Source organism: Cryobacterium sp. TS_SC_7 (genome assembly GCF_056156285.1).
In genome coordinates this window covers 2,566,659-2,623,599 of the sequence record NZ_CM149589.1, presented here as the reverse complement: position 1 = coordinate 2,623,599, position 56,941 = coordinate 2,566,659, and the positions used below count along the sequence as shown (strand labels likewise).

49 protein-coding genes, 1 tRNA gene and 1 other RNA gene (1 of these 51 running past the window's edge) are annotated in these 56,941 nt (G+C 69.0%); 17 read left to right on the top strand and 34 right to left on the bottom strand.

All coding sequences use genetic code 11. The annotated features are described in order from the left end of the window. Position 1: 1 nt before the first annotated feature. The 10 genes from AC0J5J_RS12090 to AC0J5J_RS12045 form a co-directional block, all read right to left on the bottom strand. Positions 2-2,299 carry a sensor histidine kinase gene (locus AC0J5J_RS12090; protein WP_474898197.1) on the bottom strand — a complete coding sequence of 766 codons (2,298 nt, stop codon included), beginning with the start codon at positions 2,297-2,299 and terminating at the stop codon, positions 2-4. Further along, positions 2,296-2,949 carry a response regulator gene (locus tag AC0J5J_RS12085; RefSeq protein ID WP_134425222.1) on the bottom strand — a complete coding sequence of 218 codons (654 nt, stop codon included), beginning with the start codon at positions 2,947-2,949 and terminating at the stop codon, positions 2,296-2,298. The genes AC0J5J_RS12090 and AC0J5J_RS12085 overlap by 4 nt, the downstream gene beginning before the upstream one ends. Before the next feature lie 249 nt (positions 2,950-3,198). After that, positions 3,199-3,828: a thymidine kinase gene (locus AC0J5J_RS12080; RefSeq protein ID WP_474898196.1), complete on the bottom strand. Its 630-nt coding sequence runs from the start codon at positions 3,826-3,828 to the stop codon at positions 3,199-3,201. Between the two features lie 75 nt (positions 3,829-3,903). Then, positions 3,904-5,295: a hypothetical protein gene (locus AC0J5J_RS12075; RefSeq protein WP_474898194.1), complete on the bottom strand. Its 1,392-nt coding sequence runs from the start codon at positions 5,293-5,295 to the stop codon at positions 3,904-3,906. Further along, positions 5,292-6,644 (bottom strand): sensor histidine kinase, encoded by a 1,353-nt coding sequence (locus AC0J5J_RS12070; protein WP_474898192.1) that lies wholly within the window; start codon positions 6,642-6,644, stop codon positions 5,292-5,294. Before AC0J5J_RS12070 ends, AC0J5J_RS12075 begins: the two co-directional genes overlap by 4 nt. 576 nt (positions 6,645-7,220) lie before the next feature. Then, positions 7,221-8,690 (bottom strand): malate:quinone oxidoreductase, encoded by a 1,470-nt coding sequence (locus AC0J5J_RS12065; RefSeq protein WP_474898190.1) that lies wholly within the window; start codon positions 8,688-8,690, stop codon positions 7,221-7,223. Between the two features lie 88 nt (positions 8,691-8,778). Beyond that, entirely contained in the window at positions 8,779-9,231 is a 453-nt protein-coding gene (locus tag AC0J5J_RS12060) for a DUF1801 domain-containing protein (protein WP_474898188.1), read from the bottom strand. Then, positions 9,228-11,729, bottom strand: coding sequence for a putative bifunctional diguanylate cyclase/phosphodiesterase (locus AC0J5J_RS12055; RefSeq protein WP_474898186.1), 2,502 nt, complete (start codon positions 11,727-11,729; stop codon positions 9,228-9,230). The genes AC0J5J_RS12060 and AC0J5J_RS12055 overlap by 4 nt, the downstream gene beginning before the upstream one ends. An 88-nt stretch (positions 11,730-11,817) precedes the next feature. Beyond that, positions 11,818-12,879: an aspartate-semialdehyde dehydrogenase gene (locus AC0J5J_RS12050; protein WP_474898184.1), complete on the bottom strand. Its 1,062-nt coding sequence runs from the start codon at positions 12,877-12,879 to the stop codon at positions 11,818-11,820. 218 nt (positions 12,880-13,097) lie between these two features. Next, positions 13,098-14,435, bottom strand: a complete 1,338-nt coding sequence (locus tag AC0J5J_RS12045) for an aspartate kinase (RefSeq protein ID WP_134425230.1) — start codon at positions 14,433-14,435, stop codon at positions 13,098-13,100. A gap of 202 nt (positions 14,436-14,637) precedes the next feature. Between AC0J5J_RS12045 and AC0J5J_RS12040 the strand changes: the two genes are divergently transcribed. Both AC0J5J_RS12040 and AC0J5J_RS12035 read left to right on the top strand, forming a co-directional pair. Continuing rightward, positions 14,638-15,300: a TetR/AcrR family transcriptional regulator gene (locus AC0J5J_RS12040; RefSeq protein WP_134425231.1), complete on the top strand. Its 663-nt coding sequence runs from the start codon at positions 14,638-14,640 to the stop codon at positions 15,298-15,300. 70 nt (positions 15,301-15,370) lie between these two features. Beyond that, on the top strand, positions 15,371-16,354 hold the full coding sequence (locus AC0J5J_RS12035) for a DUF5692 family protein (RefSeq protein WP_474898183.1): 984 nt from the start codon (positions 15,371-15,373) through the stop codon (positions 16,352-16,354). Positions 16,355-16,661: 307 nt separating this feature from the next. Here AC0J5J_RS12035 and recR read toward each other — a convergent pair whose 3' ends face one another. From recR to AC0J5J_RS12020, 3 genes are all read right to left on the bottom strand, one after another. Beyond that, positions 16,662-17,261: a recombination mediator RecR gene (gene recR, locus AC0J5J_RS12030; RefSeq protein WP_134425915.1), complete on the bottom strand. Its 600-nt coding sequence runs from the start codon at positions 17,259-17,261 to the stop codon at positions 16,662-16,664. A 3-nt stretch (positions 17,262-17,264) separates the two neighbouring features. After that, positions 17,265-20,138 carry a DNA polymerase III subunit gamma and tau gene (locus AC0J5J_RS12025; protein WP_474898181.1) on the bottom strand — a complete coding sequence of 958 codons (2,874 nt, stop codon included), beginning with the start codon at positions 20,136-20,138 and terminating at the stop codon, positions 17,265-17,267. 118 nt (positions 20,139-20,256) lie between these two features. Further along, positions 20,257-20,667 (bottom strand): YccF domain-containing protein, encoded by a 411-nt coding sequence (locus tag AC0J5J_RS12020; RefSeq protein ID WP_474898179.1) that lies wholly within the window; start codon positions 20,665-20,667, stop codon positions 20,257-20,259. A 368-nt stretch (positions 20,668-21,035) separates the two neighbouring features. On the opposite strand from AC0J5J_RS12020, the gene AC0J5J_RS12015 reads away from it, so the two are divergent. Beyond that, complete coding sequence (locus AC0J5J_RS12015; protein ID WP_474898177.1) at positions 21,036-21,938, top strand: type IV toxin-antitoxin system AbiEi family antitoxin domain-containing protein; 903 nt, start codon at positions 21,036-21,038, stop codon at positions 21,936-21,938. A gap of 383 nt (positions 21,939-22,321) precedes the next feature. Here the strand turns inward: AC0J5J_RS12015 and AC0J5J_RS12010 are convergent, their stop codons facing one another. The 4 genes from AC0J5J_RS12010 to ffs all read right to left on the bottom strand — a co-directional run bounded on the left by AC0J5J_RS12010 (position 22,322) and on the right by ffs (position 28,492). Continuing rightward, positions 22,322-23,539 carry an acetate/propionate family kinase gene (locus AC0J5J_RS12010; RefSeq protein WP_134424780.1) on the bottom strand — a complete coding sequence of 406 codons (1,218 nt, stop codon included), beginning with the start codon at positions 23,537-23,539 and terminating at the stop codon, positions 22,322-22,324. Continuing rightward, a complete protein-coding gene (gene pta / locus AC0J5J_RS12005) occupies positions 23,536-25,767 on the bottom strand; it encodes a phosphate acetyltransferase (RefSeq protein ID WP_134424779.1) in 2,232 nt (743 codons plus the stop codon). The genes AC0J5J_RS12010 and pta overlap by 4 nt, the downstream gene beginning before the upstream one ends. Before the next feature lie 3 nt (positions 25,768-25,770). Beyond that, positions 25,771-28,239, bottom strand: a complete 2,469-nt coding sequence (locus AC0J5J_RS12000; RefSeq protein WP_134424778.1) for a phosphoketolase family protein — start codon at positions 28,237-28,239, stop codon at positions 25,771-25,773. 156 nt (positions 28,240-28,395) lie between these two features. Then, positions 28,396-28,492, bottom strand: an RNA gene (gene ffs, locus AC0J5J_RS11995) — signal recognition particle sRNA small type. A 129-nt stretch (positions 28,493-28,621) separates the two neighbouring features. Here ffs and AC0J5J_RS11990 point away from each other — a divergent pair. Then, a tRNA-Ser gene (locus tag AC0J5J_RS11990) sits at positions 28,622-28,709 on the top strand. Positions 28,710-29,124: 415 nt separating this feature from the next. Here the strand turns inward: AC0J5J_RS11990 and AC0J5J_RS11985 are convergent. The 3 genes from AC0J5J_RS11985 to AC0J5J_RS11975 are packed head-to-tail and all read right to left on the bottom strand — an operon-like array spanning position 29,125 to position 31,447. Further along, positions 29,125-29,367 (bottom strand): putative acetyltransferase, encoded by a 243-nt coding sequence (locus AC0J5J_RS11985; RefSeq protein WP_474898175.1) that lies wholly within the window; start codon positions 29,365-29,367, stop codon positions 29,125-29,127. Positions 29,368-29,388: 21 nt separating this feature from the next. Further along, positions 29,389-30,087 (bottom strand): potassium channel family protein, encoded by a 699-nt coding sequence (locus AC0J5J_RS11980; protein ID WP_241972721.1) that lies wholly within the window; start codon positions 30,085-30,087, stop codon positions 29,389-29,391. Further along, positions 30,080-31,447, bottom strand: coding sequence for a TrkH family potassium uptake protein (locus tag AC0J5J_RS11975; RefSeq protein ID WP_241972720.1), 1,368 nt, complete (start codon positions 31,445-31,447; stop codon positions 30,080-30,082). The genes AC0J5J_RS11980 and AC0J5J_RS11975 overlap by 8 nt, the downstream gene beginning before the upstream one ends. Before the next feature lie 158 nt (positions 31,448-31,605). On the opposite strand from AC0J5J_RS11975, the gene AC0J5J_RS11970 reads away from it, so the two are divergent. Further along, positions 31,606-32,106, top strand: coding sequence for a hypothetical protein (locus tag AC0J5J_RS11970; RefSeq protein WP_134424544.1), 501 nt, complete (start codon positions 31,606-31,608; stop codon positions 32,104-32,106). Positions 32,107-32,142: 36 nt separating this feature from the next. On the opposite strand, the gene AC0J5J_RS11965 is transcribed toward AC0J5J_RS11970, so the two are convergent. Beyond that, positions 32,143-33,810 (bottom strand): helicase HerA-like domain-containing protein, encoded by a 1,668-nt coding sequence (locus AC0J5J_RS11965; RefSeq protein WP_474898173.1) that lies wholly within the window; start codon positions 33,808-33,810, stop codon positions 32,143-32,145. A gap of 102 nt (positions 33,811-33,912) precedes the next feature. After that, complete coding sequence (locus AC0J5J_RS11960; RefSeq protein ID WP_474898171.1) at positions 33,913-35,286, bottom strand: NAD(P)/FAD-dependent oxidoreductase; 1,374 nt, start codon at positions 35,284-35,286, stop codon at positions 33,913-33,915. A 206-nt stretch (positions 35,287-35,492) separates the two neighbouring features. Here AC0J5J_RS11960 and AC0J5J_RS11955 point away from each other — a divergent pair, with 206 nt between their 5' ends. Beyond that, the gene (locus tag AC0J5J_RS11955; protein ID WP_134424541.1) at positions 35,493-35,783 is read left to right on the top strand and encodes a hypothetical protein; all 291 of its coding nucleotides are present in this window, start codon (positions 35,493-35,495) and stop codon (positions 35,781-35,783) included. 228 nt (positions 35,784-36,011) lie between these two features. Here the strand turns inward: AC0J5J_RS11955 and AC0J5J_RS11950 are convergent, their stop codons facing one another. The 3 genes from AC0J5J_RS11950 to AC0J5J_RS11940 all read right to left on the bottom strand — a co-directional run bounded on the left by AC0J5J_RS11950 (position 36,012) and on the right by AC0J5J_RS11940 (position 39,730). Then, positions 36,012-37,289 (bottom strand): saccharopine dehydrogenase family protein, encoded by a 1,278-nt coding sequence (locus tag AC0J5J_RS11950; RefSeq protein ID WP_474898169.1) that lies wholly within the window; start codon positions 37,287-37,289, stop codon positions 36,012-36,014. Positions 37,290-37,398: 109 nt separating this feature from the next. Further along, positions 37,399-38,112 (bottom strand): phosphatase PAP2 family protein, encoded by a 714-nt coding sequence (locus tag AC0J5J_RS11945; protein ID WP_474898167.1) that lies wholly within the window; start codon positions 38,110-38,112, stop codon positions 37,399-37,401. 340 nt (positions 38,113-38,452) lie between these two features. Next, positions 38,453-39,730, bottom strand: a complete 1,278-nt coding sequence (locus tag AC0J5J_RS11940; RefSeq protein ID WP_474898166.1) for a multidrug effflux MFS transporter — start codon at positions 39,728-39,730, stop codon at positions 38,453-38,455. Positions 39,731-40,342: 612 nt separating this feature from the next. Here AC0J5J_RS11940 and AC0J5J_RS11935 point away from each other — a divergent pair. Continuing rightward, positions 40,343-41,164 carry a DsbA family protein gene (locus AC0J5J_RS11935; RefSeq protein ID WP_474898164.1) on the top strand — a complete coding sequence of 274 codons (822 nt, stop codon included), beginning with the start codon at positions 40,343-40,345 and terminating at the stop codon, positions 41,162-41,164. Positions 41,165-41,342: 178 nt separating this feature from the next. Then, on the top strand, positions 41,343-41,669 hold the full coding sequence (locus AC0J5J_RS11930; RefSeq protein WP_474898162.1) for a CHY zinc finger protein: 327 nt from the start codon (positions 41,343-41,345) through the stop codon (positions 41,667-41,669). 84 nt (positions 41,670-41,753) lie between these two features. Here the strand turns inward: AC0J5J_RS11930 and AC0J5J_RS11925 are convergent, their stop codons facing one another. Continuing rightward, a complete protein-coding gene (locus AC0J5J_RS11925; protein WP_194087974.1) occupies positions 41,754-42,587 on the bottom strand; it encodes a M23 family metallopeptidase in 834 nt (277 codons plus the stop codon). A gap of 360 nt (positions 42,588-42,947) precedes the next feature. Continuing rightward, positions 42,948-43,346, bottom strand: a complete 399-nt coding sequence (locus tag AC0J5J_RS11920) for an ArsR/SmtB family transcription factor (RefSeq protein ID WP_474898160.1) — start codon at positions 43,344-43,346, stop codon at positions 42,948-42,950. A gap of 118 nt (positions 43,347-43,464) precedes the next feature. Here AC0J5J_RS11920 and arsB point away from each other — a divergent pair, with 118 nt between their 5' ends. Genes arsB through AC0J5J_RS11905 form a run of 3 tightly spaced genes read left to right on the top strand, consistent with a single transcriptional unit; the run spans position 43,465 to position 45,761 of the window. Further along, positions 43,465-44,613 (top strand): ACR3 family arsenite efflux transporter, encoded by a 1,149-nt coding sequence (arsB, locus tag AC0J5J_RS11915; RefSeq protein ID WP_474898159.1) that lies wholly within the window; start codon positions 43,465-43,467, stop codon positions 44,611-44,613. A gap of 56 nt (positions 44,614-44,669) precedes the next feature. Then, positions 44,670-45,080 carry an arsenate reductase ArsC gene (locus AC0J5J_RS11910; protein WP_134424745.1) on the top strand — a complete coding sequence of 137 codons (411 nt, stop codon included), beginning with the start codon at positions 44,670-44,672 and terminating at the stop codon, positions 45,078-45,080. A gap of 12 nt (positions 45,081-45,092) precedes the next feature. After that, positions 45,093-45,761, top strand: coding sequence for an arsenate reductase/protein-tyrosine-phosphatase family protein (locus AC0J5J_RS11905; protein WP_474898157.1), 669 nt, complete (start codon positions 45,093-45,095; stop codon positions 45,759-45,761). Between the two features lie 123 nt (positions 45,762-45,884). Here AC0J5J_RS11905 and AC0J5J_RS11900 read toward each other — a convergent pair whose 3' ends face one another. Together AC0J5J_RS11900 and AC0J5J_RS11895 are read right to left on the bottom strand one after the other, a co-directional pair. Next, complete coding sequence (locus tag AC0J5J_RS11900) at positions 45,885-48,002, bottom strand: hypothetical protein (RefSeq protein WP_474898155.1); 2,118 nt, start codon at positions 48,000-48,002, stop codon at positions 45,885-45,887. Between the two features lie 229 nt (positions 48,003-48,231). Continuing rightward, positions 48,232-48,642 (bottom strand): Hsp20/alpha crystallin family protein, encoded by a 411-nt coding sequence (locus AC0J5J_RS11895; RefSeq protein WP_134424742.1) that lies wholly within the window; start codon positions 48,640-48,642, stop codon positions 48,232-48,234. Between the two features lie 148 nt (positions 48,643-48,790). On the opposite strand from AC0J5J_RS11895, the gene AC0J5J_RS11890 reads away from it, so the two are divergent. Then, entirely contained in the window at positions 48,791-49,150 is a 360-nt protein-coding gene (locus AC0J5J_RS11890) for a TIGR02611 family protein (RefSeq protein WP_474898153.1), read from the top strand. Here the strand turns inward: AC0J5J_RS11890 and AC0J5J_RS11885 are convergent. After that, the gene (locus tag AC0J5J_RS11885; protein ID WP_474898152.1) at positions 49,071-49,598 is read right to left on the bottom strand and encodes a MarR family winged helix-turn-helix transcriptional regulator; all 528 of its coding nucleotides are present in this window, start codon (positions 49,596-49,598) and stop codon (positions 49,071-49,073) included. The two genes, AC0J5J_RS11890 and AC0J5J_RS11885, sit on opposite strands and share 80 nt — an antisense overlap. 86 nt (positions 49,599-49,684) lie before the next feature. Here AC0J5J_RS11885 and AC0J5J_RS11880 point away from each other — a divergent pair, with 86 nt between their 5' ends. Continuing rightward, positions 49,685-50,134 carry an organic hydroperoxide resistance protein gene (locus AC0J5J_RS11880; protein WP_474898150.1) on the top strand — a complete coding sequence of 150 codons (450 nt, stop codon included), beginning with the start codon at positions 49,685-49,687 and terminating at the stop codon, positions 50,132-50,134. Here AC0J5J_RS11880 and AC0J5J_RS11875 read toward each other — a convergent pair. Beyond that, positions 50,131-50,826 carry a ScbR family autoregulator-binding transcription factor gene (locus AC0J5J_RS11875; RefSeq protein WP_474898148.1) on the bottom strand — a complete coding sequence of 232 codons (696 nt, stop codon included), beginning with the start codon at positions 50,824-50,826 and terminating at the stop codon, positions 50,131-50,133. The two genes, AC0J5J_RS11880 and AC0J5J_RS11875, sit on opposite strands and share 4 nt — an antisense overlap. Positions 50,827-51,059: 233 nt before the next feature. Between AC0J5J_RS11875 and AC0J5J_RS11870 the strand changes: the two genes are divergently transcribed. Continuing rightward, positions 51,060-51,281 (top strand): PLDc N-terminal domain-containing protein, encoded by a 222-nt coding sequence (locus AC0J5J_RS11870; RefSeq protein WP_134424737.1) that lies wholly within the window; start codon positions 51,060-51,062, stop codon positions 51,279-51,281. 25 nt (positions 51,282-51,306) lie between these two features. Here the strand turns inward: AC0J5J_RS11870 and AC0J5J_RS11865 are convergent, their stop codons facing one another. Further along, positions 51,307-51,777 (bottom strand): universal stress protein, encoded by a 471-nt coding sequence (locus AC0J5J_RS11865; RefSeq protein ID WP_134424736.1) that lies wholly within the window; start codon positions 51,775-51,777, stop codon positions 51,307-51,309. Between the two features lie 125 nt (positions 51,778-51,902). On the opposite strand from AC0J5J_RS11865, the gene AC0J5J_RS11860 reads away from it, so the two are divergent. The 3 genes from AC0J5J_RS11860 to AC0J5J_RS11850 all read left to right on the top strand — a co-directional run bounded on the left by AC0J5J_RS11860 (position 51,903) and on the right by AC0J5J_RS11850 (position 54,513). Beyond that, positions 51,903-52,793: a hypothetical protein gene (locus tag AC0J5J_RS11860; protein WP_474898146.1), complete on the top strand. Its 891-nt coding sequence runs from the start codon at positions 51,903-51,905 to the stop codon at positions 52,791-52,793. A 336-nt stretch (positions 52,794-53,129) separates the two neighbouring features. Then, positions 53,130-53,996, top strand: a complete 867-nt coding sequence (locus AC0J5J_RS11855; RefSeq protein WP_474898144.1) for a hypothetical protein — start codon at positions 53,130-53,132, stop codon at positions 53,994-53,996. Positions 53,997-54,075: 79 nt separating this feature from the next. Then, entirely contained in the window at positions 54,076-54,513 is a 438-nt protein-coding gene (locus AC0J5J_RS11850) for a DUF1801 domain-containing protein (protein WP_474898142.1), read from the top strand. Between the two features lie 173 nt (positions 54,514-54,686). On the opposite strand, the gene nrdF is transcribed toward AC0J5J_RS11850, so the two are convergent. Next, a complete protein-coding gene (nrdF, locus tag AC0J5J_RS11845; RefSeq protein WP_134394886.1) occupies positions 54,687-55,661 on the bottom strand; it encodes a class 1b ribonucleoside-diphosphate reductase subunit beta in 975 nt (324 codons plus the stop codon). Between the two features lie 79 nt (positions 55,662-55,740). Further along, positions 55,741-56,941, bottom strand: the 3' portion of a protein-coding gene (nrdE, locus tag AC0J5J_RS11840; protein ID WP_474900223.1) for a class 1b ribonucleoside-diphosphate reductase subunit alpha. 932 nt of this gene lie beyond the right edge of the window; only the last 1,201 of its 2,133 coding nucleotides appear in the window; its start codon lies beyond the right edge, outside the window — the gene reads right to left on this strand; the stop codon is at positions 55,741-55,743.

The following is a 56,941-nucleotide window of genomic DNA, read 5'->3' as shown; positions in this document are numbered from 1 at the left end:
GTCAAGGGTGGTGGAGGCGGCCGTCGGGGGTGACCGTGAGCATGCGGGGGTCGCCGGCGTCGACCACGATCGAGGCGATCGTGGGACGGTCGGCGGGGAGGAGCCGGGCGATCAGATGACCGTGCGCGAGCGCGTCGAGCTGAGCGGCGACGATCGCGGCCGCCGCCTGCACCTGCAGCGGCGGGCGGTCGGCACTGTCGTCGATCAGGGTGACGTCGACGCCCCGCAGGCGCGCGGCCCGGGCCGCCGTGATCACCGGCTCCACGAAGAGCGACCGCCCCCGGATCGCGTCGCGCAGGGTGGCCTCGGCCAGCCGGGCACCGGCGCGCAACTCCTCGTCGAGCTGCTCGGCGGCGGCGAGCTGCTCCAGGGTGGGCCGGGCCAGATTGTTCACCCGGGCGAGCTGCGTCTCGCGCTCGGAGATGGCGGCGGCTGCGGTGGCCACCGCGGCCGCGTTCAGGGCGCGCTCCCGGTTCAGCCGGGCCAGCGCCTGCGTTGACCGCCTCAGCCCCACCGCGAAGAGGGTGCCGGCAAGCAGCGTGCCGGCATGACGGATGGCCAGATTCACCCCGTCGAGCACCGTCAGCCCGTTCAGCACCGCCCACACCACCCCGATCACCGTCATCATCAGGTAGCCGTACCAGGCGAAATCGGCGCGACCCCGCACCGCCAGGGCCACAAGCACCATGGTGATCGCGCCGAGATACCAGTGCGCGAACGGAGTCGACCCCGTGGGCGGCACCGGGAACGACGTGGCCGCGGCCGTCAGCGCGCAGAGGGCGAGCACCACGACCGCGCTGCGCCGCGGCACCGGGTCGGGCACCCGGAGGGTGAGCCAGGCAGCCGCAGCCGACGCCGCGAGGAAGCCGACGATCTCGAACGGAAGCCCCGAGAGCGGCTCGCCGTCGGCGAAGGCGAGAACGGCGTGCACCGCGATGAACGCCACGAGGATGCCCGTGGACAGGGGCTTCGGCAGGCGGCTCGCGCCCGGCCGCAGCGGGGCGGCCTCGACGTTCAGGGCGCTGGGACTGGAGCTGGCGCTGGCGCTGGGGGTCGGAGGCACGGCGGCGTGCTCGGGGGTCCAGGAGACCACGACCTCCGTGCCGGCGCCGGGCCGGGACCGCACCGCGGCGGCGCCGCCGGGGAGGCGCTCCATGCGCCCGATGATGCTCTGCGCGATGCCCAGACGTTCGGGTGGCACGCGGGCCGGGTCGAAGCCCACGCCGTCGTCGTGCACGGCCACCCGGATTCCGGCCCGGTAGGTGCTGACGGTGATCGTGCGGGCCACCGGGCCCGCGCCAGCTGAGGCGACCGAGTTGCGCAGGGCCTCGCCGACGGCACCGAGCAGGGCGGTCACTGCCCGCGCGGGCACCGTGAGGGTGTCGGTCAGGGTCGAGGTGAGGTGGGCATCCGGTGCCAGTTCGCCGACCAGCTGATCGAGGCGACGCGCCACCTCGGAGCCGGGCACGTGCTCGTCGGGACGCGGGCTGCGCAGGGCGTCGAGCCGCCCCAGAGTGTCGGTCGCGTGCCGGGACAGCACCTCGATCGGGGTGCCGGCGCGCCCGGCCATCAGCAGGGTCGAGATGACACTGTCATGCACCAGCGCATTGATGGTGAGGCGTTCGCGGGTGCGGGCCAGACGGTCGGCACGGTCGGCGAGGGTCACGCGGGCCACCTCGGCGGCGAGGTCGACCGCCTTCTCACCGCGGCGGGCCATGGTGGTCAGACCCAGGAGCATGCTGAGCAGCAGCAGGGAGTAGAGGGCGTCTTCCACGCCCACCAGCACCGGGTGCGGATCGGCCGAGGTCACCGCGCGCACCAGCCCGCTGAGCGTGCAGACCAGGGCCAGGTAGGCCCAGGCCGTGCGGTCGCGGGTGGCCACCGCCATGGCGATCACGGGCACGCCGGTGAAGGTGATCACCCAGGGGATGTCCGCGCCCGCCGGCAGCGGCTCGGCGCGCGCGACCAGCCAGAACAGCATCAGCACGACGACGATCACCCCCTCGGCCAGGGCCAGCTGGCGCAGTACCCCCAGTGGCGCGCGCTGCGAGAGCAGCCCGAGCATCAGGGGCAGCCCGAACACGACCAGCCAGGCGATCAGTGACGCCGGCCGCGCCGGCTGGTAGGCCTGCTCGAGGTAACTGCCGAGACAGAACAGGCCGAAGACCAGCGCGGTGGGGCCCATGGCGGCGTAGAGCAGCCGGGCAAGGCGTTCGGTCGCGGGCCGCGGCAACGCCGGCGAACGGATGCCCGCGGCCGGGCGCCTCCCGCGGCTCACCCGCGCGGCCGGGGCTGTCACGGCTGGCCGGGGATGGGCAGGATGCCGTCTTCCAGCGCCCGCTTGTACAGGTCGATCTTCGTGTTCGCGGGGCGGCCGACGCGCTCGTACTTGGAGCGCACCCGGCGGATGTAGTCGATCACCGTGAGCTCGCTCAGCCCCATGCGGGAGGCCACCAGCGGCGCCTTCGCCCCGGCGGCGTAGAGCGAGAGCACCTCGCACTCGCGCACGCTCAGGCCGGCGTCGGAGAGGTCCGGGTCACCGTCGAGGGCCGCAGCCCACTCGGTGGAGACCACGGCCTCCCCCGCCGCCGCCCGGGTCACGGCGTCGAGCAGCACCGCGGTGGGCTCGCTCTTGCGCACCACGCCCAGCACTCCCCCGCGCGCGGCGGCCCGCATCAGGCCGGCGTCGTCGCCGCCGGTGAACGCGAGCACCGCCGCGCCCGCGGCCCGCAACCGGTCCACGTTGCCGGTCACGGTGGAGCCGTCGGACAACCGCAGGTCGAGGATGACGAGGTCCACGGGCGTGGTCTGCGCCGCCGACTCGAGCAGCTCGGTCACCGTGGTCACGGTGGCCACCACCTCGATCTCGGGGATCGTGGCGAAGAGGTCCGCGAATCCGCGGGCTACGATCTCGTGGTCATCGATCAGGGCTACGCGAAAGCGGGACATCGTCGTTCCTTGGTTTCATGGTGCAGAGGGCAGGGTCTGGGCCGGATCATGCTCCGGCGCGAGGCCGGTGAGGTGCTGCGGTCGTGCCGTGATCGAGTTGTGGTCGTCGTGCCCCTCGTTGTGGTGCCACAAGAAGTAACGGCTGTTCAGAGCGACGAGCGCAACCTACGTTAATAGACGGGGATACCTGCTGGGGGGCTGGTGGGGCGCTCGCGATCTACGATCGTTGAGCGCCCCTTCTCACCGCTCTCATGCGGGTTCGGGCCGGCTGCGATTGTTCAGCACCCCGCCGCTCTCCTCGAGGTAGCACGAGCCGCAGAGCGATTCGTAGGTCACCTCGGCGCCGTCGATCGCCACCTGGTCGCCGTCGAAGACGAAAACCCCGTCGATCTGGCGCCCGTTGAACACGGCCTTGCGGCCACACCGGCAGATGGTCTTGAGCTCCTCGAGGCTGTGCGCCACCTCGAGTAGGCGCCGGCTGCCCGGAAACGCCACGGTCTGAAAGTCGGTGCGGATGCCGTACGCCATCACCGGGGTGTTCTCCAGGATCGCGATCCGCAGCAGGTCGTCCACCTGCTGCTCCGTGAGGAACTGGGCCTCATCGACGAGCAGACAGCTCACATCGAGGCCGGACTCGCCCAGCACCCGGGCGCGGTGCTCCTGAAAGAGCGCGAAGGCATCCGCGTCGGGGGTGAGCAGAAAGTCGACTCCCCGGGTGACGCCGAGCCGGGACAGCACGCCGCGGTCGCCCTTGGTGTCGACCGAGGGCTTGGCCAGCAGCACGTGGTGGCCGCGTTCCTCGTAGTTATAGGCAGCCTGGAGCATCGAGGTGCTCTTGCCGCTGTTCATGGCTCCGTAGCGGAAATACAGTTTCGCCATAGCTCTTCCGGTTGCCCCCTCGGCTGCTCGCGCCGGTGCTGAGAGCGGCGCTGAATGCTGCGGCGCCGTGTGCGCCTAGCCCAGCGTACTGGGCGCGCGCGGCGGGCGCTTGTCGCCGAATTCCAGCGTCAGACGCGGCCGACGGATGCTCACCCGCACCCACGGGAACACCACCCGCAGCACGGCGAGGTAGGAGCGCAGCAGCCGGCGCACCCGGCGCGGCGGCAGGTCGAGGCCGACCTGGATGATGAAGGTGTCGATGCCGGAGTGCCGCTGCTGCCGGTCACTCGTCGGGTCGATCTGGGTGTCGGGCTCGGATTCGGGTTCGGTGTCGGCCTGCACCACGAGGCTGCGCGGGTCGAAGCCCGGGGCCAGACAGAGCATGCGGATCAGCGCGGAGGTGGCCGCGCGCTGCTGCACGCCGAAGTGGGCCGCGCGGTGCTCCGGGTCGGACACCACCAGCAGCGGATCCACTCCGCGGGAGGCCAGAGCGGCGCGCTCGCGAGCGATCACGGCGTCGAGCCAGGTCTCGTCGATGTGCGCCACGAGCGCCCGGCGCACCCCGGCCGCGAGCTCGTTCGCCCGGGCCACGTCGGCCTTGGTCACCTCGCCGCGTTCGAGAACACCGTCGAAGAGGGGGAACACGCCGGGGGTCAGGGTGGCGAGCTGCTGCTCCATCACCGAGCGCACCACGCTGCCGCGGGACTCTTCGGTGCGGCGGGCGATGGCGCGCTGGGCATCCGTCTGCCAGGCCACCAGCAGACGCACCATGCGGCGGGAGTAGGCAGCGGCAGCCAGGGCGAGGGCGAGCACCTGCGTGACGGCCACGATCACGTAGACGGCCGGCGACACCTCGATGACGCGCGCCGCGGACTGGGGCAGCGTGACCGCGCCGATGACGACGGCCGCGAGCACACCGGAGAGGGCGAGCTCGCGCCACGGACGCAGCGGGGCGAGAGCCACGAGCAGGAGGCCGACGCCGATCGGACCGAAATCGTCTTGCACCAGGGCGTTGCTGCCCCAGCGGGCGGCCTGGTCGACCAGGTGCGCGGCCAGGCCGAGGCCCACGATCAAAAGCAGCGCCTTCTGCCGCACCGGAGAGCGCGACGGCAGGCCCACGACCACGAGCGTCGCGCACGCGGCGGCGATCAGAACGAGCGCCAGCGCGGCCAGCCACGGATGCCGGATCTCATCACCCTGCGCCACCGTCGTGAACACCGCGTAGCCGAGCACCACCGTGGCGATCCCGGGCACCATCGGCCAGGTGGTCAGGGCACCCAGCGGGTCGAGGCGCTGCTGGGACTGGGTGCGCGGCGTGGGCGTGGTGAGCGACGGCGCCGCCGGGATGTGCGACTCGTCGACGGGAATCGTGATCGTGGAGGTGGCGGGCGGGGTGTGGCGGGTGTGCGCGGGCGGGGTGTGCGCGGGCGGGGTGTGCGGGTTGTGCGCGGGCGGGGTGTGGGTCATCGGGGCACCCGCTCGGGGTCGGGGGTGTCGGTGGGGGTTGGGGCGGCTCCGGGGGCACCCTGCGGGTCGGGGCTCGGTTCGTCGGACGGCACGGGAACACTCAGCAGCACGGAGGTTCCCGCCCCCGGCCGGGTGAACACGCTCACCGAACCGCCCAACTGCTCGATGCGGCGGCGCACGGCTTGGCGCAGGCCGAGGCGGTCGGCGTCGGTCTCCGACTCCGTGAAGCCGCGGCCGGCATCCATCACCATCAGGGAAATGCTGGTCGGCTCGGACTCGATCACAACCTCCGCGGCGGCCTTGCCGGAATGGAGGATCACGTTCACGAGGCACTGCTGCACGGCAAGGCCCAGCTCGCGGTCGTTGGCCGGGCTGAGCCGGCAGAGAGCCGCGCGCTCCCCCGAGACCTCCACCACGAGGCCACGATCGCGACTGCGCTCGATGGCGGCGTAGACCTCGCTGGTGAGCCAGGCATCCGTGCCCCGCGACGGCTCGACACTCTGCGCGTCGACGTCGGTGAGCCAGTCGGTGCCGCGCAGGGTCTGCAGTGAGTCACGGATGCTGCCGGCCAGCTGGTCGCTGAGCGGACCGGGATGCGCGCGGGCCACGGCGACAAGCTGGTTGAGGGTGGTGTCCTGATTGAGGGCGAGGGCGCGCAGCTCGAGGTCATGGCGCAGCAGGCGGGTCTGGTCGGTCTGCATGGCGCGGTGCAGCGCGGCCTGAACGGCGCGCTGGCGGCGCACGAAGGCGGTCAGCAGCAGCATGGCGACGAGGAAGAAGTAGGTGGAGATGGTGTAGACGTCCTCGCCGTAGGGCACGCCGGTGCGCACCGCGGCGAAGACCGTGACGGCTTCGGCCAGGACGAACCCGGTGGTGCCCCAGAGCACGCCCACCAGCGCGGCCGTGCCCGCGCCGCCGACCATGACCAGGGCGAGCTTGGGCAGGGTGACGAGGAAGATGTTCGAGCTCGGGAAGACGTCGGGCATGCCGAGCACGGCCATCGTGTAGAGGTAGGTGGCGACGCTGCCGACGACGAGATACGCGACGGAGAGAACGACGGTGCGGCGCAGGGACAACGCCACGAGTACGGCCGCCATCAGGAGGAGGGCGAGGGCTGCCGCGATGGTTGCGGTGTCGGCGTCGGCGAGGGCTGCGGCAGTTGCGTTGTCGCTCGACACTTCGGCAGTGGGACCGACTCCCGCATCTCCGGCCGCAGTTGTGGACAACCGGAGGATGATCAGCGACGCCAGGGCTCCGGCCAGGCAGGTGAGGGCGAACCAGTGCGCGGCCCGGGCGAGGGCATGACTGAGTGTTCTCTTCACCAGGTGATCGGGTAACCCGAGCGTCATGCGTGCCCTCTCTGCTCGGTAGATTCTCTCACTACGTTCGGGTGATTCTGAGCCGCAGAGGCAAACCCGCATCCGTCAGCACGGAGATGCCCTGAATTGTGCACAATCGTGGCGGCCGGCACCCCCTTCGCGCCGACTTGGTGCGGGATCGCCACCCAATCCACTCGCTGAGCCCCCTGTCCCTCCGCCTTTGTGCATAACTCCTGCAATTTGATCGAAACAGGCCGGATTCGGCCCCGAATCGGCCTCTTTCGCAGAATTTGCAGGAGTTATGCACGAGGCCGGGCGGCACTGAGGCAGCCGGAGCAGCCGGGAGACGTGCGGGCGGCGCGGCCGGGAGCAGCCGGGCGGAGCCGGCCAGCGCGCGGCCGGCGCGGCCAGAGAGCTGCATAACTCCTGCAATTTGATCGAAACAGGCCGAATTCAGCCCCGAATTGGCCTGTTTTGCAGAATTTGCAGGAGTTATGCACGTGCTGGCCGGGAACGAGCCCCGGCCGGCCAGCAGCAGCGAGCCCAGCGAGCAGGGCGGCCAGCGAGCAGCGAGCAGCGCGGCCAGGCGCGGCGGGCGGCGCCGCCCTAGGCGGTCAGGTGCAGGGCGGCGGCGGTGGCAGCCAGGGAGGCCGCGGCAGCGGCGGGATCGTCGGAGAGCTTCGTTCCGAGGCTCGGGATCATCTCGCGCAGCTTGGGCTCCCAGGCCGGGTACTGCTCGGGGAAGCAGCGCTTGATCAGGTCGACCATGATCGGGGCCGCGGTCGAGGCTCCCGGGGAGGCACCGAGCAGCCCGGCGATGGTGCCGTCGGCCGAGGTGATGACCTCGGTGCCGAACTGCAGCACGCCGCCCTGCTCCGGATCCTTCTTCATGACCTGCACGCGCTGTCCGGCGGTGATCAATTCCCAGTCGCCGATCTTAGCGGTGGGGATGAACTCCTGCAGCGCCTTGAGCTTCGTCTTCTTCGACGCGAAAACCTCACCGATCAGGTACTTCATCAGGCCGAAGTTGTGTGCGGCCACGGCCAGCATCGGGCCGATGTTGTGGAGCCGGATCGAGAACGGCAGGTCGAGCCAGGAGCTCGACTTGAGGAACTTGGGCGTGAAGCCGGCGTACGGGCCGAACAGAAGCGAGGTCTCCCCCTCGACCACGCGGGTGTCGAGGTGCGGCACCGACATGGGCGGCGCACCCTTGGCAGCCTTGCCGTAGACCTTCGCGTGGTGCTGCGCGACGAGCTTCGGGTTGGTGGTGCGCAGGAACTGTCCGCTGATCGGGAACCCGCCGAAACCCTTGATCTCGGGGATGCCGCTCTGCTGCAGCAACGCCAGGGCGCCGCCACCCGCGCCGACGAAGACGAACCGGGCGTTGACGCTGCTGGGGTAATTGCCGACCAGGCGGCGCAGATTGAGCTTCCACGTGCCATCCGTGAGCTGTTTCAGGCCGGTGACCTGCTGGTTCACGTGCACGCCGACGCCCTGCTCCGCGAGGTTGTCGAACAGGTACCGGGTGAGGGCGCCGAAGTCCACGTCGGTGCCCGACACGATGCGGGTCGCCGCGATCTTCTGCCCCTTCGCGCGCTTCTGGGTGAGCAGCGGGGTCCACGTGCCGATCACGGCCGGGTCCTCGCTGTACTCCATGCCCTGGAACAGAGGCTCGCCCTTGAGCACCGCGAACCGCTTGCGCAGGTACTCGACGCTGCTCTTGCCGTGCACGAAGGTCATGTGCGGCGTGGAGTTGATGAAGTTCGTGGGTGCGGGCAGCACGCCCGTCTGCACCAGGTGCGCCCAGAGCTGACGGCTGATCTGGAACTGCTCGTTGATGGCCACGGCCTTGGCGGCGGTGACGGAGCCGTCCTTCGCCTCGGGCATGTAGTTCAGCTCGCAGAGGGCCGCGTGGCCGGTGCCCGCGTTGTTCCACGGGTTCGAGCTTTCCTGGGCCACTTCGCCCAGACGCTCGTAGACCTCGACGGTCCAGTCCGGCTGCAGTTCCTTGATCAAGGTACCGAGGGTGGCGCTCATGATGCCGCCACCAATAAGAACGACATCAATCTTCGCCATTGGATTCACTCCTCCACCATATCGGTGGTAACGGATGCTTCCCGCCGGAACGCGGGCCGCCCAGGTCACGGTTGGCCCCGAAAGGGCCTCAGTCCTGGTGCTTCACCCGCTCGTAGTGGGCAATGAATTCCTGCACGGAGACGCTCGCGACCTCGCGGGCGATGAGGTCGAGATCGAGGTCGGCCAGCGATTTGAACCGCACACAGCTCTTACCCATGTTCAGGGCGCGGCCGGTGGCGGCCCAGTCGGCGCGGAAGGCGGCATCCTTCTCGGGAAAGCTGTAGAGGCTCATCAGGTAGAGCGAGTTGTAGTTCTTCTGCGCGGCCAGGCTCACATAGGCCAGGGGCTGCTTGTTGTACGTGTTCGGGTAGGTCTCCAGCGGCACCACCCAGCCGAGGATGCCGTTGTACACGCCGAGCCGGTAGCCCTCGGGCATGGCGTCGCGCACGGTGTCGAGCACCGGGTAGAGCAGGGCCCGCCGGTCGACGTCGAGGTCGAGCACGAGCGTCTCCACCTCGAACGGAATCGGTTCTTTGCTCATGAATTCAAGGGTAACGCGCCCATCGGCGCAGCCGGCGCTGCCGACAGAGCAGCCGGCGCTGCCGACAGCGCGTCCGGCGCGGCCGGCTGCACCTCGTCGCGGGGCACGACCGCGCGGGCACCGTACAATTCCAGCCGGGACAGCGTCTTCTCGAAGCCCTCCGGCACGCCGTAGTGGAACCCCTGCGCCGAACGGATGCCGAGCGCCGACAGGTGGTTCGCCATCGCGTCGTTCTCCACGCCCTCGACGATCATCGAGTACTCGAGGTTGTCACCGAAACCCTGCAGGGCGGTGAGCACCTCGCGCTGGCGGATGTCGTCGAGGTCGTCCACGAGGCTGCGGTCGATTTTGAGGATGTCCATCGGCATCCGCACCAGGGAGTCGACGGACGAGTCCTGGGAGCCGTAGTCGTCGAGCGCGATCATGATGCCGAGGTCGCGCAGGCGGTCGGCCTGGGCACGGATGGCCGGGGTCACCTTGGTCATCGACCGCTCGTTCAGCTCGAGGCAGAGGGAGATCCCGGGGTAGCGCCCCGCGAGGTCCTCGATGAAGTCGCCGACGCGCTCGGGCAGGATCTGCCCGGCCTCGACGTTGATGGTCATGCAGATCACGCTCTGTTCGACCAGGCGGAAGTCTGCGGCCGCGGCCATCGCCTTCACCGCCACCTGGCGGGTCATGGCGTCGAGCCGGCCGAGGCCCTTGGCCTTCTCCACGATCGACGGCGGCGACAAGCGGCCCAGGTCGGGGTGGGTGTACCGCACAAGTGCCTCGAAGGCCCAGATCTGGCCGGTGACCAGGCTGACGATGGGCTGGAAGGCGACCTCGAGCTGGTCCTCGTCGATGGCGTGGGCGATGATGTCGTTCATCTGCGAGGAACGGTGACTCGAGATGTTGATGCTGCTCTCTTTGGACGGCCCACCGCGCCGCCGGGACTTCTTGATGGCGAGCATCGACCGGTCGGCGTCCTGAACCAGCTGGTTGACGTCGGTTTCCCGGTGCGCCGAGTAGGCCAGGCCCACGCTGATGATCGGGCTGTACGTGGTCTGACCCACGGGCATCGGCTCCCCCGTGACCACGATGATGCGCTCGGCGATGGTCTTGGCCTCACCCAGCGACGCGAGGTGGGTGAGGATGACGACGAACTCGTCGCCGCCGACCCGGGCGACCACATCGCTCGGGCGCACCACGGCCCGGAGGCGGCGGCCGAGTTCCCGCAGCACCTCGTCGCCGGTCTGGTGGCCGTACCGGTCGTTCAGGCGCTTGAACTCGTCGAGGTCGATGAACAGCACGGCCAGCGCCTCGGAATAGTCGCGGTGGTCGTTGATGTTGGCCAGCGCCTCCTGGAACGCGCCGTAGTTGGGCAGGCTCGTGAGCGGATCGGTGTTGGCGCGCAGGGTCAGCCCGGCGATATTCCGGCGCGACCGCACCACCATCTCCGCGGTCGCGGCGAGAGCCTGCAGGGCCCGGCGGTCGTTTCCGGTGAAAGCGCCGTCCATGATGTCGCGCCGGGCGACGATGAATTTCTCCGGGCCGGCCACCCCCGGCATGGGCAACAGCATGCTGATTTCACCGGCGCGAGCGGGCTCGCCGCGCACGACGACGGACTCGGCGCCGATCGCATCCGCCACCACGCGCCGGAGCAACTCGGAGGTCGCCGCCGGAGAGGCCGGTTCGTGGGCCGGATCACCGTCGGGTGCACCGCCGGGCATGGTGCCGATGACGCTGCCGATCGCCGTGCCGATCGCGGTGCCGGCGTCGATCGGATCGACGCCCAGCGCCGTCGCGGCGGCAACCAGGCCGGCCAACCGGTGGCGCATGCCGACGACGACGGTCGCGACCTTCGCCACCAACGCGACGATCATCAGCGCGCCGAGAACGATGATGGCATCGGCGGTGGTGGTCAGGCGCACCAGGAACGGCAGGCCCTCGACGCTCCACAGGGCGGCCACCACGCAGATGACGGCGGTGCACAACAGGGTCACGGCCACTCGCAGCGGCGACAACATCGGCCGCGCGCCGCTTTCGAGAGGGTCACTGCGCCAGTACCGGCGCAGCACCTCGACCACGATGACGAAGGCGACATAGCCCACGGATGCCACGGCCACGGCCACCAGACTCGGCATGCCGCCGGTGCTGAACCAGGTGAAGAGTCCCGCGGCCGCCAAAGCCCCGGCACCCTGCAGCCCGGCACTGTACAGAGCGACGTTGAGCCGCCCGGACTCGACCAGGATGGCGAGCAGCACGCCCAGCGCAATCACGCCGGCGCCGGCCGTCAAGCCGACGGTCGGGGCCAGCGCGGGCAGGACCAGCACGGGCAGGCTGATCAGCGGGCTGCGGTGGGCGAGTGAACCGACCCGCACCCAGGTGAGCTCCAGAATGGCGGCACAGAACACGCCCACCCCGGCGATCAGCCAGTGCTGGATCGGGTCGGTGACGAGCAGCCCCAGCGACAGGAACATGAGGACCACGGCGATCCCGGCGAATGCCCCGAATGCCATGCGCGTCACGCCACTTGAATTCCGAATCCTGCCCACGGAATCTGACCTTAGCGGAGTGGGCAGCCCGGCGTTCACCACAACGCTCAGGTCAGCGAACGAGCAGGTCCGCCGCGACAAGCTCCGCGATCTGCACAGCGTTGAGAGCCGCACCCTTGCGCAGGTTGTCACTGGTGATGAAGAGGGCCAGGCCGCGCCCGTTCGGCACCCCCGGGTCCTGGCGCACGCGACCGACGAAGCTCGGGTCCTGACCGGCTGCCTCGAGGGGTGTGGGGACATCCGTCACGACCACGCCGGGCGCCGTGGCGAGCAGTTCAAGGGCGCGGGCGACCGTGAGCGGGTTGGCGAATTCGGCGTTGATGGAGAGGGCGTGGCCGGTGAAGACGGGCACGCGCACGCAGGTGCCGGACACGAGCAGGTCGGGCAGGCCCAGGATCTTGCGGCTCTCGTTGCGGAGCTTCTTCTCCTCGTCGGTCTCGAACTCGCCGTCGTCGACGATGGAACCGGCCAGCGGGATCACGTCGAACGCGATCGGGCGGGCGTAGACGATGGGGGCCGGCATGGCCACGGCGGACCCGTCGTGCACCAGCTGCAGCAGGTTGTCGCTCTGGGCGGCGGCCCGCACCTGGCTGGCGAGTTCGCGGGCGCCGGCGAGTCCGCTGCCGGAGACCGCCTGGTAGGTGCTCACGATCAGACGCTCGAGGCCGGCCTCGTCGTGCAGCACCTTGAGCACGGGCATGGCCGCCATGGTGGTGCAGTTCGGGTTGGCGATGATGCCCTTGGTGGCGAGCTTGATGTCCTCGGGGTTGACCTCGCTGACGACCAGGGGCACGTCGGGGTCCATCCGCCAGCCGGACGAGTTGTCGATCACGGTGACGCCCGCCGCCGCGAAGCGGGGAGCCTGCGTCTTGGAGAGCGTGGCACCGGCGGAGAAGATGGCCACGTCGAGCCCGGCAGGGTCGGCGGTGGCGGCGTCTTCGACGACGATCTTCTGGCCCTTGAAGAGCAGCGTCGTGCCGGCGGACCGGGACGAGGCGAAGAAACGAATGCCGTCGACCGGGAAGTCCCGCTCCTCGAGCAGGCGGCGCACGACGGCTCCGACCTGGCCGGTGGCTCCGACGACGCCGATCTGGATTCCTGTGCTGCTGGTCACTGTGTGTTCCTCAATCGGTTGGTGGTCGACCCTACTTGTGTGCATAACTCCTGCAAATTCTCCCGTTCGAAGCCGAAAAGGGCAAAAACAGGGGGTTTCCGAGCAAATTGCAGGAGTTATGCACGATGCGCTACTCGGAGGGGCTACGCGGCCGGGCAGCGCGGCCGGGCTATGCGCCGGGCTGCGGGCCGGGCAACGCGCCGGGCTGCGGCTGCCGGTTAGCGGCCGGTTCCGCCGTGCACGATCGCGTTGTCGGTGGCGTCGAGGCCGAAAGCGGTGTGCACAACCCGCAGCGCCTCGTTGATGGTGTCGGCCCGCGTGACCACGGAGATGCGAATCTCGCTGGTGGAGATCATCTCGATGTTGATCCCGGCCTCGAACAGGGCCTCGAACAGCTTCGCCGAGACACCGGTGTTGGTGCGCATGCCGGCGCCGACGAGCGCGAGCTTGCCGATCTGGTCGTCGTACTGCAGTCCCGCGAAACCGACGTTGACCTGCTCGTTCGTGAGCGCGGTCAGCACCTGCTGGCCCTCGGACTTGGGCAGCGTGAAGGAGATGTCGGTCAGGCCGGTGGACGCGGCCGACACGTTCTGCACGATCATGTCCACGTTGGCGTTGGTCTTGGCGACGATCTTGAAGATCTGCGCGGCCTTGCCCGGGATGTCGGGAACGCCGACGACCGTGACCTTGGCTTCACTCAGGTCGGCGGCGACCCCGGCGATGATTGGCTCTTCCACTGTCTCTCCATTCGCGGGTGCGTTATTGGGATGCGTGCGCTCTGCTGCCGACGAGTTCGGAATCGCGACATGCGGGCTCGTGGTGTCGGGGTTGTAGACGATGGTGCCGACGTTGTTGTTGAACGAGGACCGCACATGCAGAGTCACACCGTGACGCCGCGCATATTCCACGGCCCGAATATAGAGCACCTTCGCGCCCGCGGCGGCGAGCTCGAGCATCTCCTCGCTGGAGATGCGGTCGAGCTTGTGGGCGAGGGGAACGACGCGCGGGTCGGCAGTGAAGACGCCGTCGACATCCGTGTAGATCTCGCAGATGTCGGCATTCAGGGCGGCAGCGAGTGCGACGGCGGTCGTGTCGGATCCGCCGCGGCCGAGGGTGGTGATGTCCTTGGTGTCGCGGTTGAAGCCCTGGAAGCCGGCGACGATGGCGACGGCACCCTGGTCGAGGGCGTCACGGATGCGCCCGGGAGTCACGTCGACGATGCGCGCGGCGCCGTGCTGGGCATCCGTGATCATGCCGGCCTGGCTGCCGGTGAAGGAGCGGGCGTCGTAGCCCATGCTCTTGATCGCCATGGCGAGCAGCGCCATCGAGATGCGTTCACCGGCCGTGAGCAGCATGTCGAGCTCGCGCGGCGCCGGAATCGGGGTGACCTCGTGCGCGAGGTCGAGCAGCTCGTCGGTGGAGTCACCCATCGCGGACACGGCGACGACAACCTCGTTGCCCGCCTTGCGCGTGTCGACGATGCGCTTCGCGACACGCTTAATGCTTTCAGCGTCGGCAACGGATGATCCGCCGAACTTCTGCACGATCAAGCTCACGTGGCACTCCTGGGGTTCGGGTACGCGGGCACAGCCAAGCTCCCATCATAAATGCTGTTGTATTCGGCAGCGGCCATGTGACGCCGCACGGCATCCGTTGACACAGTGTCATTGACACATTGTCAATCGTGGTCCTAGGATCGGGGCAGAGGGCGGATCCCGCCCCACCACACGCTTCAACCCAGTTGCCGAGGAGGCTCCGATGCCCGACGAGTTCACATCGAAAGCGACCGTGCCGGCTTCTTCGCCCGTGCCCGGTTCTTCGCCCGTGCCCGTGCCCGTGCGCCAGAGCAAGCAGCCGGACGAACGCCGGGACGACATTCTGCGGGCCGCCCGGGAACTGGTCGCCGAGCGCGGCGTGGCCCGGGTGAAGATCACCGACATCGCCGCCCGGGTCGGCGTCACCCGCGGCCTGATCTACCACTACTTCCCGGACAAAGACGCGATCATCGACCTCATCTGCGAGGACCACATCGCGGAGTTCGTGACCGACCTCAACCTCTGGGACGCCGCCCGCATCCCCGGCGACATCGACCGCGCACTAGTCGACTGCGTCGCATTGTTCCGTCACCACCTGCATCGCACCGACCTGTTCCGCGAGGAACTCGGCCGCACCGAGTACGCGGGCCTCTACAACGAGTTCGTCGACCGGGCCGTCAAGGCCGTCGTCGACCGGCTGCAGGTCACCACCGTCGAGGCGTACGCACGGCGACACAAGATCCGGATCGACAACGTCTCCGAGGTGTTCTACGTGCTGGTGTTCGGGCTGATCGGGCTCGTACGCTCCACGCCCACCGTCTCGGACGACGTGCTGGTCGCGATTGTGCGCCAGACGCTCCACCTCGACCGCAACGCGCCGGCCTAAGGCTTTTCCTTCAGCATCACCTCTTCACCCAGTACGAACTTATTCACCCAGTACAAAGGAGTATCCGCATATGTTCCTATTCGATACGATCCCCTGGTCGTCGACCCTGATGTGGGTCGCGGTCGTCGCGGGGCTGATGATCGCCAACGAGGTCGCACGGTCGAGCAAATGGGCGTCGCTGGCGCTGTTCATCGCACTGCCGGTGGCACTGACGATCTTCGTCTGGCCCACCACCGCCGGTGCCGGGTCCAGCACGGGCACCTGGTTCCACTGGGTAAAGGTCTACTCGGCACTCGCCGGATGTCTGGGCTTCATGGCCATCCGTTTCATTCCGCGTCTGGCCAAGAACCGGTACGCGCTGATGTTCCCCGCGTTCATTCTGGCGCTGAACATCTTCGAGGCCGTGATTCGCGACTTCCAGGTCTACGGGCTCAACGGGATGGTCGACGGGGTGTTCATGGTGGGCGGACCGTGGAACATCATGAACGGCATCGCCGGGCTGCTGAACCTGCTCACGATCTGCGGCTGGGCCGGGATCATCATCAGCCGCGGCCCCAAGAAGGACATGATCTGGCCGGACATGCTCTGGTTCTGGATCATCGCCTACGACCTCTGGAACTTCGCCTACGTTTACAACGCGGTCGGCGACCACTCGTTCTACGCCGGCGCTGCCCTGCTCGTGTCGTGCACGATCCCCGCCTTCTTCATCAAGCGCGGCGCCTGGCTGCAGCACCGGGCGCAGACCCTGGCGTTCTGGATGATGTTCACCATGGCCTTCCCGACGTTCGTGTCGAGCTCGCAGTTCGCGGTGAAGTCCTCGCACGACCCGGTCGCCCTGTTCTGGGTCAGCGCCGTGGCCCTCGCGGCCAACATCGCCGTCGTGATCTACCAGATCTACACGATCGTGAAGAGACGCCGCAACCCGCTCACCGACGAGCTGTTCACGCACCTGCCCGCCTACCACGCGGTGCTCGACGCGAACAAGCCGCTGGCGCCGGTGGCGGCGGGTGCGGGTGCCGGTGCGCAACCGCGGCCGACTGCCAGCGCGAAATAGAACACCGTAACTGCGGAGAATTTCGCGACACGCGGCATCCGTCGCCCCGCCACACGGCGAGTCTCGAAATTCTCCGCAGTTGGCGTTGCCCGCACATCAGCGGGGCAACGGATGCCGCGGGTTGGGTCTCTCCCGGCCCGTCCCGGCCGCTCCCTGGCCGTCCCTGGCCGCAACTGTTGCCCGAGCGGACAACTGTTGCCCGCACACCGGGCACAAATGTCCGCTTCGGCAACACTTGCGGCCGCGGGCGCGGCGGCGCGGGGGCGCGCGGGCGGGCGCGGGCGCGCGGGCGAGGCGGCGAGAAGCCCTAGTTCGTGACGGTGCGGCGGCCCTCGAAGGCACGGCCGAGGGTGACCTCGTCGGCGTACTCCAGGTCGCCGCCGACCGGCAGACCGGACGCGAGCCGGGTGACCTTGATCTCGAGCGTGGTCAGCAGGCGCGACAGGTAGGTCGCGGTCGCCTCGCCCTCGAGGTTCGGGTCGGTGGCGATGATGACTTCCTGCACCGTGTTGTCGGCGAGGCGCTGCATCAGCTGGCGGATGCGCAGGTCGTCGGGTCCGATGCCGTCGATGGGGCTGATCGCACCGCCGAGCACGTGATACAGCCCGCGGAACTCGCGGGTGCGCTCAATTGCGACGACGTCCTTGGCCTCTTCGACCACGCAGATCATCGCCGGATTGCGGCGCGGGTCTCGGCAGATCATGCACGTCTTCTGCTCGGACACATTGCCGCAGATGTCGCAGAACTTCACCTTGTCGCGCACCTCGAGCAGCACGTTCGCCAGCCGGGTCACGTCGAACTGCTCGGTCTGCAGAATGTGGAACGCGATGCGCTGCGCGGACTTGGGTCCGATTCCGGGCAGCGTGCCGAGCTCGTCGATCAATTCCTGAACGATGCCTTCGTACATGGGTTAGTCGCCTCTGGTTCGGGGGGCCGGGTCGTGCGGCTGCTCTTCAAGGAAGGTGGCGCCGAGAATCTCGCGCACCACCGACTCGCCGTAGCGCTGCTTCTCGGCAAAGGCCGGCCCGCGACGGGCAACGGATGCTGCGCCGCCCGCCGGGTTCGGATTCTGCGCCTGGTTGCGCGGCTGGGTTGCGGTCGGGGCGCCCGTGCCGGTGTGCACCGCGCCCTGGGTTCCGGTGCCGGCGACCGTGCCGGTGCCGGGGTTTGACGAGCTGGCCGGCACTGCCTCACGTGCCGGGGACGGTTGGAATCGCCCGGACTGGCCGCTGTTCGCGTGCAGGTCGGGCGGGAATTCCTCGTCGTAGGGCGGGGGCTCATCGTCGTAGGGCGGCTCCGGTTCGGAGGCTCGGCCGGAAGCTCGGCCGGAGGCCGGTGCGGCTGCGGGAGCCGTCGCGCTGGCGGAAGCCGGTGCGGCCGCGGAGGACGGGGACGGTGCGGCCGGCGTCGACCGCGCGGCGGTCTGCGCGGGCGGCTGCGCGGACGGCTGCGCAAACGTCTGCGCACCGGTCGCGGCGGAGCCGCCGGCTCCCGCGGCTCCCGCGGATCCCGTTGCGGCTGCGGCCCGATCGGCGGATCCGGGTCCGGCGGGTGCTGCTGCCGGTCCGGTGGCTGCCGCGGTGCCGGTGGCCGGGACTGACCCGGGGATGGCAACCGTGGCCCAGCCGGTACCGGCGTCCGCGGAACTCGGAATCGCAGCGGTCGCCCAGCCGGTGACGGGTGCAGCGGCCGGATCGGGGTCGGCGTCGGCAGCCGACGCCTCCTCGGTCGCGGCAGCAGCGGCCCTCGGTTTCGTCTTGGTGCCGGCGGTCCCGGTTGCCGAGCCGGTTGCCGAGCCGGTCGCCGAGCCGGTCGCCGAGCCGGTCGCCGAGCCGGTCGCGGCAGGGCTGTTGACGGCGGCGGTTGGTGCGGGCGAAGTTGGTGCGGGCGAGGTCGGTGCGGGCGAGGTCGGCGCTGCGGATGCCGGCGCACCGGAACCCGATGCCGGGCCGGAACCCGATGCCGTACCGGAACCCGATGCCGGGCCGTATGCCGGGCCGGAACCCGATGTCGGGGCGGACGCCGGTGAGTTCGGGGTGGCGGCGGCATCCGTTCTCGGGGACGAGTCGACGATCGCGGTGAGCTTGGGGGTGAACCCGAGCACCTCGTTGACGGCCCGCTTGAGGTAGTCGCCGACGCCCTGCCCGGGGGCTGCGGACTGCTTGAGTCCGGCGACGTCGTTCTGGCTCGGGAACGAGAGCACGAGCAGGTCGCCGCCGCGCAGTTCCATGGCGCGCGCGGTGTAGAGCACGAGCCAGGCGCTGATCTTGGCGGCCTTCACGGACTCCAGAACCTGCGGCCAGGCATCTTTCACCTGCTGCAGAGTGACGGGGCCGATGGGGCGGGGCGCCGTGGCGGGCGCAGCAGGGGCGGCGGGTGGAGCCCCGGGTGCCGAGGAAGCGGCGGCAGCGGGCGGACGCACGGCCTCCGTCGCCGCGACCGCAGCCGCGCGCGCGGGCGAGCCGGCCGGGCTGGTGCCGGGGGCATCCGTCGCCGGGATGTTGCCAGAGCCGGCGCCGGCGCCAGAGACAGAGCCAGAGCCAGCGCCAGCGCCGGCACCGAAGCCGGCACCGCCACCAGAACCGGCGGAGGAATCAGAACCCGAACCGGAGCCCGTGCCGACGCCGATGCGCCGCTCGAGGCGTTCGACGCGGGCGAGCGCGCCGCGGGTGGAATCGTCGCTCGCGGGGATGAGCACGCGGGCGATCATGAGTTCGAGGTGCAGGCGGGGGCTGGTGGCGCCGGTCATCTCGGTGAGGGCGGCGTTGATCACGTCGGCGGTGCGGGACAGCTCGGCCGGGCCGAACTTGGCGGCCTGCACGGCCATGCGGTCGAGCTCGTCTTGCGGCACGCCGCGCAGCACGGCGGCGGCCCCGGCTGCGCTCGTGGCGCCCACGATGATGAGGTCGCGCAGGCGTTCGAGCAGGTCCTCGACGAAACGGCGCGGGTCTTGCCCGGTCTGCACGACCCGGTCGACCGCGTCGAACGCGGCGGACGGGTCGCGGTCGGCGATCGCGTCGATGGATTCGTCGAGCAGCGACGCGTTCGTGTAACCGAGCAGGGCCACGGCCCGACCGTATTCCACGGAGTGTCCGTCGGATCCGGCCATTAGCTGGTCGAGCAGCGACAGGGTGTCGCGCGGGGACCCGCCGCCGGCGCGCACCACGAGCGGCAGCACGCCGGGCGCGACGGTCATCTGCTCGGTGTCGCACATCTGCTGCACGTATTCGAGCATCGGCCCGGGCGGCACGAGCCGGAACGGGTAGTGATGCGTGCGCGAACGGATGGTGCCGATCACCTTTTCCGGTTCGGTCGTGGCGAAGATGAACTTGACGTGCTCGGGCGGCTCTTCGACGATCTTCAGCAGCGCGTTGAAGCCCTGCGGCGTGACCATATGCGCCTCGTCGAGGATGAAGATCTTGTAGCGGTCGCGGGCGGGCGCGAAAATCGCACGCTCACGGATGTCCCGGGCGTCGTCGACACCGTTGTGGCTGGCCGCGTCGATCTCGACCACGTCGAGGGATCCGCCGCCGTCGCGGGAGAGTTCCACGCAGCTCGGGCAGACGCCGCAGGGCGTGTCGGTGGGACCCTCGGCACAGTTCAGGCAGCGCGCCAGAATGCGCGCGGACGTGGTCTTGCCGCAGCCGCGCGGCCCGCTGAACAGGTACGCGTGATTCACCCGGTTCGTGCGCAGCGCAGTCATCAGGGGTTCGGTCACCTGAGACTGACCGATCATCTCAGCAAAAGTCTCGGGCCGGTAGCGGCGATACAGGGCGGTAACCACGGGGTCAATCGTAGCCCGAGCCACTGACAGTGGCGTGTGGGGTGTGCGGTGCCGGGCCCGTGGCGGGGCGGGGCCGGGTGGTGCCGGGCCTGTGGAGGGGCGGGCCGGCATCCGTTGCCTAGGAGCGGTGGGCGAGGGCCTGGTCGAACTCGCCGGGGCGGTTGCTCACGATCACCTTGCCGAGAGGTGCGAGCGAGACCGGCACCATCTTGAAGTCGGCGATGCCGAGCGGGATTCCGATGATGGTCACGCAGAGCGCGATCCCCGAGATGATGTGCGCCAGGGCCAGCCACCACCCGGCGAGGATCACCCAGATCACGTTGCCGATGAACGAGAACGCCCCGCTCGTGGGCTTGGACACGACGGTGCGGCCGAACGGCCAGAGCGCGTAGGCGCCGATGCGGAACGACGCGATGCCCCACGGGATGGTGATGATCAGCACGCAGAGCAGGATGCCCGCGGCCGCGTAGCCCAGGAAAAGCCAGAATCCGCTCAGGACGAACCAGATCACGTTCAAGAGTGTGCGCACGCCGGAATTCTACCCGCGCGGATGGGGAGGAGGGGCGAGTGCGGCGGCGGCCGGGTGTGGTTCGGAGGCCGGGGTGAGCGGCAGCATCCGTCGCCGGGCGGGTCACTCTGAACACGGAGATTTTCGCAACACGCCGCGTGCAGCGCCCCCGGATGCGGCGTGTCCCCACAATCTCCTCAGTAACGTGACTCCGGGGCCCAGACCAGGGCGGAAAGCGGCCCGAACGAGGCATGCAGCCGCGCACGAGCCCGCCCCCGCGCACGAGCCCGCTCTCGCACGGCGCTCCCCCACAGGTCGCCGGACCGCGATCTTCTGCACCGGTCAGCGCTGCCGCGGGAGCGGGCCGGGCCCGCGGGCATCCTGAACGGATGCGCTCAGCTGCGACCCTCATCTGCACCCTCGGCCACGCCGCCACCACCGACGAGCTGCTCAGGCACGGCGCCTCGCCCGCGCACCTGCGCACGGCCATTCAACGGGGGGCCATCGTGCGCGCCGCGCGGGGCGTCTACCTCTGCGCCCACGCCGACCGCGACCAGCGCGATGCCGCCGCTGCCCACGCTCGGATCAGCTGCCTCAGCGCGCTCCGCCGGGCGAGGGTCTGGGCCGGACTCGACCGGTCGTTGCACCTGCAACTGCCCGCCCACGCCGGCGGCAGCCGGCCGGGGCGCGACCACGGCGGCAGCCCGATCCGGTACCACTGGGCGCACCCGCGGTTCCCGGGTTCGGCCGAGCGGTCCTGGCTGGTCTCTCCGATGGAGGCAGTATGGCAGGCCATCCATTGCCTCGACGAGGAGCACGCGATCGCCTGCCTCGAGTCGGCCGTGCACGAGGGCTTCCTCACGGTCGACCAGGTGCGCGAGCTGTGCGGCCGGGCGCCGGCTCGGCTCGCGGGCGGAATCCAGGAGCTGGAATTCACCTCGGGCTCGGGCCTGGAGACGATCGTTCGGCGCAGGCTGCGACACGCGGGCTACTCGGTCGTGGCGCAGCAACACGTGACGGGCATCGGCGACGAAGACCTCGTCGTCGAGGACTGTGTCGCCCTCGAAACCGACGGCGAGAAATGGCACGGCCCCGACCGTTTCCACGCCGACCGCACCCGCGATCTGAAGACCGAGGCCCTCGGCCGCCGGGCGGTTCGCCTCACCCACGATCAGATCCTCTACGAGTGGGAGACGACGCTCGCCGCCATCGCGCGCGTTGTCGAGGATGCCCAGCGCGCCCGGTCCGGCCGCTTCGGCCGCCTCCTCACCCGCCTCGGCGACCCGCTCTGAACCCCTCCGCCCGCACCGCCCGCACAACTCGCGCCGCCCGCACGGAACCGCGCCGCCCGCACCCGGCGCAACTGCGAGACCGCGCCGCCCGCACCCGAGGCGGCCGCGGGACCGCGTCCGGGGGCACCAGGCCACACCGTTCCCAACGTAACTGAGGAGATATTCGCGACACGCCGCATCCGTCGCCACCGGATGCCGCGTGTCGCCAAAAACTCCGCAGTTACGTCACCCCGCGGGCAGCCCCAGAGCCGAGACCCGCACGCACCCCGGCCACCGCGCCAACACCCCCCACCAACGACAATCGGCCGCCCCCGAACCCGGAGACGGCCGATCAGCACGCGCGAAGCGCGACGAACTAAAGAACTAACGAACGAACACCCCCGCTACAGGGCAGAAGGATGCGTGCGGCTGATCGTCGCCAGCGTCTGACGGGCGATCTCCAACTCCTCGTTCGTCGGGATGACGAGCACCGTCACGCGCGAGTTCTCCGTGGAGATAACGCGCGGCTTGCGGGATTTCGCCTCGTTGAGCACGGGGTCGATCTCGATGCCCATGCCCTCGAGCCCGGCCAGCGCGCCGGCGCGAACGATCGGCGAGTTCTCGCCGACACCCGCGGTGAAGACGATGACGTCCACGTTGCCGAGCTGCGCGTAGTAGTTGCCGACGTAGCCCTTGATCCGGTGGAAGTACACGTCGAGAGCGGCCTGGGCGACCGGATCGCCGGCCACTGCGGCGTCCTCCACGTCGCGCATGTCGCCGTTGCCGGCCAGGGCCAGCATGCCGCCGCGGCGGTTGAGCAGGTCGTCGAGCTCGGCGGTGGTCATGCCGGCGCGGCGGCGCAGGTGGAAGATCACGGCCGGGTCGATGTCGCCCGAGCGGGTGCCCATGACGAGGCCCTGCAGCGGGGTCATGCCCATCGAGGTGTCGATCGATTCGCCGCCGTCGACGGCACACACGGATGCGCCGTTGCCCAGGTGCAACACGATCGTCTTGAGCTCGGCCAGCGGCTTGTCGAGGAAGGAAGCCACGGCTTCCGACACGAACTTGTGCGAGGTGCCGTGGAAACCGTACTTGCGTACGCGGTAGCGGGTGGCCAGGTCCTTGTCGATGGCGTAGGTGTACGCGGCCGGCGGCAGCGTCTGGTGGAACGCGGTGTCGAAGACGGCGACGTGAGGCACGTTGGCGAAGCTCGCACGGGCGGCACGGATGCCCTGAACGGCGCCCGGGTTGTGCAGCGGCGCGATCTCGGACAGGTCCTCGATGTTCAGCTCCACCAGGTGGGTGACCTCGGTCGGCTCGAAGAAGCGGTTTCCGCCCTGCACCACGCGGTGGCCGACGGCGATCAGGTTCGCCTCGGACAGCTTCGGCCCGTGCTCGGCGAACGCCTCGATCATCACGGCGAAGCCGGCGGTGTGGTCCACGATCGGCAGGTCGCGCTCGGTGCGGCCGTCCTTCGCGGTGCCCACGTTGTGGCGCGAGTGGCCGATCGGCTCACCGATGCGCTCGACGAGCCCGCTGGCGAGTTCGGTCTCGGTGTCCATGTCGATCAGCTGGTACTTGAACGACGACGAGCCGGAGTTGACGACCAGGATGGCGGTCATGCGGACACCGCCGCTGCGGCCGAAGCGGACGCGCCCGCGGCGGACGCGGTCAGCGTCGCGGCTTGGATCGCGGTGATGGCGACGGTGTTGACGATGTCTTGCACTAGTGCTCCTCGAGAAAGGTCATTGATGGGTTTGCGCAGCCCCTGGAGCACGGGGCCGATGGCCAGGGCTCCGGCACTGCGCTGTACGGCCTTATACGTGTTGTTACCCGTATTCAGGTCGGGGAATATGAAAACGGTGGCGCGGCCGGCAACAGCCGAACCGGGCATCTTGGTGGCGGCGACGGCGGCATCCGCTGCCGCGTCGTACTGGATCGGCCCTTCGATCAGAAGGTCGGGGCGACGCTCCCGCACGAGGGCGGTGGCGGCTCGCACCTTGTCCACGTCGGCACCCTGACCGGACTCGCCGGTCGAGTAGCTGAGCATGGCGATGCGCGGCTCGATGCCGAACTCGACGGCCGTCTCCGACGCCGAGATGGCGATGTCGGCGAGCTGCTCGGCGGTGGGGTCCGGGTTGACCGCGCAGTCGCCGTAGACGAGAACCTTGTCGGCGAGCGCCATCAGGAACACGCTGGACACGACCGAGACTCCCGGACGCGTCTTGATGATCTCGAAGCTGGGCCGGATGGTGTGCGCGGTCGTGTGGGTTGCCCCGGAGACCATGCCGTCGGCGAGGCCGAGCTGCACCATCATGGTGCCGAAGTACGAGACGTCGGTGACGACATCCATGGCCTGCTCGACCGTGACGCCCTTGTGGGCGCGCAGCAGGGAGTAGGCCTCCGCGAACTTGTGGCGCAGCACGTCGTCGAAGGGGCTCACGACCTGCGCCTTGGCGATGTCGAGGCCGAGGCCGATGGCGCGCGAGCGCACCTCGAACTCCTCGCCGAGGATGACGATGTCGGCCACGTCGCGGGCCAGCAGGGTGGCGGCGGCGCGCAGCACGCGGTCGTCGTCTCCCTCGGGCAGCACGATGCGCTTGCGGTTGGTGCGCGCCCGTTCGAGCAGCGTGTACTCGAACATCAACGGGGTGACCACGTCGGCCCGGCTCACGCGGAGCCGGTCCAGCAGCACGGATGCCTCCACGTGGCCTTCGAAGAGAGCCAGCGCCGTGTCCCGCTTGCGCTGGGAATCGGCGGCCATCCGCCCGGGCGTGTGCGTGATGCGCAGCGCCGCGTCGTAGGAGTTGAGCTCGGTGCGGATGATCGGCACCGAGGAGTCGAGCCCCTCGACGAGGCGTTCGATCTCGTCGGGCAGGGGGAACCCGCCGACCAGCACGATGCCGGCGATCGACGGGAACGTGGCGGACGAATTCGCCATCAGCACGGCCAGCAGCACCTGGGGCCGGTCGCTGGGAACCACGACCACGGCGCCGTCGAACAGCCGCGGAAGCACGTTCACCATCGACATGGCCGCGACGACCACGCCGAGCGCCTCGCGGGTGAGCAGCGCCTGGTCACCCTTGATCATGGTGCCGTTGGTGGCCTTGAGGATGCTCTTCATGCTGGGAGCAACCAGGTACGGGTCTTCGGGCAGAGCCCAGACCGGCACCGCGCCGCGGCCGTCGCCGGGCTTCACGTCGGCGTCGACGACGCTGCGCACGGCGCCGATGAGATCGTCGAGACGGCTCGGGTCGGCCCGGTTCACGATCACGCCGAGCAGTGAGACGTGCTCGTAGCGCAGCTCGGCCAGGGTGACGTCGGTGAGCTGACGGATGTCCTCCGGCGTGCGCGGGTCGCTCTGCCCGAGCTGGCGGTCGCCCTGGGTCAGCGCGTCGCGCTGGCCGGGACCAACCCGCCCGCCGAGCACCAGCAGCACCGGCACCCCCAGGTTCGCGGCGATGCGCAGGTTGAAGGCGAGCTCGGTGGGACTGCCGACATCCGTGTAATCGGAGCCGATGACGACCACGGCATCGCACTGCGCCTCGATGGCCTTGTAACGCTGCACGATGCGGCCGAGGGCCGCGTCGGGGTCGAGGTGCACCGCGTCGTAGGTGACGCCGACGCACTCGTCATAGCTCAGCGGGGGCTGGGTGCTCAGCGCGGACGCGCTCGACAGGTGCGAGAGCAGCAGCTCGAGCACGTAGTCGGGGTGGTGCGCCGAGCGGGCGACGGGCCGGAACACGCCGACGCGCTGCACCGAACGGAGCAGGGTGTCGAGCACGCCCAGGGCGATGGTGGATTTGCCGGTGTTTCCCTCGGCAGAGGTGATGTAGATGCTGTCAGCCACGGTTTATACGTTATCTCCGCCGGTGGAGACACCGGCATTGTCGGGGGTCACGCCGACGCCATCGGCGTCCCAGACCCATTCGGTGACGGCGGGGATGTCTTCCCCATGGTCGCGGGTGTATGTGCGGGCCCGGAGGCGGGCATCCTGCATCTCCTGGCGAAGCAGGGCGGCGCGGGCGCCGAGGCCGGGAACCCGGTCGATGACGTCCATCACCAGGTGGTACCGGTCGAGGTCGTTGAGCATGACCATGTCGAACGGGGTGGTGGTGGTGCCGTTCTCCTTGTAACCGCGGGCGTGCAGGTTGCCGTGCCCGTTGCGCTTGTAGGTGAGGCGATGGATCAGCCACGGATACCCGTGGTAGGCGAACACGATCGGCTTGTCGGCCGTGAAGATGGCGTCGAATTCGTTGTCACTGAGGCCGTGCGGGTGATCCGCCTCGGACTGCAGGCGCATCAGGTCGACGACGTTCACGACGCGCACCGCCAGGTCGGGCAGCCATTCCCGCAGGATGGCGGCCGCGGCCAGCACCTCGAGGGTGGGCACCTCACCGGCGGCGGCGAGCACGACGTCGGGCGACGTGCCGAACTTCTCGGTGCCGGCCCAGTCGAAGATGCCGAGGCCCCGCTTGCAGTGCGCGACGGCCTGATCCATGGTGAGCCAGTTCGGCGCCGGCTGCTTGCCGGCGACGACCACGTTGACGTAGTCCACGCTGCGCAGGCAGTGGTTGTAGGTGGCGAGCAACGTGTTGGCGTCGAACGGCAGGTAGACGCGCACGACATCCGCGCTCTTGTTGACGACGTGGTCGATGAAGCCGGGGTCCTGGTGCGAGAACCCGTTGTGGTCCTGGCGCCAGACGTGCGAGCTGAGCAGGTAGTTCAGGCTCGAGATGGAGCGGCGCCATGGGATCTCGCGGGTGACCTTCAACCACTTCGCGTGCTGGTTGAACATCGAGTCGACGATGTGGATGAACGCCTCGTAGCAGTTGAACAGACCGTGACGGCCGGTGAGCAGGTAGCCCTCGAGCCAGCCCTGGCACTGGTGCTCGCTGAGCATCTCCATCACGCGGCCGGCGCGGGCGAGGTTGGTGTCGCCCTCGTGGAATTCCGCGTTCCACTGCTTGTCGGTGGCCGCGTAGACGGCCGGGGCGAGGCGGTTGGACGCCGTCTCGTCGGGTCCGAAGATGCGGAAATTGTCGGGGTTGTCACGGATGACGTCGGCCAGCCAGGTGCCGAGAACCTTGGTGGCCTCATCGGTGGTGGCGCCCGGGGAGGGAACCTCCACCCCGTACTTCTTGAAGTCGGGCAGCTTCAGCGCCCGGCGCAGCAGCCCGCCGTTGGAAACAGGGTTCGCGCTCATCCGCAGGTCGCCGACCGGTGCCAGTGCGGAGACCTGCGCGGCAGGGGCGCCGTCGGCGTCGAAGAGTTCTTCCGGCCGGTAGGAGGCCAGCCACTCTTCGAGCAGCCGGGTGTGCGCCTCGGTGTCGCGGGCGTTGCTCAGCGGCACCTGGTGCGACCGCCAGGAGTCGACGACCTGCACCCCGTCGATGACGGGCGGGCAGGTCCAGCCCTTGGGCGTGCGCAGGATGATCATCGGCCAGCGCGGCCGCTCGGTGTCGCCGGCGAGGGCGCGCGCCTTGATCGCGGCGATCTCGTTGAGCACCTCGTCGAGGGTTTCGGCCATGCGCTGGTGCACGAGCAGGGGGTCTTCGCCGTCGAAGCCGCCGGCGACGATGTACGGCTTGTGGCCGTAGCCGCGCATCAGGTCGAGGAGTTCCTCTTCCGGGATGCGGGCGAGCACGGTGGGGTTGGCGATCTTGTACCCGTTGAGGTGCAGGATCGGCAGCACGACGCCATCCTGAAGCGGGTCGATGAACTTGTTCGAGTGCCAGCTGGTGGCCAGCGGGCCGGTCTCGGCCTCACCGTCGCCGACGACCGCGGCGACCAGCAGGTCGGGGTTGTCGAACGCGGCTCCGTAGGCGTGGCTGAGCGCGTAGCCGAGCTCGCCGCCCTCGTGGATCGAGCCGGGGGTTTCGGGCGAGGCGTGGCTGGGAATGCCGCCGGGGAATGAGAACTGGCGGAACAGGGCCTTGACGCCCTGCTCGCTCTGGTCGACGCCGGAGTAGATCTCGGAGTACGTGCCGTCGAGATAGGCGTTGGCGACCATGCCGGGGCCGCCGTGGCCGGGGCCCGTGACGTAGAGGGTGCTGATCGAGCGCTCCTGGATGGCGCGGTTCAGGTGGGCATAAAGGAAGTTCAGACCCGGGGTGGTTCCCCAGTGGCCCAGCAGGCGAGGTTTAATGTGGTCCCGCGTGAGCGGCTGACGCAGTAACGGGTTGTCGAGCAGGTAGATCTGCCCCACCGAGAGGTAGTTGGCGGCCCGCCACCAGGCATCGACGCTGGCGAGCGCCTCAGCGCTGAGCGGATGCGGGGACCGGTCCGGCCAGAGAAAGGGAGTAGCGGATATTTCAGCCATGGGTGCCTCCAAGCACGGTCGGGGCGTTAACTGCGCGTTCCCATCTTAGGAGATGAGGCGAAATCGTTATCATTGCTAACGGCCTGGTGTTGGAGGCATGGTGTTTCGGTGCTGCCGGCAGGTGGTTCGGGCATGCGGCCTCGGGGCTGCGGGCATGAAAAAGACTCCTCGCGCACCCACCAGAGCCCGGTTACCCTTGCTACGTTTCCGTCCTGGGGGAGTTGGCCGAGATGGCGCCACACGAGGAGCCGACCCTCAGTTTAGACGCAAAGTCGGCGAGGGCGAAAACTACCGATTCGGGGCATCCGGAACGGGTGTGCGCGGAGGCCTCCGGAAACAGGTAAGATTCTCTAGGTCGTTCCCTTCGGGGAACGTTCGGCCAGGAGAATTCGCCTAGTGGCCTATGGCGCACGCTTGGAAAGCGTGTTGGGTGAGAGCCCTCGGGGGTTCGAATCCCCCATTCTCCGCCAGACTTTTGTGTGCAGCAGTAGAAGTAGACCGAATGTCGGTCCCGGTCTCGGTCTCGACAGGCTCGACCACCGGCGTCTCGGTCTCGACAGGCTCGACCACCGGGTCTCGACAGGCTCGACCACCGCCCCGGGTACGACTCCCCCGCGGGACTGCCGAGTTTCCGCACCCGATTGGGGCCAACTCAGAAGATCCGGGCCGCGCGGAGGCATCCGTCGCCCGATTCCGGGGCAGAATCCGCCGCAGCCGTCCCGGATTTCGTGAGTCACCCCCCACCCCCGTGCATAACTCCTGCAAATCCTGCCGAATGTGCCCGTTTCGGCCCAAAAACAGCCCTCCGGAGCGAAATTGCAGGAGTTATGCACGGGGGCGGGGCGGCGAGCAGCGAGCGGCGGGCGGCGGGCGGCGAGCGGAGCGCTAGTCGGCGAGGGGGCGGCGCGGCGCCCGCGGCGCGGGGGGCGGCGGCACCTGTTTCGCGGCAACGACGTCGGCGAGCGCGAGGGTGACCAGACCGCGTTTGGTCTCGACCGTGCAGCCGGTGTCGGTGACGGAACGCAGGTAGCCCACGGCATCCGTCACCCCACCCTCGATGCGGGTGCGCACCACGATTCTGGTGCCGAGGGCGGTGGTGGAGACGAAGTTGGCGGCGGCGAGGCTCATCCGGCTGAGCCTAGCCCCGACTCACCGGAGGCGGCTGAAGGACTCCACCTTGCGCACGTCGCCGGCGATCAGGATGACGTCGTCGGCCTCGAGTTGCGTGTCGAGGGTCGTGTAGCTCCAACCCTGTCCGGGCCGGTTGTACGCGGTGACCGTGACCCCGTGGATGGTGCGCACGCTCGATTTGCCCAGCGGCACTCCGATGATCTCCAGCGGCGGGTTCGTCTTCACCAGGGCGAAGTTCTCGTCGATCTCGATGTAGTCCTGCATCACTCCGCGCACCAGGTGCGCCACCCGCTTGCCCATGTCCTTCTCGGGGTAGATGACATGCCTGACCCCGATCTGGCGCAGAATCTCGCCGTGCGGGTCACTGACCGCCTTGGCCCAGATGTTCGGGATGCCCAGCTTGAGCAGCAGGCTCGCGGTGAGGATGTTCGCCTGGATATCGCTGCCGATCGAGACGACCGCACTGCTGAAGTCCGGCACCGAGAGCTGGCGGAGGGTGTCCTCCTTGGTGGAGTCGGCGCGCACCACATGGGTGAGCAGGCCGTTGTGCGCCTGCACGATCTCCTCGTTGCCGTCGATGCCGAGCACCTCGCTCCCGCTGGCCATGAGCTCCATCGCGAGGGCGCTGCCGAACCGGCCCAGGCCGATCACGACGATTGCATCCGCTTCGGCCATGCGCGCGGGCTGCTGGTGCCCGAACAGGGAAAACTTAGCCAATGATGGGCCTCTCTTTCGGGAATTCGTACGCGATGGGGCGTTCCCGCAGGGCGAGCGCCGAGGCGAACCCCATCGGGCCCAGACGGCCGATGAACATGAGCAGCATCAGGATGACCTGACCCGCCGGGGGCAGACTGGCGGTGATCCCGGTCGACAGCCCCACGGTGCCGAAGGCGGAGATCACCTCGAAGAGCAGTTCGTCGAGGCCGAGATCGGTGATCAGCATCAGGGCGACCGTGGAGATCGTGATCACGGCGACGGCGAGGAGCACGATCGTGATCGCCTGGCGGTGCACGGCCCGGGAGAGACGCTTGCCGAAGACGTTCACGGCGACCTCGCCGCGGATCTCCGTGAGCAGGATGAAGAACAACACGGCGAAAGTGGTGATCTTGATGCCGCCGGCGGTGCCGGCCGGGCCGCCGCCGATCAGCATGAGCACGTCCATGCCGAGCAGGCTCGCCGAATCCATGGCGCCGATGTCAAGGCTGTTGAACCCGGCCGTGCGGGTCTGCACCGACTGGAAGAAGCCGACCAGCAGCTTGCTCGGCCAGTCGAGCGGGCCGAGTGTGCCCGGGTTGTTCCACTCCACACCGGTGATGTACACGGTGCCCGCGACCAGGAGGGTGGTGGTGCCGACCAGCACGATGCGGGTGTTCATCGACCATTTCAGCGGGTTCCGCAGGTGCTTGCGCAGCTGCATGATCACGGGGAAGCCCAGCCCGCCGAGGATCACGGCGGCGGCGATGGGCAGGCAGATGAACGGGTCGGTGGCGTAGGAGATGAGGTTGTCACTGAACAGGGCGAAACCGGCGTTGTTGAACGAGGACACGGAATGGAACACTCCGAGCCACACGGCGCGGCCGAGCGGTTCGCCGTAACCGGTGGAGAACCGCAGGGTCAGCAGCACCGCGACGATGAACTCCACGATCAGGGAGATGCGCACGACGCCGAGAACCAGACCCCGGACATCCTCGAGCCCGAAGCTCTTCACCTCGGCAGCGGCGGTCATGCGTGAACGGAGGGACATTTTGCGGATCACGGCGAGCCCGAGGACCGACGCGAACGTCATGATCCCGAAACCGCCGATCTGGATCAGCAGCAGGATGATGACCTGGCCGAACGGCGTCCAGTAGGTGGCGGTGTCGACGAGGGTCAGCCCGGTCACGCAGACGGCCGAGGTGGCGGTGAAGGCCGCGATCAAAAGTGAGGTCCCACCAGGCCCCGGCGTGGCGATCGGGATCATCAAAAGCACGGTGCCGACCAGAACGGCGCCGGCGAATCCGGCGACGACGACCTGCGCCGGATGCGGCCGGCTGCGCGGGACGCGCGGACCGCTTCTATGAAGGGACAGGGATGGCACTCGCTCACTATACGGTTCACGGATGCCGCCCGGAACAGTAGCTTCCGCACACAATCGGAAACAGGACTAATCTGTGTACACCGGCGAGGGGGAAACCAAGGGTGAGATTTAACGGGGGTGTGCGCATGCATGCGCACGCTTTGCGACCCCAGGGTCGGGTGCTCCTTCAGTCGGGGTTGTCCGTCCTCGCGCTCGTCGCGCCCGTTTCCGCCGTTCTGTTCTGGCTCACCATCCCCACCGGAACCTGGCAGCCCGTCGCCGCGGCCCAGGGCCTGCTGCTGGCCATCTGCGCCTTCGCCTACCTCTCCTACACGCGCACCATCATCCGGGTCGACGCCGAGGGCATCTCGGAGCGCGGCTTCCTGGGCCGCGTCGTGAGCTTTTCCACCGCCGAGGTCGGCAGCGTGGTGCTGCTGGAGCTGTACCAGAGCGGCGCGCTCGACACCCAGCCGCAGCTGTTCGTGACCGGCACCGACGGTCGGTTGCTCGTGCGCATGCGCGGCCAGTACTACTCGCGCGGCGCCATGGAAACCGTGGTCGATCAGCTTGCCGTTCCCGTGGTGCGGGTGCCCGAGCCGATGACCCTGCAGGACCTCAACCGGGCGCGCCCCGAGCTGCTCTACTGGTTCGAGCGGCGCTTCACCGGCCACACGGAGTAACCCGCAGCATCCGTCTTGCCCGCCGTCAACGGCGAGTCAACGGCGACGCCGGGTGCCGAAGATGCCGCCCACCACGCCGGTCAGGATCGTTTTCGTGACGGATGACCCGAGCACCTGCTCGAGCACGCTCTTCTGGGCGCGCGCGGGCGTTCGGGTGCGCGTTCCGGGCTGCGTCTGCCGCATCAGCCGGTCGTACTCGGCCTGAGCCTTCTTCTCGGCCTTCGCCTCGAGCACCTGTCGGGCGTCCCGCTCCTTCTCGGCGACGGCGGCCGCCTCGGCCTGGTCCAGGGCGTCCTGCTCGGCCTGCGCGGCCTGGTTCGCCTCTTCCAGCCGGGTCGCCAGAATCTCGCGCGCGGAGTCCCGGTCGATGGCGGCGCCATACCGGGCAAGCAGCGGCGAGGCTGCCACCAGGGCGTCGACGTGGTCCGGCGGCGTCGGTGCCATCGCTCCCTGCGGGGCCCGCAGACGGGTCCAGGCGACCGGGCTGGGTGCCCCTTTCTCGTTCATCACGGTGACGATCGCCTCGCCGGTGCCGAGTGTGGTGAGCACCTCCTCGAGGTCGTAGCCGGAGTGCGGATAGGTCGAGACGGATGCTCTCAGCGCCTTGGAATCATCCGGCGTGAACGCCCGAAGCTGGTGCTGCACCCGGGATCCGAGCTGCGCCAGCACGTCGCCCGGCACGTCTTTCGGGGTCTGGGTGATGAAGAAGATGCCGACCCCCTTCGACCGGATCAGGCGCACCGTCTGGGTGATCGAGTCGAGGAAGCCCCGTGACGCGTCCGTGAACAGGAGGTGGGCTTCGTCGAAGAAGAAGACCAGTTTGGGCTTGTCCTGGTCGCCGACCTCGGGCAGGTCGTTGAACAGATCCGCCAGCAGCCACATCAGGAACGTGGAGAACACGGCCGGTTTGTCCGCCACGCCGGGCACCTCGAGCAGGCTGACCACGCCGCGGCCGTCGGCGGTGGTGCGCAGGAAGTCGAGCGTGTCGATCTCCGGTTCGCCGAAGAACACGTCGGCACCCTGGGCGGCGAAGACGGTGAGTTCGCGCAGGATCACCCCCACGGTGGCCTTCGAGAGCCCGCCGAGCTCGGTGAGTTCGCCCGCGGCCGCGTCGCTGATCAGATAGGTGAGCACGGCGCGCAGGTCGGTCAGGTCGAGCAGTGGAAGCCCGGCCTGGTCGGCGTAGTGGAAGACGAGACCGAGGCTGGACTCCTGCGTGTCGTTGAGGCCGAGCACCTTGCTGAGCAGCAGCGGTCCGAAACCGGCCACGGTGGCCCGCAGCGGGATGCCCCGGCCGACGCCGCCGAGGGAGAAGAATTCGGTCGGGGATGCCGTGGGCAGCCAGTCCTGCCCGATCGCCTGCGTTCGCGCCAGCAGTTTGTCGGTCGGGGTGCCCGCGCCGGCGATGCCCGACAGGTCGCCTTTGATGTCGGCGGCGAACACCGGCACGCCGTGGGCGGAGAACTGCTCGGCGAGCAACTGCAGGGTTCTGGTCTTGCCCGTGCCGGTGGCCCCGGCGATCAGCCCGTGCCGGTTGGTCATCGCCAGCGGTATCCGGATGGGCACGTCCGGCCGGGCGTCGCCGTTGACGAGGGCACCCAGCTCGAGCGCCGGAGCGTCGAAGGCGTAGCCGGCGCGGATGGCGTCGACCTGGTCCTCGGTGAGCGGGAGAGGGCCGGCCGGGGGCGGGGTGCTCGCAGTCATGGCAGGAATACTAGTCCCGGCCGGGGCGCGGTAGCCAGCGGTCCGCCCCGCGCGATCCGCACGACCCGCACGACCCGCACGACCCGCGGCCCGCGCGACCCGCTAGTGTCCGCGCCCCGAGACCACGTCAGCGACGGATGCCAGCGGTGACGTCGTCTGCCGCCGGGTGCGCTCGGCGTGGTCGGCCAGCGAGTACGCGCGGTAGAGGGCGTGCACGGCGAGCCAGCGCAGCGGCTCCGGCTCCCAGTTGCGCACCCGGTGGTTCACCCACGGCAGCCGGGTGAGCCCGGTGTCGTGGCCGAGGATCAGGTCGGTCAGCGTGCGCCCGGCCAGATTCGTCGTCGCCACCCCGGTGCCCACGTAGCCGCCGGCCCAGGCCAGCCCGGTCGCCGGGTCGAGCCCCACGGTCGCCGCCCAGTCGCGCGGCACGCCGAGCACCCCCGACCAGGCGTGGTCGATCGCCACGCCCGCCGTCGCCGGGAAGAACCGGGTCAGGATGCCGCGCAGCGCCGCCACCGTGCTCTCCGGGGTCTGCCCGTCGGAATCCGTCTGCGACCCGAACCGGTACGGCACGCCCCGGCCGCCGATCGCGATGCGGTCGTCCGCGGTGCGCTGCGCGTACATGTAGGCGTGCGCCATGTCGCCGAGCGTCTCCCGGCCCTCCCAGCCGATGCTCGCCCAGACGGATTCGCTGAGCGGCGCGGTCGCGATCAGGGTGGAGTTCATCGGCAGCCAGGCCCGGTGCAGGCCCTTCAGTCCCGCCGTGAACCCCTCGGTGGCGCGCACCACGAACTCCGCGTCCACGGCTCCCCGGTCGGTGATCGCCCGGTGCGGGGTGATCTCGCTGACCCGGGTGTTCTCGAAGATCTCTACGCCGAGGCCCTCCACCACCCGGGCGAGCCCGGCCGCGAGCTTGGCGGGGTTGATGCGCGCGCAGTGCGGGTGCCACATCGCCCCGGTGGCGCCGGCCACGTCGATGCGGGCGCGCGCCGCCGCCGGGGAGAGGAGTTCGACATCCGTCATGTCCCAGGCCTGCTCCGCCCGAGCGGATGCCTCCAGGCGCCGTTGCTGCGGCTGGTCGTAGGCCACGGTGAACTCGCCGCCCTTGACAATGTCGGCGTCGATGCCCTCGGCTGCGGCGACCCGGATCACCTCGTCGACGGTGTCGTTCAGACGGGTCTGGAACCGGGCCGCCGCATCCCGGCCGTGGGATTTCACGTACTGCTCTCGGCCGCCGGTGATCGAGTTGGTCAGCCAGCCGCCGTTCCGCCCCGACGCTCCGTAGCCGGCGAAGCGCTGCTCCACGATCACGATCCGCAGTGCCGGGGCGGCCTTCTTCAGGTAGTACGCCGTCCACAGCCCGGTGTACCCGGCGCCCACAATGCACACGTCGGCGGTGGTCGGCCCGGGCAGCGGCTCGCGCGGGGCAGGCCGGCCGAGCTGGTTCCACCAGAAGGAGACATCGCCATTGATCATTCCCGCACCGCTTTCATTCCGACGGATGTTGCGCGTTCAGTGAGAGCATCATCTCGCATCCTCCCCCGGTCCCGCCCCTGCCGCGCCCGCACCTCGCCCGCCCACGTGCCCGTTCCGGTCGAGAGTGCCCGTTCCGCCGGTCACTCTCGACCGGAACGGGCACTCTCGCGGGCAGGCGCTCCGGGCGCTGCCCCTAGGCTGAACGGATGACTGACCCCGGAATCACCAGCAAATCCTTCGCCCCCACCCCGTCCACAGGGCCGTCCGGGTTCGGGACGACGCGTGTGATCGTCGGCAGCGTGCTCTGCTTCCTCAGCCTCTTCTCGCTCCCCCGCGGACTTTCGCTGCTGCTGCTCGGACTCCTGCGCCCCGAAGCCACCACCTCGGCCGCAACAGCGCTCGGCATCGCCATCTTCGGGGCCGCGCTCCTCACCGCGGGCATCCTGCTCATCGTCAGCGGCGCCAAGCGCCGCCGGGCTGCCCGCACCGCGCAGTAGCGCGGCTGCCCGCCCGGACTCCTCCCCCCGCCCCGTGGGCCGCCCCGGACGCCCGCATCCGCGTCACGCGGGTGCTGCGCCGCTGCGCGGGTGGCACGCCGGGCGCGAAACGGCGCAGCCCCCGCGCAGCGCCGGGCAAGCAGCGCCGCGCAGTCTGTGCCCGTTCCGGTCGAGAGTGACCGCTACACCGGTCACTCTCGACCGGAACGGGCACTCTCGCGGGCTGCATCAGGGCGCCAGCCGGTCCTCCATCCCCCAGGGCTGGCCGTAGCCGCCCTCGGATTCGGGGGCGCTCATCAGGTCGAGGAACGCCTTCGCGTCGAAGGCCTCCGGGCCGAGCACGCCGATGCCGCCCCAGGTGCCGGCGGCCAGAAGTTCCAGCGCGATCACCGGGTTCAGCGCGGTCTGCCAGACCACGCACTGGGTGCCGTATTCGCGCATCGTCCACTCGTTGTCGGTCACGTGATAGAGGTAGACCTCGCGCGGCCTGTCATCGAGACCGGTGCCGGTGACCCACACCCCGGCGCAGGTCTTGCCGGTCATCCGCGGGCCGATCGTGGCCGGGTCGGGCAGGCAGGCGGCCACCACGTCACGCGGGGCGACCAGTACCGGGCCGGACGCGCTCCGCACCCGCACCGGGTCGACCCGGTCGAGGCCGAGCAGGTGCAGGGTCTTCAGCACGCCGATGAACTCCTCGCCGAGGCCGTACTTGAAGGTGACCCGTTTCGCGTCGAGCCAGCGCGGCATCAGCACCACCTCCTCGTGCTCCACGTTCACGCACTCGACCCGGCCGATGCCCTCCGGAAAGTCGAACATCTCCGGTTCGCTGAACGGCGCGGTGGTGAACCAGCCGCGGTCCTTCTCGAAGATCAGCGGCGGGTTCAGGCACTCCTCGATCGTGGTCCAGATGCTGAACGAGGGCGCGAAGATCTCGTTCCCGGCGTCGTCGCGCACGACCAGGTTGGCGCCGTCACGCGTGCCGAGCTCCTCGATCTGCCGGAACAGGTGGTCGGAGGCGTAGCGGGCGAAGACATCCGAGAGCCCCGGCTCGACGCCCATGCCCACGAGGGCGAGGCGGCCGGCGGTCTCCCAGTCGGCGGCCTGCGCGAACTGGTCGTCACCCAGCATGACCCCGGTCTGGCGGTACGGGTCGGTGGGGTGCGGCTCGGACAGGCTGACGGCCATGTCAAGGTAGTCGCAGCCGGCGGCGAGCGCCCCGGCGAACACGGTGGGCACGAACTTCGGCTCGACCGCGTTCATCACGTGGGTGGCACCGTGCTTCCGGGCCGTGGATGCCACCCCGTCCGGGTCGCCGGCGTCGATCTGCTCGGCGGAGAACCGGGCTGCCACCGCGTGCCCGTGCTTCAACCCGATCGCGACGATCGTGCGCTCCGCCCGGGCCAGGTCGTAGTCGCACACGATGACGTGCTCGAAGAACGTGCGTCTGGCGATGATCTTCGCGAACGCGTCGCCGACGCCGCCCGCCCCGACAAGGAGGATTCTCATGCTTGGACGCTACCGGAGGCATCCGTCACTGTCTGCCCCGCACGTCGCCCCGAACCGATTCGACGGAGATTTTGCCCGAATCACGTGTTTTTTGCCCTGATTCAGGGCTCTAGGCCGAATTTCTCCGTCGAATTCGCAGGGGCGACGGATGCTGCGCCGCCAGCTCGCGCTCGCCCTGCAGTTTCGCGGCGACCGGGGCCCACAGCAGCACGGCCACCGCGGCGCCGAGCAGCAGCCCGCCGATCGTGTCCGTGAGCCAGTGTGCGCCGAGGTAGGTGCGGCTGACCATCATCAGCACCGTGTAGAGCGCGCCCGCCAGCCAGACCCAGACCCGCGGGAAGAGGATGCCCAGGCAGACGGCCATGGTCGCCGCGTTGGCAACGTGGCCGGAGGGGAAGGAACCGAAATCGGACACGACCAGCATGTCTTCCGGGCGGGCCCGGCCGAACAGGGACTTGAGCACCTGCACCAGACCCGAACTCACGATGGTGGCGGTCAGGAAATAGCCGGCTGCCCACGGCCGCTTCAGCAGCAGCAGGAACGCCAGGATCAGCACCGGGATCACGATCACGCCGGCGATCCCCGCGCCGAGGAAGTTCATCGTGAGCGAGAGGTACTCCCAGACGGGCGCCCGGTGCTCGATGATCTCGTCCATCCACTCGGCGTCGATCTTGAGCGGGCTGCCATTGCCGCGCAGCACGATCAGGGCGCCGAGTCCCACGGCCAGCAACAGCGCCGCGGCCCCGCTGACCAGAGGCCAGCGGCGGGCGATGCGCCGGGTGGCGGGGGTGGCTGCGGTCTCGGGGGCACGCTCGCTCATCATTACTCCATGGTATTTCGGTGTGGGATTGCAGTTGCGCGCGGCGGCCCGGTGCGGTGCGCGGCGCGGAGGCTGTCACCCGGCCGGCGCGGGGCGGCGAGCGGCGCGGGGCTGACCGGTGCGGCGCGGGGCTGACCGGCGCGGCGCGGGGCTGACCGGCGCGGCGCGGGGCTGACCGGCGCGGCGCGGGGGCTGTCGCCCGCCGCGGCACTCACCCCCGCCGCATTTGTCGCCGGTTCGGACAACTGTTGCCCGTGTGCGGGCAACAGTTGTCCGTTTCGGCAACAGTCACCGCGGCTGGCTTTCCGGAGTCGCCACATCGGTGGCAACGGATGCTGAAACCTCAGTGGTCCAGCGCGGGCACCGACCGGGGGCGCACCAGGAACCACAGGGAGAGGATCGACACCACCGCGGTGGTGCCCATCACGGCGCCCATCGGGACGGCGCTGCCGACCCCGAGCAGGCCGACGATGGGCGACACGAGCCCGGCGACGCCGAAGTTCGCCGCACCGAGGAGCGACGCCGCCGTGCCGGCCTCATGGCCGTGCGCGGAGAGCGCCATCACCTGAACGCTGGGCATCGTGAATCCGAAGGCCGCGATGAAGAACCACAGCGGCACCAGGGTGCCCCACAGCCCGGCCCCGGCGAGGTCGAGCAGCACGATCGCGCCGGCGGTGATGAACAGCACCAGTGTCGACACGGCAACGATCCACTGCGGTCCGACGTTGAAGCGGTGCATGAGGCGCGAGCTCAACTGAACGCCCGCGATGACGCCGAGTGAGTTCACGGCGAACAGCACGCCGTATTGTTGCGGGCTGAATCCGTACACGTCCTGGAACAGGAACGACGACGCCGAGAGGTAGGAGAACAGACCGGTGAACGACATCGCGCCGATGATCGCGACGCCCACGAAAACCCGGTCGCTGAGCACCGCACGGTAGCGCTGGCGGAGGGAACTGTGCCCCTTGACGTGGCGTTCGGCATCCGGAAGCGTCTCGACGATCCAGAACGCGACGGCCAGGATCACGACCGTGCCGTACGCGGCGAGCACCCAGAAGATGCCGCGCCAGCTCATCACCAGCAGCAGCTGCGAGCCGATGACCGGGGCCAGCACGGGGGCGAGGCCGCTGATCAGCGCGAGGCGGGAGAGCATTTTCACGAGCGGCTTACCGCCGAACAGGTCGCGCACCATGGCCAGGGCGACGACCGCGCCGGCCGCAGCGCCGAAGCCCTGCAGCAGTCGGAAGACCGCGAGCCAGACGATGTCCTGCGAGAGGGCGGCGCCCACGCTCGCCAGGATGTGGAAGCCGGTCGCAAGCATCAGCGGCAGGCGGCGCCCGACCTTGTCGCTCCAGGGGCCGACAACGAGCTGGCCGAAGCCGAAGCCGATCATGGTGCCGGTGAGGGTCAGCTGGATGGCGGCAGGCGAGACGCCGAACTCGCCCTCAAGAGTGGGGAACGCCGGCAGGTACAGGTCGATCGTGAACGGGCCGAGGGCGGTGAGCGCACCGAGCACGATGATGTAGACGAGGCGCTGGCCGCGGGAGAGGGCATCGCCGGGATGCTTGGCGGCAGACTTGAGGTCGGCTGCGGTAATGACGGTAATGGCGGCGGTGGTCACGTGATGTTGATCCTTGAGATTGGTGGTGCGGGCCCGACAGGGCCTGCCGCGTGCTGGGCTGAGTTCGTTCGAGGCGCCGCATCGCGGGCGTCAGCACCGGCAGCGGAACACGGAACCGCTCTCACAGACAAGACAACCACGCCTGAACCTATTCCCCTGTTCGGGGAACGCCGCGGAAGTTGCAGGAATCCGCCGGATAGTGCACCGGCAGCGGGCCTCCCCCGTGCCCCGGCCTCCCCTGTGCCCCGGCCTCCCCCATCCCCCCTATCTCCCCCATCCCCCCCCCCCCCATCTCCCCCATCCCCCTGTTCCCGCTGTTCCGCTTTCCCCGTGCATAACTCCTGCAAATCGGCGGCCGACCCGAACCGGTCCCCGGAATCCCGGGGCACTCCGCCGTCCCCGCTGCAGATTGCAGGAGTTATGCACGTGAGGCACCACAGACGAGACCGGAGCGCGAACCCCGCTCACAGGTGCCTCACAGCCCTGGGGCATCACCCCCGAAGATGGACCCTCTAACCTTGATATCATCTGCCAGTCGCAACGAAACGGTGCACGAAGTCCATGAGCAATGTCTACGGCAAGCCAGTCCCCCCGAAGAAGGATCGCCGCGAGATGGCGCGTGAAAGCGCCCGGCAGCTCCGCGAGGAGCAGCAGAAGAAGGAGAAGCGCAACCGCTGGCTGTTGCGCGGCGGCATCGGCGCCGGCCTGGTCGCAGCTGCCGTGGTTGTTGCCCTGATCGTGGTCGGCAACACGGGTCCCGCAGCGCCCGGCCCGCTCAACATGGCCAGTGACGGCGTGCTCCTCACGGGCGACGGCACCAACATCGTTCCGGTCGAGACCGTCGCGGTCGCCGCCGACGACGACCCCATCGCCACCGACCCCGGCACCCTCGGCGACACCGCCAACATCGTGGTCTACGCGGATTACCTGTGCCCCTTCTGTGGCCAGTTCGAGGTCACGAACGGCGAGCAGATCGCCGGCTGGGTCGCCGCCGGAACCGCCACGCTCGAACTGCACCCGATCTCAATCCTCGACCCGGTCTCGGCCGGCAGCAAGTACCCGACCCGGGCCGCCGCCGCGCTCTCCTGCGTCGCGAACTACGAGCCCGAGAACGTGCTCGCCATGAACGCGGCACTGTTCGCCAACCAGCCGGCGGAGAACACCGAGGGCCTGACCAACGAAGATCTGGTCACCCTCTCCACCAACGCGGGCGTCACCGACGAGAAGGTCGCCACCTGCATCACGGAGAACACCTTCACCTCGTGGGTCGGCGACGCCACGAAGCGTGCCCTGGACGGCCCCATCCCCAACGCTGACATCGAGCAGATCAAGGGCACGCCCACCGTCCTGGTCAACGGCGTCTCCTATCCCGGCGCCCTCGATGACCCGGCCGCCTTCGAGGCCTTCGTCACCGCGCAGGTCACCGGCAAGTAACCCGGCGTCACCCCGAGTTCGGCACGTCCGGTCGAGATCGTCAGGCACATCTGTCGACCTGGATCGGACGTGTCGAACTCGGCGCCGTTAACGCCGCGAACGGATGCCGCAGCATCCGTTCGCAACCCGGCGAACCCGACACGGGCCGCCGCTTTCCCATCGCAGGCGAAGGACCAGCATGCAGATCCACGGTCAGACCGTCGACGCCCAGACCCGGTGCGTGCATTACCGTTCCGCCCTCGACGTCGTGGCCATCCAGTTCTTCTGCTGCAGGCGCTTCTACCCGTGCCACCAGTGCCACTCCGCCGGCGAAACGCATGCCGCCCGGCTCTGGCCGGCTGACCGCTGGGCCGAGCACGCCATCCTCTGCGGCGTCTGCCGCAGCACGCTCTCCATCGACGGATACCGCACCGCATCGGCGTGCCCGTCCTGCGGCGCCGCTTTCAACGACGGATGCCGCGCTCACGCCCATCTCTACTTCGACCTCCCGGCTACACCGGCCTGAACGGCGGCGGCGGGACCACCCGGCACCCGGAGCGAAGGCGCGACGGAGCCGCGACCCGCGGCACGCGACCCGCGACCCGCCTGCCTACATCGGGCCGGCGCGCTGCGTCAGCCAGGCGTACGGATCCGTCGGGGTGATCCCGCCGATCAGGATCTCGAAGTGCAGGTGCGGGCCGGTGCTCTGGCCGGTGCTGCCGACATTGCCCAGGTGCGTGCCCACGCCCACGGACTGTCCCGCGGAGACCTGCAGTGAACCGGACTGGAAGTGCGCGTAGACGCTGCTGACGAGCTGGCCGTCGATGGTGTGGTCGACGATCGCGTACACGCCGAAGCCGCCGTTGTCGAAGGCCGAGACCTCGCGCACCACGCCGTCGGCAACCGCAGACGCTGGAGCGCCCTCGCCGGGGAGCATGTCGAGTCCCTTATGGAAGGTCGAGCAGCCCCCGCAGGGTGCGTCGCGCGGACCGTAGGGGCTGGAGAGCCGCACCGAGCCCGGGAACGGCCAGCGCACGGCGCCGCCGGCGGGAACCGCGGCGGCTGCCGCGGCCGGGGCCGCCGGAGCGGCAGGAGCCGCCGGCACCGGAACGGGCTTCGGGGCATCCGTCACGGTGAACCCGTCGCGCTCCACGACGGCCGACGCGGCCGCGCTGGGTACCAGACCCTGCAGCGGCTCGGCGTCAGCCATGACCGCGGCCGCAGCCGAGTACGCAGACCCGGGATCGGAGGCGGTCGACGTCACGCCATCCGTTGCGGCCCGCATCGACGCGGCCACCGCGGCGTCCGGCAGTCCGGCGTAGGGGTCCAGCTCCGAACCCTGGGCCGGGATGGCAAGGGTCACGGTGAGAAGCGTGGCGAAGGCCATCGCGATGCCGCCGGCAGCGGCCTGACGCAGGGATCGGTTGAGCTTAGGCGTCTGCATAGGCGCCTTCCACCGAAACACGGCAGGCAGAGGAAAAGGGGAATAGCGGCATGTGAAAGCTCTCGTCGGCGCGGTTACGCGGGTCGGGTGAGGGGTGGACTCTCACTCAGACGGAGGATGCGCTCACAGCGCAGAGCAATCCCACGGGGAACGACGCTCCCTCTTCGGAAGTGTCCAGGTGCGCCGCACGACGTGGGGCTGCGCGCACAAGTGTTGAGGATAGCTCGCTATCCTGAAAAAGCAATGGGCTTGCACGGATTGGTCACGGATGATCCGGGCCGGCCGGCCGGGTCCGACAACCCGCCGCAACGCCCCCGAGCTCAGCCCGACAGCCTAACCCGCCGGCTCGGCTCCGCAAACTCAGAGCCCGAGCACCCGCTCCGCCAGCGAACCGAGCGCCCCGGGGACGAGCCGGTAGTACGCCCAGGTGCCCCGCTTGTCGCGGGTGAGGATTCCGGCATCCACCAGCACTTTGAGATGGTGGGACACGGTCGGCTGACTGAGTCCGAGCGGCTCGGTCAGATCGCAGACACAGGCTTCCAGGTCGGCGTGCGCAGCCACCAGGGACACCAGGCGCAGCCGGGCCGGGTCGGCGACGGCCTTCAACAACCGGGCCAGTTTTTCGGCCTCGTCGGCGTCGATCGCCGTGCGCGACGCGGGGGCGCAGCACGCCGCGCCGGTCGTACCCGCCGCGGTCGCAGCAGCCAGGGCGCTGTCAATCGGAGCCTCGGACACAGGGCGGGTCTCGGTGAACGACATCTGAACAGTATCTCCCATAAATTGACATCCATCGATGCAATGGGGAAGACTCCCTATCGACACCCTAGATATTAGGTGCCAGCCACTGTTTTTTTGCCTCACCCGCTGACGGAGCCAGATGACCTACCCCGATCCCTCGACCGTTCAGCCCGGCCGGCCGGCCGCAGCCGCTCCCGCTCCCGCCCCCGCCCAGCTCGGGGCGATGGACCGCCTGCTGCCGGTCTGGATCCTCGCGGCGATGGCCCTCGGGCTGCTGCTGGCCGTCTTCGCACCCGGCGTCGGCGATGTGCTCGGCGCCTTCACGATCGGCTCGGTCAGCGTGCCCATCGCGATCGGGCTGCTGGTGATGATGTACCCGGTGCTGGCCAAGGTTCGCTACACGGATGCCCGCATCGTCGCCCGCGACCGCCGCCTCCTGGTCTCCTCGCTGGTGTTGAACTGGCTCGTGGGCCCGGCCCTGATGTTCACCCTCGCCTGGATCTTCCTGCCTGACCTGCCCGAGTACCGCACCGGCCTGATCATCGTGGGTCTCGCCCGTTGCATCGCCATGGTGCTGATCTGGAACGACCTCGCCTGCGGCGACCGGGAGGCCGCCGCATTCCTCGTTGCCGTCAACTCGGTCTTCCAGGTCATCGCGTTCGCTGCGCTCGGCTGGTTCTACCTGCAGGTCCTTCCGGCCTGGCTCGGCCTGTCCACCACCAGCGCGGAGTTCTCGATCTGGGCGATCACTGTGAGCGTGCTCGTCTTCCTCGGCATCCCCCTGCTGGCCGGTTACCTGTCCCGCCGGGTCGGCGAGGCCACCCGCGGCCGCGACTGGTACGAGAGCCGGTTCCTGCCGAAGGTCAGCCCGTTCGCCCTCTACGGGCTGCTGTTCACGATCGTGCTGCTCTTCGCCCTGCAGGGCCAGCAGGTGATCGATCGCCCGTTCGACGTGGCCCTGATCGCCCTGCCGCTGCTCGTCTACTTCGCGGTCATGTTCGCTGCCGGGTTCGCCACCGGCAAGCTCACCGGCCTCTCCTACGAGCGCACCACGACCCTCGCTTTCACCGCAGCGGGCAACAACTTCGAGCTGGCCATCGCGGTGGCCATCGGCACCTTCGGTGCCACGAGCGGCCAGGCCCTGGCCGGTATCGTGGGCCCGCTGATCGAGGTTCCGGCGCTGGTCGCCCTCGTCTACGTGGCGCTGTGGCTGCGGCCGCGCCTGTTCCCGGGGGCCGCGCCGCAGGCATCCGTCGCCGCCGACCAGCCGGTCACGAACCGGATTTAGTCTCCTATCACCACATCCATCCGCGTCACCGTGAAGTAAAGAAAGAAACCTCGATCATGACCGAAAAGCCCACCGTTCTCTTCGTCTGCGTGCACAACGCGGGCCGCTCCCAGATGGCCGCCGGCTACATGACGGCCCTGTCCGAAGGCCGCGTCGAGGTGCTCTCCGCCGGCTCGGCGCCCAAGGACCAGATCAACCCCGTCGCCATCGAGGCCATGAACGAGGAGGGCATCGACATCGCGCACAACGTGCCGAAGATCCTCACCACCGAGGCCGTGAAGGAATCGGACGTCGTGATCACCATGGGCTGTGGCGACACCTGCCCGATCTTCCCCGGCAAGCGCTACGAGGACTGGGAACTCGCCGACCCGGCCGGCCAGGGCATCGAGTCCGTGCGCCCGATCCGCGACGAGATCAAGGCCCGCATCCAGGCCCTGCTCGCCGAGATCCTGCCCGCCCAGGCATAGGTTCGACCCGCCATGAGCGATCTGAGCGCACGCAAGGCCCTGCCCGGGCTGGCCTTCCCCGAGGAGTCCCTGCGGCGGCTGGCCGCTGACCTCACCCGACGGTTCTCGGGCATTTTCGGCGGCGAGACGATCGAGCGCTATGTGCTCGAGTCGTACACGTCGCTGCTGCGCACGTCGACGGTCACGGCGTTCCTCGTGACCAACACGGGGCGTTACGCCACGGATCGCCTGACCGCGCTGGCCCAGGCCAAGGGTGCGATCGAGAAGGACGTCCCCGAGGTGCTGTTCGTCTGCGAGCAGAACGCGGGGCGGTCCCAGATGGCGGCCGTGCTGACCCAGGCCCTGTCCGGCGGCCGGGTGCACGTGCGTTCGGCCGGTTCGGCGCCGGCCAAGGGTTTGAACCCCACGGTGATGGCGGTGATGACGGAGCTCGGCCTCGATTTCCAGGACGAGTTCCCGAAACCACTGACGGATGACGTCGTGCAGGCCGCCGACGTCGTCGTCACCATGGGCTGCGGAGACGCCTGCCCGGTCTACCCGGGCAAGCTCTACCAGGACTGGGACCTGACCGACCCGGCCGGGCAGCCGATCGAGGAGGTACGTCGCATCCGGGACCAGATCCGGCGCCAGGTCGAGGCCATGCTCGCGACGCTCGGCGTCGATCCGCAGCCACTGCCCTAAGCCCAGCCGCAGCCCGAGTGACACTCGCCACGCGAGAGTGCCCGTTCCGGTCGAGAGTGACCCGCACAGCGGGCACTCTCGACCGGAACGGGCACGGTCAGTGTTCGGACCGGGGAACCGGCCCTACTTGCGCACCAGCTTCGCCACCGTGAACCCGCCGGCGGCGACCGTCACGGCCCCCGTCTTCGGGGCCTTCTTGTCGACGGATGCGACAGGCTTGCCGGTCGCATCGAACGCCTGCTGCGCCAGCTTGTAGCCGCGCGGCACGACGACCGTGCGCACACTGGTCTCGTTCGCGGCGCTGACGTACACCGTGGACTCCCCCGCCGAACCGGTCACCGTGATCGTCGAGATCAGCGGCTGGATCAGCAGCGCGTCAACGGATGCCGCCCCGCCGAAAACGCCGACGACGGCGGTGTCCGCGCCCGGCAGTGCCTGCTCGAGCGAGAGCGGCATCAGGCGTCCCGGGGCATCCGTGATGCCCTGCGCGCCCGCGCCGCCGTTGCTCGTAGCGCCCAGCGCCGACGAGGCGGAGGACCAGGTCGTGGTCCCGGAGTCGGCCTCACCCTGGTTCACGATCGGGAAGACGTTGCGAGCCTGGTCGGTGGCGGGAACCGGGATGCTCAGCGAGTCGCCCGCAGCCAGCGCCACGTAGGCGCCGCCGGAGAGGTTGGCCTCGCCGGTCCACGACGACGGCGGCGTGACCACGGCTCCGCTGCCGGTGATGGTGCCGGACTCGGCCTCGACAACGCTGAGCCCGACCGTGGAGACGGTCTCGTCGATGCCGAGGGCCTGGGCCTTCAGCGTCGGATTCGCGTCCAGGGTGAGCATGGTCATCAGGGCGTGGATGGTGGATTCCGCGCCCGAGTTGGGGTTGATCCGGCCGTCCTGCTCGATGCCGTCGATGGCGGTGCCGGTGGCCGGGTTGTAGGCCGGGGCTCCGTTCGGGTTGGCGCCGAAGAACCAGCCGGCGGTCACGGCGGCGAGGTCGAGCAGACCGGGAGCGTTCGCGGCCTTCGCCGTGGCGACGAGACCCTGCACCCGGGAGTCGACGCCATAGGCGATCTGGGCCTCACCCGGGGTGGGGCTCCAGGCGTTGTCCGGTCCGCCGGCGGCGAGCAGCTGCGGGGTGAACTGGGCGGCGTCCTGCACGGCGGCGCCGAGCAGGTCGGAGCGCCCGAGCACGGTGGACGCGGCGGCGACGGCGGCCGGGGCCAGTCCGCCCCAGGCGTGCCACAGGGTCTGCGACTTGTTCCACGGCATGATCGCGCCGTAGGGCCACTCGGTGGCGGAGCCGGCGGACATCTCGGCGACGCCCTCGGAGAGCTGGGTCAGCGCTGTGCGCGCGGAGGCGTCGTCCGGGACGGCCGTGACATAGGCGGCGAGGCCGAGCGCGGCCTCGGCCGAGGCATCCGCCCCGCCCGCGATCAGCCAGGCCGGCACGTTCACTCCGTCGGCCACGTCGTAGGTGCCGTACTTGCCGAGCGACTGGCGCTCGAGGGAGTCGAGCGAGAGGTGCAGGCGGTCCTGCAGGAACGACGCGAACTCCGGGTCGGCGTCCTGGAACGCAGCGTAACCCTCACCGAGGGCCCAGACGGTGCGGGCCACCCAGTAGGACTCGGCCGAATCGCTCGGGTCGGGCAGTTCCACCGGGCTGGCGCTGGGGGTCAGAGTGCCGTCGGCCTGCTGCCAGAGCACGACGTTGCCGGCGTTCGGGCCGGTCGTGGTCTGCAGGTACGTGAGGGAGCGCAGCGTCTGCACCGCGTGCTCGCGGCTGGTCTCGTCGCCGGTCTGCTGCCAGTGACGCAGGTAGACGACCGCCGTGCGGGCCACGTCGTCGGCGTTGTATGCACCCTGAGTCCAGTGCCCGGTCGCGGGGTCGAGGCTTCCGCCACCGACCCGGCCGTAGCTTCCGTCGGCGTTCTTGTCGGAGTAGGTCCATGGCGCCTGGGCGGTGGGCTGCTCGTCGATCCGATACGTGGTGTGCCCGGGGACCTCCGTCAGCGGCACGGTGTCGAGCAGGAAGTTCAGGTGCGACAGATTGGTCAGCGGCGTGGAGGCCGGCCTCGGCTTGAGGGCGGCGGCTGAGGCGAGCCCGGTGACCGCGGTTCCGGGCGGCGGCGCCGCGGCTGCCGCGACAGTTCCTGCTCCCAGGAGGAGCATCGAGACCGCGGCGGTGAGGGCCACGGCTTTCATTGATCGTGTGCGGGGGGACTCTGAGCGAACAGCGATGTACGTCATTTCTTCTCTCCTGGTTCAAGCCTGAACCGGTTTGGTATCACCAACTAAACCGGTTAAGGCCGACCGAGTCAAGAGAATCGCGGCAATGCGTCCCCCATTCGGGGCCGCACGGCACCCCCGTCAACCCATGAAAGTGCCCGTTCCGGTCGAGAGTGCCCGGCAGAGCGGGCACTCTCGACCGGAACGGGCACTGTGAGTGCGCGGTTCGCGTCGCGGTCGCGGTGCGGGCTCAGCTGCGGGCGATCTGCACCTTCTTGGTCGACTCGGTGACCTCGGGCACCGGCACGCGCACTTCCAGCACGCCGTCCCGGTACGACGCCGTGACATCCTCTTCCTTGACCCCGCGGGGCAGCACAATGTCGCGCGTAAACGATCCGTACCGGAACTCACTCCGGTAACCGTCCTTGCCCTTATGCTCGGTCTTCTCCTGCCGCTCCGCCTGGATGTGCAGCACGCCGTCGCTGACCGACACGTCGACATCCTTGTCCGGGTCGATGCCGGGCATTTCGGCCTTCACGACGAGGTTGTCACCGTCGCGGAATTCCTCCACGCGCAGTGAGGGGGCGTCCCAGTCACCCTCGAAAAAGCGCCGCACAGGCTCCGGCATCTCGAAGCGTTCGCGCTTTGCAATTGCAGCCATGATTCGTCTCCTCCAGTTGACCCGGATGTTCCTCCAGATGCCGCACACAGTACCCCCGGGGCCGACCCCACGCCCCGGCCCCAGGCAGCACCGGCGGCGACGGATGCCCGCGCAGCCGCTTCCCAGCGTCCCGCTTTACCCTGAACGCATGACCGTCTCCCTCCAGCGCGATTTCGACAGCGGACGCAGCTCCGGGCACCCGATCCGGCGCTTCCTGCGCCGCAGTCGCGCGTGGGTGGACCGGTATCCGCGACTGCGCTGGGTCTACCGGGTCCTGGTCGGTGTGCTCGGCTCCACGGTGGCCGTGATCGGCCTGATCCTGGTGCCGCTGCCCGGCCCCGGCTGGCTGGTCGTCTTCCTCGGCATCGCGATCCTCGGCACGGAGTTCCCTGCCGCGCACCGCCTCGCGGTGGTGCTCAAGCGCATCCTCACGACCGTGTGGGCGTGGTGGCGCTCCCGCCGGGCGCGGGCGTCCGCCGGAACGTCGACCGCTTCGGCTGGGTCTTGAGCTCGGTGCGCACCGAGCCGAGAATTCTCGTCACCGTCGCCAGATCCTCCGCGCTGATCCGGTCGAAGAGCATGCCCCGCACCAGCCGTACATAGCCGGGGACGCCTTTGGTCAGGCAGTCCCGGCCGGCCGGTGTGAGGTGGGCCATCACCGAGCGCTCATCGCCGGCGGCCGGGCGCCGATCCACCAGGCCGCGCTGCTCGAGTTGGCCGATCTGGTAGGTGAGACCGCTTCGGGAGACCGTGAGCTCGTCGGCGATATCGGTCATCCGGCGCGCCGATCCCGGCCCCTCACCGATGCGCGCCAGAATCTCGAACTGCGCCAGCGACAGCCCGACGCTCCCCCGCAGCTCGCGGTCGGCGGCGTACTGCACGGTGTTCGACGTCTCGAAAATTGCGGCCCAGGCCTGCATCTCGGCGGGGGTCACCGCGGATTCGGGAATACTCATCGACCGTCCCTAGTTGTTTCGAATACGAAGCACTTCCTGCGGAGCACACACCCAGTCTCTCCCGCCACGCCCCGAAAGAGGACACCATGAGCACGACCACCCCCACGAGCACCACCGTCTACACCGCCTCCGCGACCTCCTGGGGCGGGCGAAGCGGCAAGGTCGTCACGAGCGACAACAAGCTCCAGCTGGACCTGTCGATCCCCGCCGAAATGGGCGGCGACAACGGCCCCGGCACCAACCCCGAGCAGCTCTTCGCCAGCGGCTGGGCCGCCTGCTTCCACAACGCCCTCAAGGGGGTCGCACGTCAGCAGAAGCTGGACGTGACCGACTCCGCCGTCACACTGACCGTCAACCTGGTCGGCGGAATGGCCACCGGCTTCGACTTCGAGGTCACGATCGAGGCCCAGCTGCCCGGCATCGACGAGGCCACCGCCCAGGCTGCCCTCGAGGCCGCCCACCAGGTCTGCCCGTACTCGCGTGCCACCCGCGGCAACATCGCCGTGAACCTGGTCGTCGTCAGCGACGAAGACTAGGCACCGGGAGCGGCCGGACCCGTCCGGGTCCGGCCCGCCACGTCATAGTCGTGCCGCAGCAGAGCCGGCAGGGCGGCCAGGCTCGCCCGACGCTCGGCCGGCAGCGCGGCGGAGAGCAGGCCCGGCAACAGCAGCGTCCACATCTCCTCCACCCTCTGGTAGAGGTCGTCCCGGCCGGTCAGCACCTCGGACACGGTCTGCACGCCCGTGAAGGCCGGACTGATGAAGTGCGCGGCCGCCTCGACGTTCAGTTCGGCGGCCGCATCGCCCTCGTCGATCGCACGCCGCAGCAGTCGGCCGCACATGTCGATCCAGTCGATGTAGGGCGCCGCAACGGGCACCGAAAAATTGGAGGCCTCCAGGGTGAGACGGATGCCCGCGCTCACCACCGGGTCGTCCCGGAGGGTCTTCGCCATCGCGAACGTCATTCTGATCGCGGCGTCCAACCCGGGCCGGGTGCTCCCCAGATACTCCGCGCCGAGGGCGATGGACGACTCGTGCTGCGTCTCGATCACGGCGAGCGCAAGGGCCTCCTTGGACGCGAAGTGAAAGTACAGCGCGCCCTTGGTGACTCCGGCGGCCGCTTCCAGACCGGCGAGGGTCGTGCTGCCGTAGCCGTGCTCCCGGAATGCTTGCGCCGCGCCGCGGATGATCGCCGCCCGCGTTCCGATCGCCCGTTGCTGCTGCGCCATGCCACTCCTCGATTCGATCCCGGTCCCAGCGTAGCGACCGCCCCGACCAGGCTGGCCCGGCAGCTCGCCGAAGCATCCGTCGCCGGCCAGCAATCCGCCGAGAATGCTCCCGGCAGAAGATACTGTTTGGTATGGTTTAGGTTCACGATGCCTTCACGGGGGACAGCCGCGGCGAGTTTGTCGCCGTCAGCTGCGGGGATGCATCGCCGGGGAATCAATGTGGGGGGTCACAGATGATCGACAGCGCAAGCATGGTGCAGGTTGCCGCACTCGGACTCGGGGGCCTCGCGGTGCTGGGGAGCATCGCCCTCATCATCGCGGCACTGGTGCAGATCACCCGCGCGTTCCACCTTCATGAGGCGGCGCGGGCGAGCTGGGCACTGGCCGTCATCTGCGCGCCGGTCTTCGGCGCCGTGGCGTGGTTCGCCGTGGGCAACCGGATCGACGCCGACTGAGGCGGATTGGACCGAGGTGGCACCGCTAACTGTTCGGGCGCACGACCAGCACCGGGCATTTGGCGTGCCGCACGCACTGCTCGCTCACGGAGCCCAGCAGCATTCCGCTGAGTCCGCCGCGCCCGCGGGAACCGACGACGAGCATCCGTGCGCCCCGGGACGCATCGACGAGGGACTTCAACGGGCTGGCATAGACGGCCCGGTATTCGACCTTCAGGTCGGGGTGGCGGGCCACCTCGGCCATCACGGCCTCGACGAGTTCTTCGCGCACCGCGCCGGCGTACTCCTCGATCGAGGAGACATAGCCGAACGTCCAGTTGGCCGGGCGCGGCGCCGTGTCGATGGACCATGCACGCACCAGAACGACCGGCGCGTGCAGCTGCTGGGCCAGGTCGAGTGCCACGGCCACGGCGTGATCGGCATAGCCCGATCCGTCGTGCCCGACGACGATGGTGTCGCTGGAGGCGGGAGTCTGTTCTTGCTGTGTGTCCGGCATGACCCCAAACTACTCCGGGCCCGCCCGCCCTGCCGCGCCCCGCGGCTGCGTGTCGAAACCACAGCCGCAGCCGACCGCGCCGCACTCCCAGCCCTTTCCCGCCGGGCCCCGCTAAGGTCTCCCCTATGACGTACCTGGGCACGCCGCGTCGACGCCTGGCCGCAGTGGCGGTCGGCGTCACCCTGGCCCTGGCGGCCGGCGGCCTGGCTCTGGCGACATCCGTCCGCACGACCGACGCGGCCGATGGCCCGGCGGTGTTCGAACCCGGCGCGATCATCAGCGACTACAACTTCTTCAACGCCGCCGCCCTGACCGAGCCGCAGATCCAGGCGTTCCTGGCAGACCGCTCCTGCCTCCCCCGCGACGAGTCACCGTGCCTGACGGACTACGAGGAGAGCACCGTGAGCCAGCCGGCGCAGGGCGACGGGCACTGTGCCGCCTACCCGGGTGGCCGCAACGAGTCGGCCAGCCGCATCATCGCGAAGGTGTCCGCGGCGTGCAACATCAGCCCGAAGGTGCTGCTGGTGCTGCTGCAGAAGGAGCAGTCCCTGCTCACCCGGCCGAGCGCATCCGGCTATCTGCGCGCCACCGGCTACGGATGCCCCGACACGGCCGATTGCGACGCGCAGTACTTCGGCTTCTTCAACCAGGTCTACCGGGCGGCCTGGCAGTTCCGGCAGTACACGCAGGAGCCCGAACGCGCCTACAAGATCGGCACCGTACGCGTGGGGTTCAATCCGGATGCGACGTGCGGGGCGACATCCGTGTCGATCCGGAATCAGGCCACCGCGAACCTGTACAACTACACGCCGTACCAGCCCAACGAGGCAGCGCTGACAGAACCGGGCACCGACGGCGACGGATGCTCGACGCACGGCAACCTGAATTTCTGGCGGTTCTACAACCAGTGGTTCGGGTCGTCCCAGTCGGTGGGCTACCCGACGGCGTTCAACTCGTGCCTGAACCTCGTCGGCGGCCAGCCCTGCCGCGACCACGGGCTGCTGCCCACCCCCTGACCGCGCCCTCGCCAGGCAGGTTCGCGGCGGGTTTCTCCGCGCAGAGCGTAATCGCCCTGACCGCACCCTGGGGCACGGGATTCAGTCAGCCCGTTGGCTGAGGCCGCCGGTATGACAGGCTCAATCCCTGGTCAGGCGGTATTCTTCAGCCCGGATGACCACTCGTGGTTCGGGTTTGGTTCCCGGCAACACGCCCATCGAAACGAGCGGGTGTCCGCCCCGATTCCCAGCCCGCACGGACTGCACGCCCACTCCCGGTATCTAAGCTCCTCCGATGACTACGAACGGTCGATCGGGTTTTTCACCGGCCGGCCGCCGCAATCGAAAGGATCCACTGTGAACAAGCACCAGATCAACCCGGCAACCGCCACCTCTCGCACCAAGCGGGTCGCCCTCGGCGCCGCCTCCGTGCTGACCGCCGGAGCACTGCTCAGCGTCGGCGCGCAGGGTGCCACCGCCGCCCCGCTCAGCTCCGAGACCACGTCGAGTTCCAGTTCGAGCGCCGGCGGGAGCTCCACCACCACGACCGACGCGTTCCTGGCGTCGATCACGACGGAGCTGCGTGCCGACCTCTCGCACGGGCAGAGTTGGAACGTGAAGGCCCAGAACGTGGCCACCACGGTCTCGGAGCACGCTGAACTCTTCGAGAGTCTGCCGGCGAACCTGCAGGATGACCTGACCACGCTCACGGATGCCTCCGGCGCGGCTGAGCGGGCCGCCGCCGTCGACACCGTTCGCACCACGGCCCTCGCCGGGGGCTACGGCGAGGAGATCACCACGATCGCCGAGGCCGTGCGGGACAACCCGCAGCATCCGCTGGCCGCAGCCGTACGCGCCGCCCTGGGCAGTGACGTCGGCACCGCGCCGGGTGCCGAGCCGGAAGCGGCCATGGACACCGGTTTCTCGGTGACGGAGCTGGCCCTCCACCTCGCCGACAATGCCGCGCTTCTCGAGAAGCTGCCCGCCGACCTGCAGGACGATCTGGCCGACCTGAAGAGCGTGCCGGCCGACGAGCAGGAAGCAGCGGCGCAGGCGCTGGAAGCCGCCGCTCTGAACGGTGACTACGGAACCGAGATCCAGAAGCTTGCCGAGCGGGTCCAGACGCACGTCGCCGCCGAGGCAGACGCTGACGCCAACGTGGGTGGAGACGCCGACGCGGGTGCCGGAGCTGGTGCCGACGCGGACGTCCACGCCGGAAACTAGCACCCCCGCACAACGGATGGCCGGAAGCGCACCGCTTCCGGCCATCCGTCTGCCCGGCGACCGCGGCATACTGGGGGCCATGGCCGAGAACAAAACGCAGCCGACGGATGCCTCCGTCCAGGAATTCCTCGACGCCGCGACGCCCGACCGCCGCCGCGAGGACGGCAAGGCACTCGCCGCGATCTTCCGCGAGGTGACCGGCGAGAACCCGGTCATGTGGGGTCCGTCGATCGTGGGCTACGGCAGCTTTCGCTATGTGTCGCCCGCGAACCCGCGCACGCACGGCGACTGGATGAAGACGGGGTTCTCGCCGCGCAAGACGCAACTGTCCATCTACGGGCTCAAGGACCTTCCCGAGGGTGCCGCGCTCCTCCCGCAACTCGGCGCCTACACGGAGGGTGCCGGCTGCGTCTACGTGAAGAAGCTCGACGACATCGACCTTGACGTTCTGCGGCGCCTGGTCGCGATCGCCTGGTCGCGGGGCGACGACCCCGTGCCGCCGGCGACCTCGGCGTAGGTCACGGCGAGGATCGACGACGCCCCGCCCGCCACCCGCCACCACCAGCCGCACCCCGCCGCACCCCGCCGCACCCCGCCCAAATCGACAGTTCCGGTCGAGTTCGCCTGGCGGGGCAGGCGAACTCGACCGGAACTGTCGACGTCGGTGGCGCGGTCACACGACCGGAGGAGCTAGAAGTCCCAGTCGGCGTCTTCCGTGTTGACGGCCTTACCGATGACGTAGGAGGAGCCCGACCCGGAGAAGAAGTCGTGGTTCTCGTCGGCGTTCGGCGAGAGCGCGGCCAGGATGGCCGGGTTCACGTCGGTGACGGTCTTCGGGAACATGGCCTCGTAGCCGAGGTTCATCAGCGCCTTGTTGGCGTTGTAGTGCAGGAACTTCTTGACGTCTTCGGTCAGACCGTGCTCGTCGTAGAGGTCCTGCGTGTACTGGATCTCGTTCTCGTAGAGCTCGAACATGAGATTGAAGGTGTAGTCCTTGATCTCATCGCGACGCTCCTGCGAGGCTGCCTCGAGGCCCTTCTGAAACTTGTAGCCGATGTAGTAACCGTGCACGGCTTCATCCCGGATGATCAGACGGATGAGGTCGGCCGTGTTGGTGAGGCGGGCGCGGCTGGAGAAGTACATCGGCAGGTAGAAGCCCGAGTAGAACAGGAACGACTCGAGCAGCACCGAGGCGACCTTGCGCTTGAGCGGGTCGTCGCCCTGGTAGTACTTCATGATGATCTCGGCCTTGCGCTGCAGGTTGACGTTCTCCGTCGACCAGCGGAACGCCTCGTCGATCTCCTTCGTCGACGCGAGGGTCGAGAAGATCGACGAGTAGCTCTTGGCGTGCACGGACTCCATGAACGCGATGTTCGTGTAGACGGCCTCTTCGTGGGGCGTGATCGCATCCGGAATCAGCGACACGGCACCCACGGTGCCCTGGATCGTGTCGAGCAGGGTCAGGCCCGTGAACACGCGCAGGGTGAGCAGCTGCTCCGCCGGGGTGAGCGTGGCCCAGGACTGCACGTCGTTCGACAGCGGCACCTTCTCCGGCAGCCAGAAGTTGTTCGTGAGGCGGTTCCACACCTCGACGTCTTTTTCGTCTTCGATCTTGTTCCAGTTGATCGCGTCAACGTGGGAGACGAGCTTGAGCTTGTCAATCATTGGTTGTTCCTTAGTCGGCAGTTCACAGGCGATTCAGTAGTCGGGAGGCTCAGCACGAACGCACTCACAGCACCGGTATTCACAGGGCGCAGGAGACGCAACCCTCGACTTCGGTTCCCTCGAGGGCCATCTGACGCAGACGGATGTAGTAGATCGTCTTGATGCCCTTTTTCCACGCGTAGATCTGGGCGCGGTTGATGTCGCGGGTCGTGGCGGTGTCCTTGAAGAACAACGTCAGCGACAGACCCTGGTCCACGTGCTGCGTGGCAGCGGCGTAGGTGTCGATGACCTTCTCGTAGCCGACCTCGTAGGCGTCCTGGTAGAACTCCGTGTTGTCGTTCGTCATGAACGGCGCCGGGTAGTAGACGCGGCCGAGCTTGCCTTCCTTGCGGATCTCGATCTTCGACGCGATCGGGTGGATCGATGCGGTCGAGTTGTTGATGTAGGAGATCGACCCGGTCGGCGGCACGGCCTGCAGGTTCTGGTTGTAGATGCCGTGCTCCATGACGGATGTCTTGAGCTCGGCCCACTCGGCCTGCGTGGGGATGTGCACGTCGGCCTGCGCGAACAGCTCGGCGCCGCGCGCGGTGGTCGGCTCCCAGACCTGGTCGGTGTACTTGTCGAAGAACGCGCCGGACGCGTAGGTGGAGTCCTCGAAACCGACGAAGGCGTGGCCGCGTTCGATGGCCAGTTTGTTGGAGGCGCGGATGGCGTGGAACAGCACCGTGTAGAAGTAGATGTTGGTGAAGTCGATGCCCTCTTCGCTGCCGTAGTAGATGCGCTCACGGGCGAGGTAGCCGTGCAGGTTCATCTGGCCCAGGCCGATGGCGTGCGACTTGTCGTTGCCGTCCTCGATCGAGCGCACGGAGGAGATGTGGCTCTGCTCCGACACCGAGCTGAGGCCGCGGATGGCGGTCTCGACGGTCTTGCCGAAGTCGGGCGCATCCATGGCAAGGGCGATGTTCATCGACCCGAGGTTGCAGGAGATGTCCTTGCCGATCTGGTCGTAGGACAGGTCCTCGTTGTACGTGGTCGGGGTGTTGACCTGGAGGATCTCCGAGCAGAGGTTCGACATGTTGACGCGGCCCTTGATCGGGTTCGCCGCGTTGACGGTGTCCTCGAACATGATGTACGGGTAGCCGGATTCGAACTGGATCTCGGCGAGCGTCTGGAAGAAGTCGCGGGCCTTCATCTTGGACTTCTTGATGCGCGGGTCGTCGACCATCTCGTGGTACTTCTCGCTCACGGAGATGTCCGCGAACGGCACCCCGTAGACGCGC

Coding starts and splice junctions, on each gene's coding strand:
- AC0J5J_RS12085 (WP_134425222.1), bottom strand. CDS start 2,949: ATGTCCCGCTTTCGCGTAGCCCTGATCGATGACCACGAGATCGTAGCC.
- AC0J5J_RS12080 (WP_474898196.1), bottom strand. CDS start 3,828: ATGGCGAAACTGTATTTCCGCTACGGAGCCATGAACAGCGGCAAGAGC.
- AC0J5J_RS12075 (WP_474898194.1), bottom strand. CDS start 5,295: ATGACCCACACCCCGCCCGCGCACAACCCGCACACCCCGCCCGCGCAC.
- AC0J5J_RS12070 (WP_474898192.1), bottom strand. CDS start 6,644: ATGACGCTCGGGTTACCCGATCACCTGGTGAAGAGAACACTCAGTCAT.
- AC0J5J_RS12065 (WP_474898190.1), bottom strand. CDS start 8,690: ATGGCGAAGATTGATGTCGTTCTTATTGGTGGCGGCATCATGAGCGCC.
- AC0J5J_RS12060 (WP_474898188.1), bottom strand. CDS start 9,231: ATGAGCAAAGAACCGATTCCGTTCGAGGTGGAGACGCTCGTGCTCGAC.
- AC0J5J_RS12055 (WP_474898186.1), bottom strand. CDS start 11,729: ATGGCATTCGGGGCATTCGCCGGGATCGCCGTGGTCCTCATGTTCCTG.
- AC0J5J_RS12040 (WP_134425231.1), top strand. CDS start 14,638: ATGCCCGACGAGTTCACATCGAAAGCGACCGTGCCGGCTTCTTCGCCC.
- AC0J5J_RS12035 (WP_474898183.1), top strand. CDS start 15,371: ATGTTCCTATTCGATACGATCCCCTGGTCGTCGACCCTGATGTGGGTC.
- recR (WP_134425915.1), bottom strand. CDS start 17,261: ATGTACGAAGGCATCGTTCAGGAATTGATCGACGAGCTCGGCACGCTG.
- AC0J5J_RS12015 (WP_474898177.1), top strand. CDS start 21,036: ATGCGCTCAGCTGCGACCCTCATCTGCACCCTCGGCCACGCCGCCACC.
- AC0J5J_RS12010 (WP_134424780.1), bottom strand. CDS start 23,539: ATGACCGCCATCCTGGTCGTCAACTCCGGCTCGTCGTCGTTCAAGTAC.
- AC0J5J_RS12000 (WP_134424778.1), bottom strand. CDS start 28,239: ATGGCTGAAATATCCGCTACTCCCTTTCTCTGGCCGGACCGGTCCCCG.
- AC0J5J_RS11985 (WP_474898175.1), bottom strand. CDS start 29,367: ATGAGCCTCGCCGCCGCCAACTTCGTCTCCACCACCGCCCTCGGCACC.
- AC0J5J_RS11965 (WP_474898173.1), bottom strand. CDS start 33,810: ATGACTGCGAGCACCCCGCCCCCGGCCGGCCCTCTCCCGCTCACCGAG.
- AC0J5J_RS11960 (WP_474898171.1), bottom strand. CDS start 35,286: ATGATCAATGGCGATGTCTCCTTCTGGTGGAACCAGCTCGGCCGGCCT.
- AC0J5J_RS11955 (WP_134424541.1), top strand. CDS start 35,493: ATGACTGACCCCGGAATCACCAGCAAATCCTTCGCCCCCACCCCGTCC.
- AC0J5J_RS11950 (WP_474898169.1), bottom strand. CDS start 37,289: ATGAGAATCCTCCTTGTCGGGGCGGGCGGCGTCGGCGACGCGTTCGCG.
- AC0J5J_RS11945 (WP_474898167.1), bottom strand. CDS start 38,112: ATGATGAGCGAGCGTGCCCCCGAGACCGCAGCCACCCCCGCCACCCGG.
- AC0J5J_RS11935 (WP_474898164.1), top strand. CDS start 40,343: ATGGCGCGTGAAAGCGCCCGGCAGCTCCGCGAGGAGCAGCAGAAGAAG.
- AC0J5J_RS11930 (WP_474898162.1), top strand. CDS start 41,343: ATGCAGATCCACGGTCAGACCGTCGACGCCCAGACCCGGTGCGTGCAT.
- AC0J5J_RS11925 (WP_194087974.1), bottom strand. CDS start 42,587: ATGCAGACGCCTAAGCTCAACCGATCCCTGCGTCAGGCCGCTGCCGGC.
- AC0J5J_RS11920 (WP_474898160.1), bottom strand. CDS start 43,346: ATGTCGTTCACCGAGACCCGCCCTGTGTCCGAGGCTCCGATTGACAGC.
- arsB (WP_474898159.1), top strand. CDS start 43,465: ATGACCTACCCCGATCCCTCGACCGTTCAGCCCGGCCGGCCGGCCGCA.
- AC0J5J_RS11910 (WP_134424745.1), top strand. CDS start 44,670: ATGACCGAAAAGCCCACCGTTCTCTTCGTCTGCGTGCACAACGCGGGC.
- AC0J5J_RS11905 (WP_474898157.1), top strand. CDS start 45,093: ATGAGCGATCTGAGCGCACGCAAGGCCCTGCCCGGGCTGGCCTTCCCC.
- AC0J5J_RS11900 (WP_474898155.1), bottom strand. CDS start 48,002: ATGACGTACATCGCTGTTCGCTCAGAGTCCCCCCGCACACGATCAATG.
- AC0J5J_RS11895 (WP_134424742.1), bottom strand. CDS start 48,642: ATGGCTGCAATTGCAAAGCGCGAACGCTTCGAGATGCCGGAGCCTGTG.
- AC0J5J_RS11890 (WP_474898153.1), top strand. CDS start 48,791: ATGACCGTCTCCCTCCAGCGCGATTTCGACAGCGGACGCAGCTCCGGG.
- AC0J5J_RS11885 (WP_474898152.1), bottom strand. CDS start 49,598: ATGAGTATTCCCGAATCCGCGGTGACCCCCGCCGAGATGCAGGCCTGG.
- AC0J5J_RS11880 (WP_474898150.1), top strand. CDS start 49,685: ATGAGCACGACCACCCCCACGAGCACCACCGTCTACACCGCCTCCGCG.
- AC0J5J_RS11875 (WP_474898148.1), bottom strand. CDS start 50,826: ATGGCGCAGCAGCAACGGGCGATCGGAACGCGGGCGGCGATCATCCGC.
- AC0J5J_RS11870 (WP_134424737.1), top strand. CDS start 51,060: ATGATCGACAGCGCAAGCATGGTGCAGGTTGCCGCACTCGGACTCGGG.
- AC0J5J_RS11865 (WP_134424736.1), bottom strand. CDS start 51,777: ATGCCGGACACACAGCAAGAACAGACTCCCGCCTCCAGCGACACCATC.
- AC0J5J_RS11860 (WP_474898146.1), top strand. CDS start 51,903: ATGACGTACCTGGGCACGCCGCGTCGACGCCTGGCCGCAGTGGCGGTC.
- AC0J5J_RS11850 (WP_474898142.1), top strand. CDS start 54,076: ATGGCCGAGAACAAAACGCAGCCGACGGATGCCTCCGTCCAGGAATTC.
- nrdF (WP_134394886.1), bottom strand. CDS start 55,661: ATGATTGACAAGCTCAAGCTCGTCTCCCACGTTGACGCGATCAACTGG.